The organism is Vibrio sp. YT-19(2023), from assembly GCF_033337395.1.
Genome location: NZ_JAWOQN010000008.1, coordinates 115,343 through 171,851 on the forward strand (window position 1 = coordinate 115,343; position 56,509 = coordinate 171,851).

General features: G+C 45.7%; 59 protein-coding genes (2 of these 59 cut by a window edge). 21 read left to right on the forward strand and 38 right to left on the reverse strand.

Translation table 11 applies throughout. From position 1 onward, the window contains the following. Window positions 1-114 carry the 5' end (the start) of a TetR/AcrR family transcriptional regulator gene (locus R7E78_RS08105; RefSeq protein ID WP_130546449.1) on the reverse strand. Its footprint begins 411 nt before the window's first position, so only the first 114 of its 525 coding nucleotides appear in the window; the start codon lies at window positions 112-114; its stop codon lies beyond the left edge, outside the window. A gap of 122 nt (window positions 115-236) precedes the next feature. Between R7E78_RS08105 and R7E78_RS08110 the strand changes: the two genes are divergently transcribed. Continuing rightward, entirely contained in the window at window positions 237-458 is a 222-nt protein-coding gene (locus R7E78_RS08110; protein WP_017635120.1) for a hypothetical protein, read from the forward strand. Window positions 459-556: 98 nt separating this feature from the next. Here R7E78_RS08110 and R7E78_RS08115 read toward each other — a convergent pair whose 3' ends face one another. Further along, complete coding sequence (locus R7E78_RS08115) at window positions 557-928, reverse strand: VOC family protein (RefSeq protein WP_005373979.1); 372 nt, start codon at window positions 926-928, stop codon at window positions 557-559. Window positions 929-987: 59 nt separating this feature from the next. Continuing rightward, on the reverse strand, window positions 988-1,878 hold the full coding sequence (locus R7E78_RS08120) for a LysR family transcriptional regulator (protein WP_005388706.1): 891 nt from the start codon (window positions 1,876-1,878) through the stop codon (window positions 988-990). A 109-nt stretch (window positions 1,879-1,987) separates the two neighbouring features. Here R7E78_RS08120 and R7E78_RS08125 point away from each other — a divergent pair, with 109 nt between their 5' ends. After that, complete coding sequence (locus tag R7E78_RS08125; protein WP_318057820.1) at window positions 1,988-2,599, forward strand: LysE family translocator; 612 nt, start codon at window positions 1,988-1,990, stop codon at window positions 2,597-2,599. 131 nt (window positions 2,600-2,730) lie between these two features. Here the strand turns inward: R7E78_RS08125 and R7E78_RS08130 are convergent, their stop codons facing one another. The 3 genes from R7E78_RS08130 to R7E78_RS08140 all read right to left on the reverse strand — a co-directional run bounded on the left by R7E78_RS08130 (window position 2,731) and on the right by R7E78_RS08140 (window position 4,968). After that, window positions 2,731-2,940, reverse strand: coding sequence for a hypothetical protein (locus R7E78_RS08130; protein ID WP_005373984.1), 210 nt, complete (start codon window positions 2,938-2,940; stop codon window positions 2,731-2,733). A 105-nt stretch (window positions 2,941-3,045) separates the two neighbouring features. After that, window positions 3,046-4,644: a chaperonin GroEL gene (gene groL, locus R7E78_RS08135; RefSeq protein WP_318057821.1), complete on the reverse strand. Its 1,599-nt coding sequence runs from the start codon at window positions 4,642-4,644 to the stop codon at window positions 3,046-3,048. Window positions 4,645-4,677: 33 nt separating this feature from the next. Further along, a complete protein-coding gene (locus tag R7E78_RS08140; RefSeq protein ID WP_005373989.1) occupies window positions 4,678-4,968 on the reverse strand; it encodes a co-chaperone GroES in 291 nt (96 codons plus the stop codon). Between the two features lie 267 nt (window positions 4,969-5,235). Here R7E78_RS08140 and R7E78_RS08145 point away from each other — a divergent pair, with 267 nt between their 5' ends. Further along, window positions 5,236-5,586 carry a rhodanese-like domain-containing protein gene (locus R7E78_RS08145; RefSeq protein WP_318057822.1) on the forward strand — a complete coding sequence of 117 codons (351 nt, stop codon included), beginning with the start codon at window positions 5,236-5,238 and terminating at the stop codon, window positions 5,584-5,586. Window positions 5,587-5,679: 93 nt separating this feature from the next. Here R7E78_RS08145 and R7E78_RS08150 read toward each other — a convergent pair whose 3' ends face one another. The 4 genes from R7E78_RS08150 to R7E78_RS08165 form a co-directional block, all read right to left on the reverse strand. Beyond that, window positions 5,680-6,078: a GFA family protein gene (locus R7E78_RS08150; protein ID WP_005388696.1), complete on the reverse strand. Its 399-nt coding sequence runs from the start codon at window positions 6,076-6,078 to the stop codon at window positions 5,680-5,682. A 252-nt stretch (window positions 6,079-6,330) separates the two neighbouring features. Next, the gene (locus R7E78_RS08155; protein ID WP_005373992.1) at window positions 6,331-6,594 is read right to left on the reverse strand and encodes a DUF3012 domain-containing protein; all 264 of its coding nucleotides are present in this window, start codon (window positions 6,592-6,594) and stop codon (window positions 6,331-6,333) included. Window positions 6,595-6,788: 194 nt separating this feature from the next. Then, entirely contained in the window at window positions 6,789-7,808 is a 1,020-nt protein-coding gene (gene fni / locus R7E78_RS08160; protein WP_005388695.1) for a type 2 isopentenyl-diphosphate Delta-isomerase, read from the reverse strand. A gap of 238 nt (window positions 7,809-8,046) precedes the next feature. After that, window positions 8,047-9,846, reverse strand: coding sequence for a cation:proton antiporter (locus R7E78_RS08165; RefSeq protein ID WP_005373994.1), 1,800 nt, complete (start codon window positions 9,844-9,846; stop codon window positions 8,047-8,049). Between the two features lie 440 nt (window positions 9,847-10,286). Here R7E78_RS08165 and R7E78_RS08170 point away from each other — a divergent pair, with 440 nt between their 5' ends. After that, window positions 10,287-12,950 carry a DUF2339 domain-containing protein gene (locus R7E78_RS08170; protein WP_411913754.1) on the forward strand — a complete coding sequence of 888 codons (2,664 nt, stop codon included), beginning with the start codon at window positions 10,287-10,289 and terminating at the stop codon, window positions 12,948-12,950. 88 nt (window positions 12,951-13,038) lie between these two features. Here the strand turns inward: R7E78_RS08170 and R7E78_RS08175 are convergent, their stop codons facing one another. From R7E78_RS08175 to flgB, 12 genes are read right to left on the reverse strand one after another with little or no spacing between them, the layout of a single operon-like run. Continuing rightward, window positions 13,039-14,079 (reverse strand): flagellin, encoded by a 1,041-nt coding sequence (locus R7E78_RS08175; protein ID WP_186585500.1) that lies wholly within the window; start codon window positions 14,077-14,079, stop codon window positions 13,039-13,041. An 18-nt stretch (window positions 14,080-14,097) separates the two neighbouring features. Further along, window positions 14,098-14,997: a flagellar hook-associated protein FlgL gene (gene flgL, locus R7E78_RS08180; protein ID WP_318057824.1), complete on the reverse strand. Its 900-nt coding sequence runs from the start codon at window positions 14,995-14,997 to the stop codon at window positions 14,098-14,100. Window positions 14,998-15,010: 13 nt separating this feature from the next. Next, window positions 15,011-16,384: a flagellar hook-associated protein FlgK gene (flgK, locus tag R7E78_RS08185; RefSeq protein WP_005374000.1), complete on the reverse strand. Its 1,374-nt coding sequence runs from the start codon at window positions 16,382-16,384 to the stop codon at window positions 15,011-15,013. Beyond that, complete coding sequence (locus R7E78_RS08190) at window positions 16,385-16,933, reverse strand: rod-binding protein (protein ID WP_005384422.1); 549 nt, start codon at window positions 16,931-16,933, stop codon at window positions 16,385-16,387. Between the two features lie 10 nt (window positions 16,934-16,943). Beyond that, the gene (locus R7E78_RS08195; protein WP_086026720.1) at window positions 16,944-18,080 is read right to left on the reverse strand and encodes a flagellar basal body P-ring protein FlgI; all 1,137 of its coding nucleotides are present in this window, start codon (window positions 18,078-18,080) and stop codon (window positions 16,944-16,946) included. Beyond that, window positions 18,065-18,736: a flagellar basal body L-ring protein FlgH gene (gene flgH, locus R7E78_RS08200; protein ID WP_017635111.1), complete on the reverse strand. Its 672-nt coding sequence runs from the start codon at window positions 18,734-18,736 to the stop codon at window positions 18,065-18,067. Before flgH ends, R7E78_RS08195 begins: the two co-directional genes overlap by 16 nt. 32 nt (window positions 18,737-18,768) lie before the next feature. Further along, a complete protein-coding gene (flgG, locus tag R7E78_RS08205; RefSeq protein WP_005374008.1) occupies window positions 18,769-19,554 on the reverse strand; it encodes a flagellar basal-body rod protein FlgG in 786 nt (261 codons plus the stop codon). A 24-nt stretch (window positions 19,555-19,578) separates the two neighbouring features. Beyond that, a complete protein-coding gene (flgF, locus tag R7E78_RS08210; RefSeq protein WP_005374009.1) occupies window positions 19,579-20,310 on the reverse strand; it encodes a flagellar basal-body rod protein FlgF in 732 nt (243 codons plus the stop codon). 12 nt (window positions 20,311-20,322) lie between these two features. After that, on the reverse strand, window positions 20,323-21,519 hold the full coding sequence (flgE, locus tag R7E78_RS08215) for a flagellar hook protein FlgE (RefSeq protein ID WP_017635110.1): 1,197 nt from the start codon (window positions 21,517-21,519) through the stop codon (window positions 20,323-20,325). Between the two features lie 27 nt (window positions 21,520-21,546). Next, window positions 21,547-22,230 (reverse strand): flagellar hook assembly protein FlgD, encoded by a 684-nt coding sequence (gene flgD, locus R7E78_RS08220; protein ID WP_005384410.1) that lies wholly within the window; start codon window positions 22,228-22,230, stop codon window positions 21,547-21,549. Continuing rightward, window positions 22,230-22,664, reverse strand: coding sequence for a flagellar basal body rod protein FlgC (flgC, locus tag R7E78_RS08225; RefSeq protein WP_005374012.1), 435 nt, complete (start codon window positions 22,662-22,664; stop codon window positions 22,230-22,232). The genes flgD and flgC overlap by 1 nt, the downstream gene beginning before the upstream one ends. 2 nt (window positions 22,665-22,666) lie before the next feature. Continuing rightward, window positions 22,667-23,029: a flagellar basal body rod protein FlgB gene (flgB, locus tag R7E78_RS08230; RefSeq protein ID WP_005374013.1), complete on the reverse strand. Its 363-nt coding sequence runs from the start codon at window positions 23,027-23,029 to the stop codon at window positions 22,667-22,669. Window positions 23,030-23,106: 77 nt separating this feature from the next. Between flgB and flgA the strand changes: the two genes are divergently transcribed. From flgA to R7E78_RS08250, 4 genes are all read left to right on the forward strand, one after another. Beyond that, window positions 23,107-23,904 carry a flagellar basal body P-ring formation chaperone FlgA gene (gene flgA, locus R7E78_RS08235; RefSeq protein WP_318057825.1) on the forward strand — a complete coding sequence of 266 codons (798 nt, stop codon included), beginning with the start codon at window positions 23,107-23,109 and terminating at the stop codon, window positions 23,902-23,904. Between the two features lie 136 nt (window positions 23,905-24,040). Continuing rightward, complete coding sequence (flgM, locus tag R7E78_RS08240; protein WP_005374016.1) at window positions 24,041-24,322, forward strand: flagellar biosynthesis anti-sigma factor FlgM; 282 nt, start codon at window positions 24,041-24,043, stop codon at window positions 24,320-24,322. A 20-nt stretch (window positions 24,323-24,342) separates the two neighbouring features. Continuing rightward, on the forward strand, window positions 24,343-24,780 hold the full coding sequence (gene flgN, locus R7E78_RS08245; RefSeq protein WP_005374018.1) for a flagellar export chaperone FlgN: 438 nt from the start codon (window positions 24,343-24,345) through the stop codon (window positions 24,778-24,780). Next, window positions 24,761-25,507, forward strand: a complete 747-nt coding sequence (locus R7E78_RS08250; RefSeq protein ID WP_054579235.1) for a lytic transglycosylase domain-containing protein — start codon at window positions 24,761-24,763, stop codon at window positions 25,505-25,507. The genes flgN and R7E78_RS08250 overlap by 20 nt, the downstream gene beginning before the upstream one ends. A gap of 435 nt (window positions 25,508-25,942) precedes the next feature. Here the strand turns inward: R7E78_RS08250 and R7E78_RS08255 are convergent, their stop codons facing one another. Beyond that, window positions 25,943-26,461: an NUDIX hydrolase gene (locus tag R7E78_RS08255; protein WP_005374021.1), complete on the reverse strand. Its 519-nt coding sequence runs from the start codon at window positions 26,459-26,461 to the stop codon at window positions 25,943-25,945. Window positions 26,462-26,738: 277 nt separating this feature from the next. Here R7E78_RS08255 and R7E78_RS08260 point away from each other — a divergent pair, with 277 nt between their 5' ends. Next, window positions 26,739-27,005, forward strand: a complete 267-nt coding sequence (locus R7E78_RS08260) for a DUF333 domain-containing protein (RefSeq protein WP_005374023.1) — start codon at window positions 26,739-26,741, stop codon at window positions 27,003-27,005. A 249-nt stretch (window positions 27,006-27,254) separates the two neighbouring features. Then, the gene (locus R7E78_RS08265; RefSeq protein ID WP_005374025.1) at window positions 27,255-27,911 is read left to right on the forward strand and encodes a hypothetical protein; all 657 of its coding nucleotides are present in this window, start codon (window positions 27,255-27,257) and stop codon (window positions 27,909-27,911) included. Here the strand turns inward: R7E78_RS08265 and R7E78_RS08270 are convergent. Further along, a complete protein-coding gene (locus R7E78_RS08270) occupies window positions 27,901-28,743 on the reverse strand; it encodes a YdcF family protein (protein ID WP_213986727.1) in 843 nt (280 codons plus the stop codon). The genes R7E78_RS08265 and R7E78_RS08270 overlap by 11 nt on opposite strands. 131 nt (window positions 28,744-28,874) lie before the next feature. Between R7E78_RS08270 and R7E78_RS08275 the strand changes: the two genes are divergently transcribed. Next, window positions 28,875-30,245 carry an L-serine ammonia-lyase gene (locus tag R7E78_RS08275; RefSeq protein WP_017819764.1) on the forward strand — a complete coding sequence of 457 codons (1,371 nt, stop codon included), beginning with the start codon at window positions 28,875-28,877 and terminating at the stop codon, window positions 30,243-30,245. A 121-nt stretch (window positions 30,246-30,366) separates the two neighbouring features. Here the strand turns inward: R7E78_RS08275 and R7E78_RS08280 are convergent, their stop codons facing one another. Further along, on the reverse strand, window positions 30,367-30,603 hold the full coding sequence (locus R7E78_RS08280) for a hypothetical protein (protein ID WP_005374030.1): 237 nt from the start codon (window positions 30,601-30,603) through the stop codon (window positions 30,367-30,369). Window positions 30,604-30,851: 248 nt separating this feature from the next. Between R7E78_RS08280 and R7E78_RS08285 the strand changes: the two genes are divergently transcribed. Further along, entirely contained in the window at window positions 30,852-31,727 is an 876-nt protein-coding gene (locus tag R7E78_RS08285) for a LysR family transcriptional regulator (protein WP_025768023.1), read from the forward strand. Between the two features lie 68 nt (window positions 31,728-31,795). Here R7E78_RS08285 and R7E78_RS08290 read toward each other — a convergent pair whose 3' ends face one another. From R7E78_RS08290 to R7E78_RS08310, 5 genes are all read right to left on the reverse strand, one after another. Further along, window positions 31,796-32,665, reverse strand: a complete 870-nt coding sequence (locus R7E78_RS08290) for a LysR substrate-binding domain-containing protein (RefSeq protein WP_318057826.1) — start codon at window positions 32,663-32,665, stop codon at window positions 31,796-31,798. 196 nt (window positions 32,666-32,861) lie between these two features. Further along, window positions 32,862-33,842 (reverse strand): OmpA family protein, encoded by a 981-nt coding sequence (locus R7E78_RS08295; protein WP_065275126.1) that lies wholly within the window; start codon window positions 33,840-33,842, stop codon window positions 32,862-32,864. A 454-nt stretch (window positions 33,843-34,296) separates the two neighbouring features. Continuing rightward, the gene (locus R7E78_RS08300; RefSeq protein ID WP_130546464.1) at window positions 34,297-35,421 is read right to left on the reverse strand and encodes a M14-type cytosolic carboxypeptidase; all 1,125 of its coding nucleotides are present in this window, start codon (window positions 35,419-35,421) and stop codon (window positions 34,297-34,299) included. Window positions 35,422-35,534: 113 nt separating this feature from the next. Beyond that, a complete protein-coding gene (locus R7E78_RS08305) occupies window positions 35,535-36,944 on the reverse strand; it encodes an FAD-dependent oxidoreductase (RefSeq protein ID WP_318057827.1) in 1,410 nt (469 codons plus the stop codon). A gap of 218 nt (window positions 36,945-37,162) precedes the next feature. Continuing rightward, entirely contained in the window at window positions 37,163-37,522 is a 360-nt protein-coding gene (locus R7E78_RS08310; RefSeq protein WP_017819758.1) for a DUF3316 domain-containing protein, read from the reverse strand. A 412-nt stretch (window positions 37,523-37,934) separates the two neighbouring features. On the opposite strand from R7E78_RS08310, the gene R7E78_RS08315 reads away from it, so the two are divergent. Beyond that, entirely contained in the window at window positions 37,935-38,861 is a 927-nt protein-coding gene (locus tag R7E78_RS08315; RefSeq protein ID WP_318057828.1) for a VirK/YbjX family protein, read from the forward strand. Between the two features lie 12 nt (window positions 38,862-38,873). Beyond that, a complete protein-coding gene (locus R7E78_RS08320) occupies window positions 38,874-39,425 on the forward strand; it encodes an outer membrane beta-barrel protein (protein WP_318057829.1) in 552 nt (183 codons plus the stop codon). A 68-nt stretch (window positions 39,426-39,493) separates the two neighbouring features. On the opposite strand, the gene R7E78_RS08325 is transcribed toward R7E78_RS08320, so the two are convergent. The 5 genes from R7E78_RS08325 to R7E78_RS08345 all read right to left on the reverse strand — a co-directional run bounded on the left by R7E78_RS08325 (window position 39,494) and on the right by R7E78_RS08345 (window position 45,354). Continuing rightward, window positions 39,494-40,399 carry an EamA family transporter gene (locus R7E78_RS08325; RefSeq protein ID WP_005384368.1) on the reverse strand — a complete coding sequence of 302 codons (906 nt, stop codon included), beginning with the start codon at window positions 40,397-40,399 and terminating at the stop codon, window positions 39,494-39,496. A 66-nt stretch (window positions 40,400-40,465) separates the two neighbouring features. Further along, on the reverse strand, window positions 40,466-41,170 hold the full coding sequence (phnR, locus tag R7E78_RS08330; protein ID WP_005374048.1) for a phosphonate utilization transcriptional regulator PhnR: 705 nt from the start codon (window positions 41,168-41,170) through the stop codon (window positions 40,466-40,468). A gap of 9 nt (window positions 41,171-41,179) precedes the next feature. Beyond that, window positions 41,180-42,904, reverse strand: a complete 1,725-nt coding sequence (locus R7E78_RS08335) for a putative 2-aminoethylphosphonate ABC transporter permease subunit (protein ID WP_005442364.1) — start codon at window positions 42,902-42,904, stop codon at window positions 41,180-41,182. A gap of 8 nt (window positions 42,905-42,912) precedes the next feature. After that, the gene (locus tag R7E78_RS08340; RefSeq protein ID WP_318057830.1) at window positions 42,913-44,019 is read right to left on the reverse strand and encodes a putative 2-aminoethylphosphonate ABC transporter ATP-binding protein; all 1,107 of its coding nucleotides are present in this window, start codon (window positions 44,017-44,019) and stop codon (window positions 42,913-42,915) included. Between the two features lie 324 nt (window positions 44,020-44,343). Next, the gene (locus tag R7E78_RS08345) at window positions 44,344-45,354 is read right to left on the reverse strand and encodes a putative 2-aminoethylphosphonate ABC transporter substrate-binding protein (protein ID WP_172560930.1); all 1,011 of its coding nucleotides are present in this window, start codon (window positions 45,352-45,354) and stop codon (window positions 44,344-44,346) included. Between the two features lie 266 nt (window positions 45,355-45,620). Between R7E78_RS08345 and phnW the strand changes: the two genes are divergently transcribed. The 3 genes from phnW (at window position 45,621) to phnX (ending at window position 49,022) form a co-directional block, all read left to right on the forward strand. Further along, window positions 45,621-46,724: a 2-aminoethylphosphonate--pyruvate transaminase gene (gene phnW, locus R7E78_RS08350; RefSeq protein ID WP_318057831.1), complete on the forward strand. Its 1,104-nt coding sequence runs from the start codon at window positions 45,621-45,623 to the stop codon at window positions 46,722-46,724. A 26-nt stretch (window positions 46,725-46,750) separates the two neighbouring features. After that, a complete protein-coding gene (locus tag R7E78_RS08355; protein ID WP_318057832.1) occupies window positions 46,751-48,130 on the forward strand; it encodes an aspartate aminotransferase family protein in 1,380 nt (459 codons plus the stop codon). 76 nt (window positions 48,131-48,206) lie between these two features. Continuing rightward, the gene (gene phnX / locus R7E78_RS08360; RefSeq protein WP_318057833.1) at window positions 48,207-49,022 is read left to right on the forward strand and encodes a phosphonoacetaldehyde hydrolase; all 816 of its coding nucleotides are present in this window, start codon (window positions 48,207-48,209) and stop codon (window positions 49,020-49,022) included. An 86-nt stretch (window positions 49,023-49,108) separates the two neighbouring features. On the opposite strand, the gene R7E78_RS08365 is transcribed toward phnX, so the two are convergent. Then, window positions 49,109-50,137, reverse strand: coding sequence for a LacI family DNA-binding transcriptional regulator (locus R7E78_RS08365; RefSeq protein ID WP_005442357.1), 1,029 nt, complete (start codon window positions 50,135-50,137; stop codon window positions 49,109-49,111). 248 nt (window positions 50,138-50,385) lie between these two features. Between R7E78_RS08365 and R7E78_RS08370 the strand changes: the two genes are divergently transcribed. The 3 genes from R7E78_RS08370 to R7E78_RS08380 are packed head-to-tail and all read left to right on the forward strand — an operon-like array spanning window position 50,386 to window position 52,441. Continuing rightward, window positions 50,386-50,829, forward strand: coding sequence for a PTS sugar transporter subunit IIA (locus R7E78_RS08370; protein ID WP_005384357.1), 444 nt, complete (start codon window positions 50,386-50,388; stop codon window positions 50,827-50,829). 58 nt (window positions 50,830-50,887) lie between these two features. Further along, on the forward strand, window positions 50,888-51,175 hold the full coding sequence (locus R7E78_RS08375) for a PTS sugar transporter subunit IIB (protein WP_239924513.1): 288 nt from the start codon (window positions 50,888-50,890) through the stop codon (window positions 51,173-51,175). Window positions 51,176-51,184: 9 nt separating this feature from the next. Then, window positions 51,185-52,441: a PTS ascorbate transporter subunit IIC gene (locus R7E78_RS08380; RefSeq protein WP_318057834.1), complete on the forward strand. Its 1,257-nt coding sequence runs from the start codon at window positions 51,185-51,187 to the stop codon at window positions 52,439-52,441. A 218-nt stretch (window positions 52,442-52,659) separates the two neighbouring features. On the opposite strand, the gene R7E78_RS08385 is transcribed toward R7E78_RS08380, so the two are convergent. Next, entirely contained in the window at window positions 52,660-53,022 is a 363-nt protein-coding gene (locus R7E78_RS08385; RefSeq protein WP_137282844.1) for an ATPase, read from the reverse strand. A 9-nt stretch (window positions 53,023-53,031) separates the two neighbouring features. Continuing rightward, window positions 53,032-55,062, reverse strand: a complete 2,031-nt coding sequence (locus tag R7E78_RS08390) for a S8 family serine peptidase (RefSeq protein WP_318057835.1) — start codon at window positions 55,060-55,062, stop codon at window positions 53,032-53,034. Window positions 55,063-55,527: 465 nt separating this feature from the next. On the opposite strand from R7E78_RS08390, the gene R7E78_RS08395 reads away from it, so the two are divergent. Further along, on the forward strand, window positions 55,528-56,509 hold the 5' portion of the coding sequence (locus R7E78_RS08395) for an SGNH/GDSL hydrolase family protein (protein ID WP_318057836.1). It continues 275 nt past the right edge of the window; the window shows 982 of its 1,257 coding nt (coding positions 1-982); it begins with the start codon at window positions 55,528-55,530; its stop codon lies off the right edge, out of view.

The following is a 56,509-nucleotide window of genomic DNA, read 5'->3' on the forward strand; positions in this document are numbered from 1 at the left end:
TACTCCTGCTTCTCTCGCTATCTGCCTTGTGGTCGTCATGTCATAGCCATTTTGAGCAAAAGATGCCCATGCGGCTTTTAGAATTTTATCTCTGGTTTGTTGTCGCTTCGTCATTGATGTTTCTGCTTAATGAGCCTGAAAGGATCATACCTTGCGTGGTTGAGATTGACAAATTGAGCGCGCTCATTTATAAAATTGAGCACGCTCATTTTATATAAAAACAAAAGGAATCGCTCATGTACGTATTAAACAAACTAGGCCAAGGATTGATTTTCTTCCCGACCATCTTCTGCTTTTCGTATATTTTAAGACCGATATTAATGGTCATCCTTATTCCAGGAGGACTCGCACTTTTGGCGTTAATCGGTGGCGCAGAAGTCAGAGCAGAACTCAAAGCCATGCTGCTTGAGGAGTTTTTTGGCGTTAGCCCATCGCACACCACCTCGAAAAAGGCGTGAGTGCGCTACAAACGTTGGCAAGGCTAAGTAAAAAAGAAAACGCGCAGATATCGAGATCTCAATACCTGCGCGTAGATGCGGTGAAAATAAGACTGGCTTTAGTCAGTATTCATGTTCTGGCCAATTCGCCATAAAACGCCACTAGGGTCAAACAAACAACATTCGCGCATGCCCCAAGGTTGCTCGACTAGCTCTGTCAAACGCGAACCAAATTCCTCATGACCCACTTTGGATAAGTGCTGATGCCAACTTTCTGCGTCTTCTACGAGCAAGTGCATCATGAAGTTATTGCCGTGTTCTGGCTCATAAAAATTCTGTAAAAGAAACGCGCAGCTACCTTGAGAGAAGTATGCTACATCACCGAAGTCCGACGCCATTTCAAAGCCAATCGCCTCATAAAAGCGTTTTGATAGCGCGTAATCTTTCGCCGGAACAAATGATTTGATTTCAACAATATTGAGGTTTTCCATTTCCAATTTCCTAAGCCTTTTTCCATAAAACTGACTGACGTAATCTCGCTCTATGCCTTCTATTCGCCTTGCGTAATCTGCTGTGATGACAGTGGCACACACTCTGCCATTTGCGTTTGTAACCACGTGATAAATTTATGTTCGAGTTCTGTACGCTTTTTATCTTGACTCAATAAAACGTAATTGCAACTTGATGGAGAAAACCCAAATGGTGCGACCAAATTACCACGCTTAATATCGTCCATGACAAAAGGATACGATCCCATTGCGACGCCTAAGCCATCCACTGCGGCTTGTATGCAAAAATAAAAATGCGCGAATGATTGCTGAGTGTTGCCGTTGAAAGTTTCACAACGTGTTGATTGCTGCCAATCCGCCCAAGCATTCGGTCTGGTTTGGCTATTCAACAATCGAGCTGCTTTCAAATTGTCTTTAATGGATTGCCAATACTCAGGAGAAAATACCGGCCCCACCCACTCTTCCACAAGAATGGTTTTGTCGTAATCGTGATGCTGCGCAAAATCGTCTCGACGAATCGCCATCGAAAGCCCAGTTGATCCTAATGTTACCGGGCCACCAGCCGTCGACAAACGAACATCAGCACGGTGTTCATCATTAAACGCGGCCAACCTTGGCATCAACCAGCGCATGGTTAATGTCGGTTCACAAGACACTTCAAGATGCTGATGCTTCTCTTGAATAAGCGTATTCACGCCTGTTTCTAGCGTTTGGAATGCCGTTTCTGTGTATGTCTTGAGTAATTCGCCTTCTGCCGTCAACACGACTTTCCTGCCCTCTTTGAAGAACAAAGGTTGAGACAGATATTGCTCAAGTTGCTTGATCTGCTTACTCACGGCTCCGTGGGTAATGTTCAGTTTGTCAGCCGCTTCAGTGTAGCTTGAAGAACTCGCCGCAACGTGGAAGACATAAAAAGATTTCAGGTGACGCATCTGTGAGTTTTTCTCACCAATATGGGAATGTTTTTCGATTATAGTCAGTAATAAAGACGCCTACAATTCCGCTACATCCCAGACTTCATCATTCAAACAGGAAATCGATATGGAATTTGTAACTCTTGCGTTATTAGGTGTGATTATTGTCATTAGCCCTGGCGCAGACTTTGTTTTGGTATTAAGAAATAGCTTAAATCAAGGACGAAAAGCAGGCGTATACAGTGCGATTGGTATCAGCATGGCGATCAGCATCCACATCGCTTACTCCATGCTAGGGATCAGTTACTTAATTTCACAAAACGAATGGTTGTTTAATCTCGTGCGCTATCTTGGGGCCGCTTATCTTGTCTACCTTGGGATTAAAGGAATATTCTCCTCGCAGCCTGCGTCAAACTCAGAAACCATTCAACAGAGCGAGTATTCAATGTGGCGATTTTTCATGCAGGGATTTCTGTGTAATTTACTCAATCCCAAGACGATGCTGTTTTTTCTGAGTATTTTTAGCCAAGTGATTTCTCCCGACTCTAGTCAGCAACACATCGCCTTGTTTTACGGGATTTATATGATTGCGCTGCATGGTATTTGGTTTTCTATCGTTGCTGTTTTATTCACGTCATCCCGGCTACAAGCTTTCTTGTTGAAGATTAAGCATCGACTCAATCAAGCATGTGGGGCGGGATTAATCATTTTCGGCGCAATGCTGGGCTTAAAGGTGTAGTGCGCTTGCGGTCCGATTACCCCAGTTCAAATTGATCATTGAACAAGTGGCAGTAATCAAATAAAAATCTACATTATCAATACTTTAAATTAGAAAAAAACAGCCAACGTGCGCTGGCTGTTTCGATACAGTTAATGGATGACCCGAGCGTCCCCTTTAAATAACTGAGACAGATCGATAGTGAATATCGTCACTGTCGGACGTTTAGGCAGAGCATTTTCGATCGAAAACTCTGGCCCAGCTGGAACGAGGGGGAAGTGAATAGCAGTCGGCCACGTTGACGAAGCTTCATTACCGCCCGGCTCAGATATTGAGAAAGAAAACGCAGGTAAACGGGTCATAACACTTACCTCAAATGACTGATTAGCGGGCTCAAGCGAGCCCGCTTAGGCTTTGCGATGTTATTGTTATTTTAACGCTTACTTAATCACTAACGGTTGATGACGTTAGATATCAAGTTCTTTGTCTTCAACGTGGTTGGTGATCATCGCTTCAGTGGTGATCATCAAGCCAGCAACAGACGCAGCGAATTGAAGCGCTGAGCGTGTTACTTTCGCAGGGTCCAAGATGCCCATTTCGATCATGTTGCCGTATTCACCTGTTGCAGCGTTGTAACCGTAATCGGAATCACCAGCTTTGACAGCGTTCGCCACAACAGAAGCTTCGTCACCTGCGTTAGTTGCGATTTGACGAAGAGGCTCTTCCATTGCACGTAGCGCAACTCGGATACCCACGTTTTGGTCATCATTGTCGCCTTTTAGATCCGCCAATTCTTTCGCGATCTTAGTTAGGGCAACACCACCACCAGCAACAATACCTTCTTCAACCGCTGCGCGAGTAGCGTGTAGTGCATCGTCCACGCGATCTTTCTTCTCTTTCATCTCAACTTCGGTTGCAGCGCCGATCTTGATCACCGCTACGCCGCCAGAAAGCTTCGCAACACGTTGTTGAAGCTTGTCTTTATCGTATTGAGAGGTGGTTGTTTCGATTTGTTTTTCAATCGAAGCCACACGATCAGCAATCGCGCTTGCTTCTGCTGCGCCACCCACAATGGTTGTTGTGTCTTTGGTGATGGTCACTTTCTTCGCACTACCTAGTTGCTCTAACGTTGCTTTTTCGAGCTCTAGGCCGATTTCTTCAGAGATGACCGTACCAGCAGTTAGTACCGCAATGTCTTCCATCATCGCTTTACGGTTGTCACCAAAGCCAGGCGCTTTCACCGCGGTCGCACGCACGATGCCGCGCATGTTGTTCACAACCAATGTCGCTAGCGCTTCACCTTCGATTTCTTCAGCAATGATCAATAGCGAACGAGAAGATTTCGCCACTTCTTCTAGTACAGGCAATAGCTCGCGGATGCTGCTGACTTTTTTGTCCACCAATAGGATGTAAGGGTTGTCTAGCTCGACGCTGCCATTTTCTTGGTTAGTGATGAAGTATGGCGACAAGTAACCGCGGTCAAATTGCATACCTTCAACCACAGACAATTCGTTGTTTAGACCTTGGCCTTCTTCAACCGTAATCACGCCATTGCGACCCACTTTCTCCATCGCTTCTGCAATGATTTCACCGATCGCGCGATCGCTGTTTGCAGAAATGCTACCCACTTGGGTGATAGATTCTTTGTCGCTGCATGGCTTAGACATTTCACGTAGTTTCTCAACCGCCGCTTCAGTGGCTTTGTCGATACCACGTTTTAGGTCCATTGGGTTCATGCCAGAGGCTACCGCTTTAAGACCTTCATTGATGAAAGATTGCGCCAGTACGGTAGCGGTCGTTGTACCGTCCCCCGCTTCATCATTCGCTTTGGACGCCACTTGTTTCACCATTTGTGCGCCCATGTTTTCGAACTTATCTTTCAGTTCGATTTCTTTCGCTACAGACACGCCATCTTTGGTGATGGTTGGCGCGCCGTAAGATTTATCAAGCACAACGTTGCGGCCTTTCGGGCCTAGTGTCACTTTTACTGCGTCCGCCAGTAAGTTCACACCTTTCAGCATTTTTTGACGTGCGTCATTAGCAAATAATACGTCTTTTGCAGCCATGGTTATCTCCTCAAAAAACTACTACAAAAATAATTACTCAACGATTGCTAACACATCAGATTCGGACAGAATTAAGTATTCTGCGCCGTCAATTTTCTCGGTTTTCACGCCGTAACCGTCATTGAAAATGATTTGGTCGCCCACTTTGACTTCCATCGCAGCGCGTTCGCCATTTTCAAGACGTTTACCTAAACCAACAGCAATGACTTTCCCGCGGTTTGATTTTTTCACCGACTGAGAAGTTAAAACGATTCCCCCTTCAGATTTATTTTCCACCTCTTGTCTTTCAACAATTAGCTTGTCATTTAAAGGACGAATTTTCATTTTTAAGTGCCTCCTACTTGGAACCAAAAATAAAAGACAAAATAAACATCAAGATGGATTTGCGAGTCGACAGCTCGCTTTCGATGAAAATAATAAGGTCGAAAAATTAGAGTTCAAGAGGTGAATTTGATAAAAATTTTTTATTAAATTAAATAAAAATTTCTATCGAATTATCGCATTCACAACTACTTAGCATCTCTTTATGATGGAAAATATGCTCAATCAAATCTAGAGTGGTTACGTACTCTTAAAAAGGATAATCAAACAATGAAAAAGGCCGTATCTCTATTTCTTGCAACGTTGTGCGTGAGCTTCCTCTCCCCCAACGTGTCGGCTTCTGAACGCGCTGAACAAGGGTGGCAATTGATTGACAAGGGCGCGATTATTGTCGATGTGCGCACGCCGCAAGAGTTTTCTGAAGGGCATTTGGATAATGCCGTCAACTTCCCTTTATCTGAACTTGATAAACATTTTCAAGACGTCGATAAAGATCAAGCTATCGTGTTGTACTGTCGCAGTGGTAACCGCTCTGGCAAAGCGTATCAATACTTACAAACGCAAGGCTTTACGAATCTGCACAATGCAGGTGGCTTAGAAGAACTACAAGACGCCAAATAGTCGTCTCCGTTCTAATATACAAAGTAAAAGCACAGAGCGTGTCGCAAGCGTATTGTAACGCGCTCTGTTTCTAAATACTTATCTACAACAACTCTATTTTGGCCCTGCATCAAATTGAGTCAGGTTATCCGATATCTCGAGCCACGGCGCTTTCGACGCGACAAAAATATGGAAATCAGGCTTGTGAGAAGGTGTGTCATCCAAGATACCAAGGCGAATATTGACGATCCCATTGTTCTTTTTCGAATACAGACTTGATCCGCAGTGGCGACAAAAGCATAGCATGGTATTTTCGCTTTTCTGATAAGTTTGAATATCTTCTTTCCCTTGGATAATAAGCAGTTTATCCAACGCAATACCACCGGCAGATGAATAGTCAGAACCTGTGAACTTGCGGCATTCAGAGCAATGGCAATTTCCCATGTACTTGAATTCATCAGCCACTTCCAACTTTACCTTGCCGCACAGACATGAGCCTTTTAGTACTTCCATTTGAATTCCTTTTTGTTATGAATCTAATTGAATTAGATGGCTATCTCGACACCATGCCACTGCAATACGAAAAATTAAAGACAGGCAATACAGGTTTTCAAAAATGAAACGAAAATGTAAAACATTCCATTCAGAGGGAAGTGCGCTCGACACGTGAAAAATCGAGCTATTTTAGATACAAAAACACCAAGCAATAACGCTTGGTGTTTACCTCACAGAATGTCGCCTCAGAAAAGGCGCTTTCCGCTGTGCTTAAAAAATGCAGTGTTTAGTAAAGCTGGTCGCTTCGTTTGCAGTCCAGTCACCTTTCGGCTTATCTTTCAGGTTTTCACACCATTGCTCGCTGCCGACACCATCTTGCAGAACACAATGCTTTGCAAAGTCTACCGCGTTGTCTGCTGTCCATTCTGTTTTTGGCTTATCGCGCATGTCGTTACACCAGCCTTCAGTGCCCACTTCATCACTACAAGCGGTCAAAGCAGAAGCCGCCAACATCAGCATGACTAGTTTTTTCATAAATTTAAGGTTCCAGTTGCAAACAATAGTAAAATTAAACTCAATCTCTTCAACACATGCCCATTCAAGTGTCTGAATAAAGGCGTCACTAGCTGAAGTGACTTTTGTATCAACTATAACGAAATTATCAGTCTACGTGTTAAGACACCGAAAAATTATTGAGCGACTCTGTGTAAAGCGCGCCATTCTAAAAGCTATAGGCAGCGCGCTTTTGTTAGCTCACCAACCTTAAAAGAGCCAGTACCAAAGCACGCTAAACGCAGCTCTAATGCCATTTGTTCAAAGTGATCGACGACAGACTGCGTGCTGATCGTCGCAGCTTTTAATACCGCACCAGCTTGCCCAATGAGATTAGCACCCAAATGAATGGCTTTCGCCGCTTCAAGTCCGTTATGAACACCTCCCGAGGCGATCAAGGGTAATGTAGGATGCAGTGCGCGGATTTGAGCCAAACATGTTGCTGTAGGGACACCCCAATCGCGGAAAAGCTCGGCTGCACGCTGCATTTTCGGATTATCTTGGCAATACCCTTCAACCGCACTCCAGCTTGTGCCACCCGCGCCCGCAACGTCAATTGCATCCACACCAGCATCAATTAATCGCTGCGCAACGTGTCCGCTAATACCAAAACCGACTTCTTTGATAATGATAGGAACCTTCACGCGAGATTTAAGCATCTCAATTGCCTGGAAAACACCAACCCAATTGTGGTCGCCATTTTTCTGAAACGCTTCCTGCATTGGATTAACGTGCACAAACAAGGCATCGGCTTGAATCGCCTCAACCGCACGTTGCGCATTATCGAGTTTACCTTTATCGAGCAATTGAGCGGCTCCAAGATTGGAATACAACGGTACTTCTTTCGCCAACTCACGAATGGTTTTACCCAAGCCCGAATGCTGACTTTCTTCTAAGCTAATCCGTTGCGAGCCCACACCCATGGCAATACCTAATTCACTTGCTGCTTCAGCTAGACGACAATTGATCGTTTCTGCGTCTTTTGCTCCGCCAGTCATCGAGCTAATCAAAAACGGTAGCGCTAATTGATGACCAAGAAACTCTGTCGATAAATCGATCGCGTGAAAGTCACATTCTGGCAGCGCACAGTGTTCAAACTCGACAGACTCAAAACCCGCCGTTTTATGCTTCATGCTCATATCATGATGTAAAACAGCATCTAGGTGTAAATCTTTTCGGTTAGTTTGCGGAGCCATAATGTCACCCTAAAGTAAAACAGTCGCGCAGTATTGCGATCCTTATCAGTAACGTCAATGCGAATTTTGTGAATTTGCCGGATTACTTTTCCGAAACGAGTAATGAATCTCGACTGCCCCTGACATTATAAGAAAAGAAACTCGCTTTCCGTTTTAAACAAGCCGGCAAGTTTCTCTTCAAATTGAGATAATCAGCGTACGATACCCATGATGAAAATGGATCACATTGCTCTGTAGTTTACTTTACGCTGTCCGACAGAATTAGCGACACAACAGTGCTTGTCGTCGTTGGTTCAAACTGTTCGGGATCATCACAGAATTGAATTTTTCCTTTTTCTTCTACATGGAACAGCGGTACAACTGAACTACCTTTGTGATGCGCTAAATAATCTTGATACGTGAAGTTATCGCTCAATTTCGTGTGTTTAACCTCTGCACCACGACTTAACATACTGGCTAGCTGGGTATAGCTTACATTGCCGCCCATCAGCAATTTACCATGGTACTCCTGAGCCACGGAGTGCTTCTCGCTGCCATTGCCGTTGGTTTTCACTTTTTGTAAGCAGTGAACTTTATCTTCCCCAAACTCGTCGACGAATTGCATGCAAGCCATAATGTTGAAATGCTGATCGGGCGTTAATGCAACCACTTGTCCAACTCCTATCAAGTTCAAGTTGTCGTCCGCGTGACTAGAAATAGGGTTGCCGTAATAGTAATCCAATCCCAACATACGAACCTGACTGATGTACTCCCAGTTTGAGTCAGTCATTAATACGCGGCGGTCATAACGCGCCAGCGCCTGCCCTATTTCTCTTGCTACTCGGTTAGCACCAATCAACAAGAAGCCGCGTGGTGCTGGCTCTGCAACGCCCAACGTCAGCGCTACAGGACGTGCCGTCGCACTTTGTAACACGACCGTTCCTATAATCACCATGAAGGTCATAGGGACCAGTAAAATCGCTTCATCAATGCCGTATTCGGTCAATTTGATCGCGAAAAGAGACGAAATCGAAGCAGCAACAATACCGCGCGGTGCAACCCAAGACAAAAACAGCTTATCTTTAAGACGCAAGTTGCTGCGGAAGGTTGAAAGAAAAATCGATAACGGACGCGACACTAACTGCATAAATACAAACAACAATAACGCACCGCTACCTAGCGCAGCAAAATCATCCAGACTGATTCGAGCCGCAAGGAAGATGAACAATCCGGTGATCAGTAAAATGGTTAAATGCTCTTTAAAGTGCAGAATTTGCTGAATATTGATGTCTTTAGCGTTTGCGAGCCACATACCCATTACGGTGACGGTTAGTAACCCAGCTTCAGACTCAATGTGGTTAGAGACCGAAAATACACCTAGAACCACCATCAAAACCGCAAATGGCTGCAAATATTCCGGTAGCCAAGAGCGACGCATGATCGTCGCAACTGCATAGCCTGAGGCCGCACCTAGCATGACGCCGACAGCAATGATCGTCCCAAACACTTCGACGCTATTTATCGCGCTGTGAGATACGATAAACTCGTAAACCATCACAACAAAAAGCGCACCGAGCGGGTCAATCAAAATCCCTTCCCATCGCAAAATGTTAGCAAGCGTACTGTTAGGTCTTACGGTTCGTAGAAGTGGCACGATGACCGTCGGCCCTGTTACTACGGTTAAGCTGCCGAACAACATGGCAAGCTCCCAAGTAAAGCCGAGGAAATAGTGTGTTGCGATACTGGTCGCCGCCCACGAAATGATCGCCCCGATGGAAACAATGCTCCATACCGAACCACTCACGCCACGAATTTCTTTAAAATTTAAGGTCAAACTGCCTTCAAATAAAATCACTGCCACCGCCAAAGAGACCAACGGAAAGAGCAAATTACCTAATATCTCATCAGGATTTAACCACTGCATAAATGGCCCGACGATCAGCCCTGCCAACAACAAAAATAAAATCGCTGGCAAACGCAATCGCCAAGCTAACCATTGGCAACCTAAACCAATAACCCCAACCGCTGACAGCACCAGCGCTTCATTACCCACTTGCATCAATAATTACCTGTTTTTGTCTTTTTTCGCGTGAATGCGCTATACCCGAATACATTCAGCCTTACGGTCAGATAGAAACTACCGAACGTGCAAATCAAACGACTGACCTTCGATGACATCGCTACGAAACGCACATGTTTGAAGTCATTTGGCGATCGCATCAGAACTATGAATATAGTTGACCCCCAATGACTTAACGACTCATTTTTGTTCATCAGGTCTTAAAGTGGCACACAAGTGTGCGACTTTGTCGAATTCATCATTACGCATTGAGTTTCATTATGTAGAATGATTTCTAAAGAAAGCGCGGAACCTAGCACTATATGAGGCTAAGGCATAGAGCATGAACTAAGCTTTAGCGTAAGTGCTCAAAGTTAAGAATCGTGGGTCACGCGACGTACGCAAGGAGAAATGGATTGTACGTAATACTAGCACTGTTCATGGCGTGTCTCGCCATCCTCATCGGAGTGAAAGCCGCCAACCGAGCTGCACTTTTAGAAAAAGAACTAACCAAACTTCGTGAGGAAGTCACATCACTACGAGCCAGTGTCCATGGGGGCTCAAGCCCACAAGTGCACCAACAATCCAGCATCGAAAAAGACACACCATCTGTAGCGACGTCACCTCACATAGAATCACAACAGAAAGATGTCTCATCCTCTGGGGAACATGATCCAGCTGCCAACCTAGACTTGGACCAGAGCGCTGCGAATCAAGGGTACGCCCAGATAAGAGAAGTGCAACTGGATGTTTTTAGTCAAGAAAATGAGTCATTCCTTCAGAGTAAAGTTCAGAGCCTGCTTAGCAACATCCAAGAAAATTGGTTGGTTTGGGTAGGCGCATTGGCCATGCTGATCGGTGGAGGTTATCTCGTACAGGTGATTGGTAGTCACATCCAGTTTTCGCCATTTATGCGAGTGTCCTTTGCCTTTGTGATCTCATTACTTATGGTGCTTGTTGGCGAGTGGTTTCACCGTAAAGAACAACAGAATCCGCAGCGGGCAGCACGAGCCCAAGGCTTTACGTATGTTCCTGCTGCCGTTACCGGTACGGGATTAACGGGCATTTACTGCACCGTCATTTTTGCCTTTGTGGTTTATCAAATGCTAACGCCAAGTATCTCGTTGATCATTTTGGCTTCAGCGGCATTTTTCAGTTTAGCATTATCATTGCGACAAGGGCCGTTAATGGCCGTGCTTGGCTTAATTGGTGGCTACACAGCACCACTGTGGATTGGAGGTAGTGAACCCAACTACTTTTTGTTAGCCGGATACATCTGCGCGATTTCGTTCGCGGCGACCTTATTGATGCAAAAAGTGCGTAGGGCATGGATTACGCCAAGTATCGCGATTCCACATGTCATTTGGATGTTGCTGTTGATTGAGAGTGTACCAACAGAACGGTTGTTCTCGTGGCTCGCGATTTATCTCTCCATCACTTTGTATCTCATTTTCGCGGTTCCGAGAATGGGTTGGATGCTCAATCCTCGCTTTCGTCACTATCAAAGCAAGTGGACAAACTCGCCGACCGCTACCGCTCTCGCAACTGCTTTATTGACCTTTTCTGCCGTCACCAGAATGCCGGATCTGAACACTCTACAAATGGCGTACTGTTATGCGCTGCTTGTTGCGATCATCTGGCTACCAGCACTTCGTACAGGCTGGTCATTACGTGTATTTTTGCCATCTATTCTCGTCTCAGCAACCGCGCTGATTGTTCTTACCATCGCTTTTGATGCGCTGTATATGTTAGAGCGAGAAGCTAGCATTCTATTCGCATTGGCGGTGAGTATTGCACTGATCGGCTATCGAACATATTGCCAATCACTTAGTGACCGTTCGCAACTCAGTGGGCTGCTTCTGCTGGTACTGGCTCCCGCGATGAGCTTAATTACGTTGCTTTATGTTGACGAATTTATGCAAGGCTACCTGTGGTATTGGACTACCTTCTGCGCATTGATGGCCACTTACTATGTTGTGCTTGGTCAGCGTGCACGTTCGTTGGCATTAGAATGCTCTGCCGTTATGCATGCTTTAATCGTAGGTATCGCTTTTGTTTGGTTGAGCGATACTTGGTTAACAACAGCAATCTCAATACAAGTTGCGATAATGGCCTTACAGGCTCAAGTCGGGTTATTTCGACCTGCGAGTTGGGCGATTAAAGTGGCAATGGGAATACTGGTTATCCGACTCACGCTGCTACCTTTCATACCCGAATGGCAACCGGTAGAAGCTGGGCATTGGGCTTGGGTTCTTGTGAGTTATATGCCTTCTCTCTTCATCTTGTCTTATGCTCGTTCAACACTAAAACAAGTGGACCGAGAACTGACCAACTGGTTTGAAGGGGCGTTTTTACATGTATTCTTAATGGCATTGTTCACCCAAACTAACTACTGGTTAACGGGGCAATATGGTTACTTGGGGCACATCGACTTCACAAGTGCGGCAGTCTTTGCCAATCAAGCATTAGTTATGGGTTTGGTATACAGCTACCGCAGCCAATTTGCGCAACGCTTAAGCCGTATCTACGAAATCTATAGTTACTTGCTTTGGTGCGCGTTCGCTATATTGATTATTTTGCTTAATACGGCAGAATCGCCGTTGGTGGCTGATAACGTCTCGGCACAAGCACTTCCCATCTTTAACATGCTGAGTATCGGCTGGCTGTTACCAGCTTGCATCCTGCTTATCGCAACGTTTAAGCGCTGGAATACGTTGCAAGTTCATCGATTTGCGATTGCTAGTCTAGGCTTTTTACTTGCAGCCATTTGGTTGGGGATGTCTATCCGTCAATTCTGGCAAACCACATCGATGATGCTGTATCAGCCAACCAGCATGGCAGAGTTGTTCAGTTATTCAGTGGCTGGCTTGCTCGTAGGTGGATTGCTGACTTGGCGCGGCGTGACCCAACAGGGGCTGATGATGCAGCGTGTCGGTCTAGTGGTCCTTGCCTGTGTCGCACTGAAAGTATTCTTATGGGATGTGAGCTCTCTGGATGGGTTCTGGCGAGCGATAAGCTTCTTAGGCTTAGGTGCGTCTTTGATAGCACTTGGATGGCTATTCCAGAAATTGAATCGTTCGGTGGCAAAAGCTCTCGAGCCCTAGACGAGTCGAAGAGAGATTCCCGACAGTGCGCTGTTTTCGTTATTGGGGGACGATAACAGTGTAAAGCCGGGAATCATTGGAGTGTTCGTTACTTCAGTAAAGCGACCACAGTATGACGACGCACGTTTGCTTGCGCATTCAATGCCTGAAAAGTCGAAGTAAACTCGCCAGACTTTTGCATGAATCCATCCAGTTTTGCATTCACCTCATTGACTGAAAGCTGTGCGGTTTTGGTTTGGATAGAACGCATTTGAGTATTCAGTTCACCATGAAAAGCTTTCGCTTCCTGCAAGCTCGTTTGAACTTGTTTCAGATGCTGATTTACTTTGGCAATCGTCTGCTTGATGCCGTCGCGTGAGCCTAGATCAAACCCGAGCTCCGCAATACCATCTGGCTCAGACTTTAAGTTCAAAACGTTAGGCTGTCCCGCAGGGAATCGGTGCCCTTCCCCCGTTACCATCACCTTTTGCTGCATTTGTTGATAAGCGTTGTCTCTGGCTTCAAATAAAATGCTGCCATCATCGGCTAATGAGGCTCGCATTCCTAACGCAATCAAGCTGCGATCCAGCATTTTGACCGTTCGCTCACCGTCTGATTGTCCATCAAACTGAATCATCACCGCTTGACCTTGAGGAAAATCCAAACGGATTTGCTCGGCCTTGTCGCTTAAGCGATGAACATTCAAACCTGGAATAGAAAAGCGACGAATATCCGCTTTATCCAGTTTTAAATGCAGTTCGTTATTTAGGACTTTCTGGCCATCGAAACGTGCTTGCTCAACGACTTTTTGGATGGTGGCTTTAGAGCGAACCAATGTATCCTGCAAACCAGGAACATTTTGTACGCCTTGATTAATAGCTTGCGTCAAACCACGTTTAATTTGCGTGAGCTCTTTGCCAATCACCTGCAGCGATTTGGACGCGATCTGAACCGCCGTGGCTTGCTGCTGACCCTGTGTAAGCTGAATACCAGATACAGAGTAGGCTGACGCAGTGTCAGCCTGAATTCGCCCCGGGCGCGGTTTAATTGCCGTACTTGAGTCTGCAGAACGGGTCGGCATGATAGAGGCTTGTTCTTGTCCACCTAAGCGTATGCTATGGGGTCTAACCTCTACTGTACTCATTACCATAAAAAGAACTTCCTAACCTTATAAACGGTCAAACAGCGACAAACCATCGATCTTCACATAGCTTGCTTGCGTTGCTTGCAAAGCGGCCATGTAATTACTCAATCGTACCGACGCTTCACCATAGTCCAGAGCAGAGAGGTCTCCAGATACTTTGTCAACGAACAGCTTGTTTTCACTGTGCGCGCCACCAACAAGATCTAAGTTGTTGTGTCGACCACCAATCTCAGTCATGGTCCCTAGTACGTTTGAAAAAGTATCGTCGATAGCGCTGATACTCGCCTCAACTTCAGCTCTGAAGTTGGCGGTAGGGCTCTCAAACTCTTTGATCAGCGCATCAATTTGGTTAAGCACGTTATGGCCTCCCCCAAGGTCCAATATTTCTTTTGCAGTCATATTGGAATCCATCGTGACACCTTTAGCAATTGTTACTACGCGCTTGTCACTATTACCTTCAATTACGTAGCTGCCGCTCGCTTTACTTACAGCCGCAGTATCCGTTTTAGTACCAGAGAAAAGGTAGTGCCCTTCTTCATCCTGCGCGTTAAAAGACGACTCAATAGAGTCACGGTAACTCTTAAGCTCTGTAATCATACCGCCACGACTTTCGTCAGTAAGAGAGCCGTTCACACCCCAAAGCGCGATGTCTCGCATGCTTTTTAAGCTTTCTTTGATCGAATCTAAATGGGTTTCTTGACTCGATAGCGTCGTTTTTACGTTTTCAATATTGTTTTTGTACTGAGCAATCGCACTGGTTTCTCGGTCTAAGTTAAGCAACTTGATCGAAGCCATTGGATCATCAGACAGCTTGGTTAAGCGCTTGCCAGTAGACATCTGTTGCAGAGCTTCGCCTAATCCCGCGCTATTGCTCTGCAAGCTGTGCAACATCATTTGACTAAATTGATTGTCACTAATTCGCATCTAAACTTTCCTCTTAGAATAACTGCAGAATAGAATCGAGCAGTTGATTTGCTGTGCTGATCACTTTCATGTTGGCATTGTGCGCATTAGCAAACATCATTAGGTTAGCCGCTTCTTCATCGCTGTTTACGGAACTAACATTATCGCGAGCTGCGTGCGCTTGCTTGTTCATGGCTAACTTCGCTTGATAATCAGCATTAGCTTGGCGTGCTTTAATTGCGGTTTGACCCACCATTGAACTAAAGGCATCGTTCAAGCTTACTGAGCCGTAACCTGATACCGCCACTGGCTTGTTGCTTAACTCGATCAATGATTGCAACGCATCTGCGTTACCAGGTGTTCCATCACTTGAGAACGCAAGCTCATCTGGAGTTAGCTTGGTAATATCCAAACTGGCTGCAGGGTTTGCTGGGTCATAGCTGAACAAAGGTTTACCTGGGTTGCCATTTAAGTCTTTGCCAGTCGCAAGCACGGCGTTGTATTCATCCGCGAGAGCTTTCGCCATGTCATTCAGAGCCAATTGGTTTGGTTTCAACACTTCGGTTTGATAGTCATTAATCGCACCTAATTTGCCACCAAGCGAGTCACCAATCGCAAAGCTTTGATTCGAGAACGTGACGTGTAAGTCCGCTAAGTAAGGATCACTCGGGTCAGGAATGGCTTCCAGTTTGCCATGGTCCGTACCCATCACAAGCGGTTGACCAGAGGTTAGTGTGACCTGAACACTGCCGTCATGCTGCTGTGTTGTTTTGATTTCAATGGTTTGAGATAACTCACCGATTAACCTATCTCGTTCATCCATTAACTGTGATGGGTTACCACCTGTACCTTGCATCTCTACCAGTTGCTTGTTCACCTTCGCGATATTTTCCATAAGGCTATTCGCGTGGTTAAGCGCTGCATTACGTTGGTCGCTCATGTCTTTATGTTGATTGTATAAAGACTCGGTAAGCGTATTAAAACGGCGGGCCAAAGCTTCAGATTCGTTAATGATCTGCTGGCGGTAGGGTATGGATTCTGGCTTAACGGTCGCATCGTTAAGCGCGGCGTTTAGTGAGTCCAAGCCAGCCGATATACTGAAACCATCGGCACCAAGCGTATTCTCCAGCTGACTCATGTTACTGGTGTATCCAGATGCGTATGCCGCCATACTGTTAGTCGACCACGTTTGCTTAATCAGAAATTGATCAGTAACGCGGCGAATGCTAGTGACTTCTACCCCTAAACCTGGACTTAAGCGATTGGCTTTACCATCATCGACAGACGCCATCAACGCTTGTTGACGACTGTAACCCACGGTATTCACGTTTGCCACGTTTTGCGCGGTTACGTCTAGGGCCACACGGTTCGCGCCTAAACCTGAAAGGGCAATATTAACTAGGTTCATTTACAGCTCCATTTTTCTGATCAACGGCTGAGAAAACGCGGTAGTCATACCGGCCTCACCGAATACCTGTTTAACAGAGGCGACAGCTTGAGAAGCGGTATTAAATAGGCTTGAATTCTTCTCCACCTCTTTAGAATCTACTTGTGAGATAGATTCAGAATTCGAACCTTTACCATCGTTAGCGGATGAGATGTTGCGCGCAGCATCGAAAGCAACCTCACGCATAGACGGGCTCAGCTGCTGGATGAGCATATTGGCAATGCCTGAGCTCTGTTTCTTTGCTAGTTCCATCGCCAGCTGACCGTCATACATATCACGGAACACCCCTTGTTGCTGACTGGCAAACGGGCTGTCTTTATCAGCAAGAGCGTCACTACTGCTGCGCATTTGGCGTAACACCATTTGTAGGAACATTGCCTCAAATTGACCTGCGACGACTTCAAGTGCGCCTTCTTGATCACGACTATGCTTGATGTTAGCCAATGCACTATTGTCGTGATAAAGCATCGAATTTAACTGAGTTTGTTCATTGGTACTGTCTAGCTTCATCCTTAACTCCTTATATCACGACCAATTCAGCGTTCAATGCACCCGCTTCACTCAAAGCTTGCAGGATAGACATCAAGTCTGTAGGCGTGGCACCTAAACTATTTACCGCATTAACTATGGTGTTAAGTTCCGTGCCTGGAGGCCAAATCACCATCTGAGCAAGATCTTCATTCACATCAAGGTCCGTTTGGTTAACGACTTTCGTATCGCCATTTGCAAACGCATTAGGCTGACTAACTTGTTGTGATTCAGAAATTCGCACGGTCAAGTTACCGTGACTTACTGCTGCTTCACTCACTTTGACACTCTTACCGATCACTACGGTGCCAGTGCGAGAGTTAAAGACAATACGAGCAGGTTTACGGCCTTCAACGACGCTCATTTCTTCAAGCATCGACATCATGACGACACGCTGCTGTGTATCTTTTGGTGCACGCATATCAATGCGCGCTTTATTGATCGCAACTGCAACGTTAGGCCCAAAAGTGTTGTTAATTTCACGCGCAATATTTTTTGCTGTAGTGAAGCTAGGCTTGCGCAGGTTTAGGGTGATTTCATCACGTTGGTTGAAATCGGTTTTGATTTCTCTCTCTAAAGTCGCACCATTCGGAACGCGACCCGCCGTTGGTGTGTTTACTTCTACTTTGGAGCCACTTCGCCCCTCTGCAGATAAGCCGCCCACAACCACGTTACCTTGCGCAATCGCGTACACTTCGCCATCAATACCACGTAAAGGCGTTAGCAATAACGTACCACCGCGAAGGCTCTTTGCATCACCGATTGAAGACACAACCACATCCAACGTTTGTCCTGGGCCTGCCATTGGGTCAACGGACGCTGTCACACTCACAGAAGCCACATTTCGTAGCTTAGGGTTCATACTGTCATCAATTTGAACCCCAAACTGACGTAGCATGTTGGTAATAGATTGAGAGGTAAATTTCACTTGGTTTCGGTCACCTTGGCCGGCTAAGCCAACTACCAAACCATAACCAACCAGTTGGTTTTCTCGAATGCCGCGAACATCGACCAAGTCCATGATCGGAATTTCCGCTTCAGCACGTGAAGTGCCTGGTAGTCCCAAGGTCAACACCAATAGGAGAGACATAAAGAAAGATTGCATTGTCTTCATTAGAAAGGTACCCATGGGCTGTTGAAGAACTGAGTTAGCCACCCGGCTGCGTTGCTGTCAGCTAGCGCTCCGCGACCTGCGTAGGTAATTCTTGCATCAGCAATTCGTTGAGAAGAAACTTGGTTACTGCGGTTAATATCATCCACACGGACGATACCGGTTAGACGAATAAACTCGTCGCCTTGATTCAGACGAAGCCATTTTTCACCGCTGATACGCAATACGCCATTAGGTAATACTTCGTGTACCGTTACCGTAATGGCACCTTGAAGCTTGTTGCCTTGTGAACTTGATGCACTGCCATCGAAGTTACGTTTGCCATCCACGCTAACCCCTAACTCATCGATAGTTTTCGTGCCTATGGTCGGCGCCACAAAGTTAATTGCTGAACTTTTACCGAACTTAGTACCCGCATTTTTACTCGATGAGGTTTCTTCTGATAATTGAACCGTTAATACATCGCCAACTCGGTAAGCACGACGATCCTGGAACAGAGTCATCGTGTATTGGTGACGATAAAGGCTACCAGATTGGGTTTCCGGCAGCGTGTAATCGAGCGTTGGTGGTGCATATTCCTCAGCATTCGGCTCAGGCGGAATAAATTCCTGACGGCCAGCACATCCCACCAGCAACACGGCGGCTACTGCCCAACTCTTAGAAAGCCATTTCATTGCTTTTTCCTTCATCATCACCAATTTCATACTTACATTGATTGCGAAACAAACTTCAGCATGTCATCTGCAGCAGAGACCACTTTCGCATTCATCTCATACGCACGTTGAGTGGTGATCATGTCGACCATCTCTTCTACTACTTGTACGTTTGACCCTTCCAGTGCACCTTGCTTGATAATGCCGGCACCATCAGCTCCTGCAATCAGCTCATCAGCTGGACCGCTGGCTTCCGTTTCACGGAATAAGTTGCCACCCATGGCCTCTAAGCCTGCTGGATTGATGAATTTTGCAAGTGTAATTTGACCAAGCTGCTGAGGTGTTGGATCGTCTGCTGTTGTTGTTGTCACGGTGCCATCAACACCCACAGAGAAAGAGACCGCATTGTCAGGGATCTGGATTTGAGGCTCTAAAGGCAGGCCCTGACTGTTCACCATTAAGCCTTCTGAGTTTCGATGGAACTGACCATTACGTGTATACATGATCTGTCCATCCGAGTTTTCTATTTGGAAGAAACCCTGACCCATTACAGCAAGATCCAACTCTTGCGTTGTGTTTTGGGTATTACCTTGCGTGAACACTTTTTGTGTGCCAACAACGCGAACACCGCTACCTAGCTGAATACCACTTGGTAGTTCGTTAACTTGGTCTACTTGGGCGCCTGGTTGACGCTGAATGCTGTAGAAAAGGTCTTCAAATACGACTCGGTCACGCTTAAAGCCAACCGTGTTTACGTTTGCTAGGTTGTTAGAAATGGCAGTCATCTTCGTGTCTTGCGCTGCCATGCCTGTTTTACTTACCCATAATGCTGAATGCATTTTTTACTCCTTGCGGGGCGAGACTTAGCTCGCCGCCATTAATTTGTTACCAGCTTTTGCTAGAGTTTCCGCCGTTTTCATCATGCGAACTTGCATTTCAAAGTTGCGCGTCAGCGACATCACACTAACCAATTCATCAATAGCAGATACGTTACTGCCCTCAATGTGCTCAGGAGAGAGTTGCACGGTTTCATCTGCCGCGAATGGCACGCCATCTACGCTGTGCAGCAAGCTATCGCTCTCTTTTTGCAGTTGATTAATTTCCGGTTTAACCAACTTCAAAGTGCCTGCCACAATTTCTGCACCGCCACCTGGTGGGATCACTGAGACTTGACCACGCTCGCTGATTTCAATCTTTTGATAATCCGGCACAACCAAAGGACCATTGTCACCGAGGACAGGGAACCCATTGATTGTTAGAGCGCCAAAAGTATCGACCTGAATATTGCCTGCACGGGTGTAAGCTTCGTTACCCGCTGGGGTTTCTACAGAGAGATACCCCTCACCCATAACCGCAACGTCCAACGGACGTCCTGTTTTCACAATATCGCCAGCGTCGAAACGTGTTGAAGCAGAGTTGGTCACAACCATAGTGCGACCATCAAAACCTGGGCCTTGCATCTCTACACTACGCACACGCTCCATATCCGCTCGAAAACCCGCAGTATCAGCATTTGATAAGTTGTTTGAACGAACGTGCTGCGCTTTAAGAACTCGGCTGGCACCCGACGTTGCCGTGAATAACAAACTATCCATGCAAAACTCCCATTACACCGCGTTAAACAAAGCTTGAGTAAGCTTGTCGCTGGTAGAAATTGTCTTTGCGTTTGCTTGGTAGTTGCGTTGTGCAGTCATTAGAGCAACAAGCTCGCTGGTTAAGTCAACGTTAGAGCCTTCTAATGCGCCCGGAGTTAGGTCACCCATCGTACCTGACCCCGGAACACCCATAATTGGAGCACCTGAGCTAAAGCTTTGAGTCCATGATGTTCCACTCACTTTCGCTAAGCCTTGTGTGTTTGCAAAATCAGCAAGAACAACCTGACCTTGTAGCTGTGATTGGCCGTTAGTGTAAGTCGCGTAAACCATGCCGTTACCTTCAACGCGTACACCTGCAAGTTCACCTGATGTGTAACCGTTAGGACTATTAGTACTTACGCCAAAAGCTGCACCAAATTGCGTGCTGCCTTTCAGGTTAATGTCTACACTCATCGCGTTCGCGCCTGCTGCAGGGAATGAAACATTAAACGGCGCAGTTGGTGTTGAAAGCGAGCCATCTTTACCAAACGTTACAGGCACAGTTGCTACTGGCGTCGTACCGCCATCTACTTGAACGTTCACTTCCCACGAGTTAGAAGCAGTCTTAGTAAAGTACTGAGTTACCGTGTGCGAGTTACCCAATGAGTCGTAGACTTTTGTTGTGTAAGACGAGTTAAATGAGCTTGGATCTTTTGGATTGAATGGCGTTACGGCTTTATCAATAACAGACGCGCTTGCGTCGAAGTTCGCAACAAAATCTAAGCTGTCTGTTGCTTTAGCATTCAGTGAGGAAGTCGATACCTGAATATTACCCACAGAACCTGTCATTAGGTTGTTGTTGCTATCGACACTGTAACCTTGAAGCTTTGCACCGCTGTTAGCCGTAACAAAGTTGTTCTTATCCGTTGAGAACACACCTGAACGTGTGTACAACATTTGACCCATATTATCTTTAGTAACAAAAAAGCCACCGCCATTAATAGCTAGGTCCATCGCACGGCCAGTTCCTGTGATACTGCCGTCTTTGTCGAAGTTCTGTGAAATTGACGCGACTTCCACACCACCAGGTTGCATGCCGTTGTATACAGCGGAGAATTCTGTGCGCCCACCTTTAAAACCATACGTTGATGCGTTGGCAATGTTGTGGCTGATTGTGTTTAGCTCTGTGTTGGTCGCGTCCAGACCACTTAGTGCGATGTTAAAACTCATAAATAGACCTCTGATTTCCGTATTTGGTTAAGCACCAAACTGAGTGATTTGATAGAAAGGAACGTTGCCAACGCCATGGACATTGACTAATGCTGCGCCACCGGTATTTGGAATGCGCACTTGCTCAACAGTGCCTGCCATCAGCACATTTGGACTTGCTTGCCCTTCTTGCACTTCTACGGCCACTGAGTATTTGCCTGGTTTAAGACCAAGTTCTTCAGGATTAATTGAAAAGTCGACGTCACCTTTGCCGTGAGCACCTAGTGGCACTTTAGTTGATTGACCAAATTCATCTTTAACAACTAACGTGACTTGGTTTGAGCTATGAGCGAGTTCGATTTTTCCGTTTTGTACGTCTTCACCAAGCTGAAATTCATCCGCGTTGACGTAAACCGTTTGCCCAACAAGGCCCGCTGTTGATAGCACTTGCATGTTGTCCAGTAACACCATGCTCTGTTGCATTGTCTTAGACATATTCTCGGTACTTTGTACCTGCGAGAACTGAGCCAATTGACCAACGTACTCCGTACCATCAAGGGGATTAAGTGGGTCTTGGTTTTGAATTTGAGCCACCATCAAAGAAATAAACTCATTCTCCAATGAAGAAGCACTGTTCATGTCTTTAGGGTTTGGTGAGATACCGTTGCTGTCTTTTGCTTTTGTATTTACTGGAGCGTCAGACGATAAAGGGGTGTATTGTGCAATACTCATTAGCTACCCTGCCCTAATCTAAGCAGACCTTGCTGCATACTTTTTACATTGGCTAATACTTCAACATTCGTTTCGAAGCTGCGTGTTGCGGACATCATGTCTGCCATTTCAGCAACTACATCAATATCTGGGTAAAACACATAGCCTTCATCATTAGCCAGTGGGTTGTTCGGCTCAAAACGCTTCTCTGCATCTCCAGCATTTTTAACAACGTCAACAATGCGAACTTCTGCATTGGGATAAGCTCCATTTTCTGTTGTCATTTGCGTTTTTTGGTACACAGTCGCAAATACTGGCTTAAGCGCTTTATAAGCATCTTCTGGATTTGCAGATACCGCATCTGCGTTTGCTAGGTTACTGGCTACCGTATTAAGACGCACAGTTTGTGCTGTCATCGCGGAACCAGTGATCGAGTAAATATCAGTGAATGACATAATTAACGTCCCTCAATCGCTTTCGCTAAGCCATTAAATTTCATGTTGAGAAACGTCAGGCTAGTTTGAAAGTCCATGTTGTTTTGCGTGAATTTTGCTTGTTCAACACCAAGCTCTACGGTGTTGCCATTTTTGCTATTCTGGTAAGGCACCGAGTATTGGGCCTGAACCTGGAACTTTGGCACCGGTTTGTTCACACCACCTGCCGTTACTTGGTTCATTACGGTGGTGAAACTTAGGTCTTTCGCCAAATACCCAGGGGTGTCAACATTTGCTAGGTTACTGGCGAGGACTTTGGTACGCTGAACGCGAAAATTAAGTGCTTCTGGATGTACTCCTAAAGCATTTTCAAATGTGATCGCCATGCATCTTCCTTACAGTTGGCTCGAATACGCCAACATACAAACAAGATACGTGCCATAAAAAATAGCCATATATATCAATGATTTACAAACAAGGATGGAAGCCAAGCTTCCGGTTCTCGGAAAGCATTAAAAACAAGAGGAAAGTGTCCACTTCCTCAACAATAATGCTGACGTTACTCGCTTTGACATCAGAACAAGCATTCGCCAACACCAATGACAAAACCCTCAGCGTTGAAGAGATAAAGTCCGTTGTAGCAACGGATTTCGAACAAGAGGTGGATCGCGTAGCGCTCTCTAATCAGTGGGGGAAGTACAAACTGGACTTCGACATGTGGGTGCCCGGTTCAGCCAATCACTTGCCAGAATGTCAATCGCCTTTAGTTATCACAGGTCGTGACAACAACACGTTGCCAGTCGGTAACCTCAAGCGCTCAGTCAGCTGCGACAATATCGCATCACCATGGCGAATTAACGTTACGATAAAGTCTTCGCTGACTCTGCCTGTTTTGGTCGCGACAACCACGGTTGGCCGAAATGAAGTCGTAACGGCTAAACACATAAAGCTTGAAACCCGAACCATCTCTCGCCAAGACGATTTTTATACTCGCCCCGAGCAAGCAGTAGGCTTAGAAACCTCTCGTCGTTTGAGGGCTGGACAAGTGGTTAATCCATCCAATTTGTCGGCCCCACCTCTAATCGAGAAAGGCAATGAAGTCATAGTCATTGCGAGCAAAAATGGATTTAGTGCCAGCACAAAAGGAGTCGCCTTAGAAGATGGAGCGAAAGGGCAACAAATTGACGTGGAAAACCCAAGTTCGGGCAAGGTCATAAGAGCAGTCGTAACTGGATTAAACCAGGTTCATACTCAATTTTGATTTTTTGACTCGGGGTAACATTTTTTAATTTTGGCTCTCGTCAGTAACACTGAACTTCGAGTACAAAAAAAATATTTAATGTTTATCACATTCTAACCGCCTACTTAATTTAGAACATGATGATGAGGACCACAGCATGAAAATCGACAAAGTCGCGGGCGGTCATGTCCCACAAACAAAATTACAGCAAGCAAGCAAACAGCCTGTCGACGTCGTCGAACAGAGCAAAGTACACGAGCCTGCATTTCAAGCGAATACCGTAGCGATAGATCGCGCTCAAGCTGAAATGGCATCACTACCTGATGTTGATATGGAAAAAGTAGAACAAGTACGCAACGCATTAGCGCGTGGTGAACTTAGCCTAGATACAAAAGTGCTATCCAAGGCAATCATGCAGTTCCATACAGGTCACGAGTAATAAAACGCTAGGAAGACATCATGGCAAGCGCAGTATCGCAGCGAATTCAACAATTTGTTCGCTCTATATCTGAGGATATTAAGCTTTATCAACAACTGCTTCCTTTGCTTCAGCAGCAAAAGGTATTGTACTTAAAGTTTGATGGAGAGGCACTGAACGACAATGTTCAGAAACAAATGCCGATACTCAATAAACTCAGCCGCTCCGCCAATGACAGAAGCCAGTGTATGCGAGCGCTGGGGTTAGCGTGTAATGACGCCAGCGTAAAACGAATTTTCAATGCTTTGCCTGCCCAAATAGGTATGCAAGCTAGAAAACAATGGGCGCTATTGGAAACGTTGGTAAGTCAGTGCCAACAATACAATCAGAGCAATGGCCACAGCTCTGCGGCGTTCCATGAGTTGGTCAGTCAACTCAAACAACCTGTGCAACACACTTATGAAGATAAATCGTTCTAAACGATGTTCGTCTTGCCTACAGATTCAGTCGCCATCTCGGCTGAGTACTGTAGGCCTTTTTATTTTTATTGCCTTTCTGTCCTACCTTCCATTCACATGCCAGGCAAAACCAAATGCTGTCGATATTCAAACGCAGTATCAAGTATTAGCCCCATACAAGCCACAAATTGCCAAGCGTCTCGATTCATCCAAACCGGTAATTAACCACATTTTCAAACAGCTTCAAAACCACTCATTACCAAATAGCCTAGCCTTAGTGCCAATGTTAGAGTCTTCTTACAATCCCAAAGCCGTTTCTCATGCTAACGCCGCCGGACTTTGGCAATTGATACCAACCACAGCGAAACGATTCGGATTAACGATAAATACAAAACAAGACGATCGCTTTGACACAGAAGCTAGCACAACGGCCGCGCTCAAGTACCTGGCGTTTTTATACAACAAATTCGATCAAAATATGGCTCTCACTTTAGCTGCATACAATGCCGGAGAAGGACGCGTTGCACGTGCTATTCAGCGAGCAGGAAGTCGAGATTTCCAACAACTCACGCTGCCTAACGAGACTCGCCAATACGTCAGCCGCTTCTATGCATTGGAAAAGTTGATAGATATTGGTCAGTTACAATCCTCATCATTTCAACCTTTACTCTTGTTTGCTCCAGACGCTCCTATGATTTCACAACCGCTGGTCGACTTTAGCCGACTGCCTCCGCTAGTTAATTTGTGATAAAAGCTACGACAGAGCTCAATGTCAGAGAAACGTAAAATTACAAGATCCTGTTCGGCGAATTTGAAAACTCGTGATCTCTATGCAAACGTGTGCAAAAAAGTTGAGGTAAGGTATCTCAAAGATAAGAAAGAGTAGTGGTTTACTAAAAAGCGCCCCAATTACGCTTGGCAATTGGGTAGATATGCGTCACATTGTGTTTGCAAAAAAACATGAAAACCAATGGTCAGACCTAATAATTATTTACACACTAAATGTAAAACAGCTATTGTTTTCATAGTTCGAAACAAATCTAACATATCAAGATGACGCTTCGCTTGCGCGTCTGGAATAAGTCCGGGTTCCGGGGGGGAGTCCGGACTTTTTTATTGCTCTAAAATCTTTGCCCACAATAGAGCCAACAGAAGCTAAGTCGTAATGATGCAAACTAGCTGTTTATAGTAATTCTTTAGAAATCAACTGAAGTAAAAACGTTTCGCGCTCAATGCTCATGCCTTTTTTCGGGCTTTCTGCCATCGTTTTTTCATTGTGTGCAATTGCTTCGTGTATGTTCATCCATACCGGGCGCATTCCATTTTTAACTTCGTAATCTTCATACGCCGTTTCGCCTAGCTCACGTTCGATTTTACATGTATAACAATACGACACCATGTGCATCACGTCAGCGTCATCCTTGTACCACGGACGAAACTCCTCAAAGATTCCGAAAGGCTTAATACCATGTATATTTTGGGCGCCCGTTTCTTCCTCTAATTCACGGACTAATCCAGCAATGACATCTTCACCATCATCAATACCACCGCCTGGTAGCGTGTAGTCATGGTAACGTTCTGTATAGAGCAACAGCACATCTTCACCATCAAGTACAATGGCTCGCGCTGCATTGCGCTGAAAAACAATTTTGTCATCCAAATGCTCTATGTCTGGATGAACGGTCGATTTTAAATGTCTCATCGAAAATACCACGGTCAATGTTTTGTGCGCATATTACCGAATTTCACACTTTAAATCATTGTTGTAGGCCAGGTACGTTCGAGCGCTTGTCAGGAAGTGATTGATATGACCTTCACAACAATACGCCTAGAACAGAAGTGTGACGTGCTAATCAGCAATAAATGAGAATATCTAAATTCTTATACGTCCCTCTTACTTTTAACATCGATAAGACAATAATCTCTTAAAGTTGCCTATAATCAATACAATACTCGCCCACCCCATGCGGAGATAAAGAATGAAAAAGACAAATTTAATGATGGCTATGGCTGCAACATTGGTACTGGCTGGTTGTTCAACTTACGAGGGAGCGACCCGATCAACTGAGTATACCTCCGTTGCAAATCCCGCAGCCGTATACTGTGTTCAGCAAGGTGGTGAGCTGGATACCGTGTCGGAAAACGGCGAACGTGTCACTTACTGTGTGCTGTCGGACAATGAACGCGTCGAGCAATGGGAATACTATCGCGAGAATCACAAAGAAAATGAGGGTGACAACTACTAATTATTTTTGTCGATACGTCACCTTCCCTCTATCACTTAGGAGCCTTTGGGCTCCTTTTTTATTTGATTTATCAAAGTGTTCTTACGTTGTTTTTACATATCTCTGACTTTACCGCACATCGACCCTATATCGAACAGTGTTCTATTCTTGACATTCCCCTGACATAACTTTCCACTTGGACAATAAAATTCCAAACACAGATCACACTAATTCACATTTCTTCCACATTTTCTGGGACAGGTGAGCAAGATGAAAACACAAATAGTAAAAGAAGCCGAGTCAGCCCCAAGCAACGTTGTTACTGAAAAATCAAAGCGCATTATTTATAAATCGAGTTTAAACGCCTTGATGATTGTCGCTATAAGTATTCTCGTTAACCTTAGTCTTCGTCTTGATTATGTCGTGTTGGGATCAAGCCTTGGCGAGCTTTCCGTTACAGAAACGCTCCAGCTTGTGATGCTTGCTATTGCATCATGGTCGTTTTTCAGCTTATCGAAACAACAGCCTCAGCTAAAGCATGCGGCTATTTTGATTGCAGGATTTTTTGCAGTACTGATTATTCGCGAAACGGACTATTGGACAGACATGATTCATCATGGCTCTTGGGTTTTCCCAGCACTTGCTGTCACCGCACTGGCTTGCGCCAAAGCTTACCAAGGTGGTAAAGGTACCATGAACGAAATGGCGACCATTTTAACGGTGCCACATATGAAGCTATTAGTTGGTGCTGTAATGCTATTATTAGTCTTCTCTCGTTTGTATGGTATGGGTAGTTTTTGGCAACAAGTGATGGACGAAAATTACATCCGTGATGTTAAAAATATCTCAGAAGAAGGTATAGAACTGCTTTGCTACTGTTTGATCGCATTAAGCGCCGTCCGCACAAAACGCGAGCTTAATGAATAGACTCTGGGTCAAAGCGACGGTTCAATGCCGTCAGTATCGGATGGAAGATACTTAATGCCTTTTCCGCAGCACCTACAGATTCATCCAAGGCCGTCATTTCGACGGCCTTTTTCATTTCTTCAATATGTTGCAAAGCCTCTTTATCAAGCGGGAAAGAGAGCAATTTGTGAATAGCATCTCTTGCGATCATAAGTGGCTTTTTTCGGACAATTGATAAATCTCGGAAAAATGCGCCATGCTTGATCCCTTCTAAATAAACTCGGTAGGTTGTGAGTTCATCGAGTAGCAAGAATGTCTCCGCCATAAGCCCTTTATGTGGGTATGGCACGCTAATATGTTTGCTGATATCCAGTGGAATATTGAGGGTCACCCCCATGGATTCGCAATCGGATTTAAGTACTCGTAATAAGCCTTGCTCATCCATCAAATTCTGGATATCAATGATTCGTTCGAGGTGGTAGTCATTAGACAGCAAGATAACCTCAACCGGATGCCCCGACCATAACTCGAACAACCCACTTTTGCACAAAACTTGGGAAACATAACGCATGTTTTGAAACGTGTTCAACGACTCCGTTTCTAAGAGTATATGACGTTCAGGGAACGGATTCACAGAGTCTGCGTTTAGGGTTCTAAAATACGCGTACATCGCCTCTGCTTCAGAAACACTTTGTCCTTGCGTTACTCCGCCACAAAAAATAATCGCCGTTCGCTCTGTCAGTAGTGATGCAGTCCTACAAGACAAAGCTTCGACTCTTGTTATGCCCTCAGAGGTCAACCTGTTATTGACGAGACGTTTACCTAAAACGATGGCGATGTTGTCTAACTTCATTTTAAAATCTCGCGCTTAGTTGGCAGTGTTACAAAAATCTTCTTTCACTCCCGACCCACAAGCTTTAACATCTAGTTAACAACACTGTTCTAGAGACCTTTATAAAGGTTCACTGCTAAAGGAAGTCAATTATGCTGTCGATTTTCGATATATTTAAAATTGGTGTCGGGCCATCCAGCTCCCATACTAATGGTCCTATGCTTGCCGGATTCCATTTCACTCAGCTAGTTAGCGACTCTATGGCGAAAGTGCATCGGGTGCAAGTGGACCTTTATGGCTCATTGTCACTGACAGGTCGAGGGCACCATACAGACCGAGCCACGGTCCTTGGTTTGATGGGAAATAAACCTGATACCATCAAAATGAGCAGTGCCAAAAGTGCGCTACAAAATACCATAGACAATAATACGCTCATGCTCGCCGGTACACACCAAATTGAGTTTAGCTACGACCATGACATCGTCTTTCATAGCGACAACCTTCCCTTGCATGAAAATGGCATGACGATTACGGCATTAGACGCTGCTGGAGATCAAGTAGCGTTTGAAATTTATTACTCCATTGGGGGCGGATTCATCGCCACCGCCGACGAACTAGAGAACGGCACGCAACAAGATGAGGTCGCAGTACCATTTCCGTTTACATCCGCAGATGAGATGCTGGAAAAAGCCGAGACGAACGGTTTCAGCTTGGGAGGCATGATCCTCCAAAACGAACTCGCATTTCGCTCAGACGAAGAAATCAACCAAAGAGCAGAGCAAATTTGGAAAGTGATGTCGCTCTGCATGCAACGTGGCTTCGACACGGAAGGGATTTTGGAAGGTGGTCTAAATGTCACTCGTCGAGCACCAAACCTTTTGAAAAAGCTCGAAGCCAACGCTGCAGTTGAAAACGATCCGATGGAGATCATGGATTGGATCAATCTCTTCGCCTTTGCGGTTAGTGAAGAAAATGCAGCAGGAGGGCAAGTCGTCACTTCTCCAACGAATGGTGCAGCAGGGGTGATTCCGGCGGTATTGATGTACTACCATCGCTTCATCAAAGAGCTCGATGTTAAACAGCTAAAAGACTTTCTCGCAGTCGCCGGCGCTATCGGCATCTTATATAAAACTAACGCGTCAATTTCTGGCGCAGAAGTGGGGTGTCAGGGAGAAGTTGGGGTTTCTTCATCCATGGCTGCCGCTGGCTTAACAGCGCTAAGAGGGGGCAGTAACGAGCAGATTTGTATTGCTGCGGAAATTGCGATGGAGCATTCATTGGGTATGACTTGTGACCCGATTGGCGGCTTGGTTCAAGTGCCTTGTATTGAAAGAAATGCCATGGGAGCAATGAAAGCGATTAATGCATCGCGTATGGCATTAAAGCGCACAAGTAAATGCTTAATTTCGTTAGATAAAGTTATCGAAACCATGTATCAGACTGGTAAAGATATGAATAAAAAATACCGTGAAACCTCTTTGGGGGGCTTAGCTGTCATTCATATGGCACCGCCATGCGAATAATGGCAAGTGGTCATTGCGCTTAGCTTCTCACCATACGCTTATCTGGTAATTATGATCTGATGATATTACATATAGAAATGCCGCGTTCTTCGCGGCATTTTCTTAACAAGAAACTATTCGATTAATCACGTCGACCACGAAGTTCAATTTTTTGAGTTGCAGCATCCGAATGGATTGTTACACCGCCATAGGCCATTTCATTGCGACCCTTCAGCGTCAATTGAGAATCTGCACGCTCTACGTCAACCTGATTTTTCGTTGCCATCGTCATATCAATCGTGCCCGTGTATGACCCATCGCCAGCAAATGCTACGTTTGTTGAGCAAACCATCAAAACAAGTGCGATTAGTTTTTTCATACATCACCTCTATTATCGTTCTTACTTTCTTTCGGTGGAAAAACTGTAACAACAGAAACGCGCTCATACGAGGAAAGCCATTATTTACCAAATGGAAATCCATGCTAATAAACTGATGTAACCAAGAATAACTTATCGTTACCTTCAATAAATCAGGGATAAGGCAGCAACTTAAATTGACCGAGCGTTGTCTTTTCTTAAGAAATTCAGCGATATGATTTGTCGACAAAAGCCAAGCGAGACAATGTATGAGCGTTAATCTGGATATTCAAAATATTTTGGTATTAAAACGGATGTATGAGTTACGTAACGTCCGGTTAGTCGCAGAATCACTCGGTAAAACGTCAGGAGCAATCAGCAAAAATCTGACAAAGATGAAAACTCAGCTCAATGATCCGCTATTCGTTCAGACCAAAAATGGCTTTGAACCAACAGCTTTTGTGGAAGCGAACATTGCGCATTTTGAGCAAATAATCAACAGTATTGATTCCATCAAACCACAGCATTTTTCACCAGCTCATTTTGACGGCTCAATCACTATTTATGCCAACACATTGTTTTGGGAGTACTTCGGTGACAAGTGTTACTTGGAGTTACTAAAGCACGCTCCAGAAGCAAAATTCTCATGTTTGCGCTGGGGTAGCGAAGCAAAAAAACGATTAATTGACGGTGAAAACGCCATTGCGATTCATTACTTTGATGAAGATCTGCCACAGTCAATTGTTCAGACCGAACTGGGGCGAGGAAAAGCGGTATTTTTTGTTCGACAAGATCATCCCGCTCAAAACTCCCAAGAGCTAGAAGAATACCCTTTTATACTTTTTAAAACGCCGGGATGGAACGACTACCGATACCCTGTGTTGGAAAGGCTCAAACATATGGGTTTTAGAACCACACCTAAAGTGGAAATTGAGCACCCAGCGATGATTCAAAAAGTGCTTCTGCAAACGAATCATTTTGGCATAACGATGAGTGGACATGTTCCTAAGGGTTGCCGAAGTATCGCGCTTCCTGCTGGGCTAGAGCTTGATGTTCGCTACGTGATGAGCTGTCGTCGCTCTCAACAGCAAGCTCCGGTAAATCAGTGGTTATTAGATGTCATTAAGCATGTCGCTCAGTCCTAGACTGATGACTTGCTACTGCTAATAATAGCCAAACCACACATGCGCTCTACTCACTCGCTGAACGAACATTAAAGACTCTGTATTAACCATTGAGCAAAGGTGTTTACGTGTGATTTTTCGAATGCTCGAACCATCATATAATGTGCACCAGAACTTGGCATATTCCAATTTCCAGCCTGGACTAATACGCCCTGTTGCAGCTCATCCTCAACAAGAAAGTCTCTTACCAGCAACACGCCAAGTTGATTCATCGCAGCATGAATAGCAAGCAATGAGTGTTCAAACTCGGCGACGACTTTGCTCACCTTCCCTTGATAACCTTGGTGCGTAAGCCACTCTTGCCAAGATTCATGATAACCGCCAGTACAAATTTTAGGCGCTTTAGCTAACTGCAAGAGGTCATTTATCGGGTTTAAATGCATAAAGCCGGGGCTTGCGACAACGATCCAGTTTTCTTGGGTTAATCGTATGGCTTCTTGCTCTTGCCAATCTCCATCTCCGTTAATAATTTCGATATCCGCAATCGCACTGGCGCTTGGAACTGTATTAGCAGTAGTCGAGATTTTAAAGGAGATGTCTGGGAATTGTCGCTGAAAATCAGCCAATCTTGGCATTAACCACTGAGAGCAAAAGCTGTGAGCGACATGTAAGTTAACTTGCGTATTCTTGGGACGAGTAAATAAATGCTGCGTCGTGGTCGATAATGTTTGAAGCACATGATTAACCACAGGCCAGTATTCTTGTGCGGAGCAGGTCAGCGTAAGGTGAGTGCCCTTACGCTCGAATAACGTCGCATTGAGCTGTGACTCTAGCGATTTCACCTGTTGGCTGACGGCCGCACGAGTCACATTTAGCTCCTCTGCGGCTTTTGTAAAACTCTGTAGTCGCGCCGTGGCTTCAAAAGCTCGGAGCAAATTGAGCGGCGGTAAACTTTGCATATCATTCTCCCAAACACTTGGCTGTCATGCTATGAACTGGTGATGACAAATTGATGAAGGTGCTGAGTTTACGTATGTTGAGCACATGTCAAAGCGTCCCGATATAACTATGTTTCTACACAACTACTTAGTTAAGCGGGATCAAAAAAGCCAGCGTGATACACGCTGGCTTTTGGAACTTTATCTTAAGCAGGAATTATTCTGCTTTTTCAGTTGTTTGGTATTCAAACGCAGGAACAACCACTTCAACACGACGGTTCATTTGACGACCTTGACGTGTTTCGTTGCTTGCCACTGGGTTAGCTTCACCCATGCCTTTCACTGTCATACGCTCAGCCGCAATACCTTTTGCTTGGAACTCGTCAGCAACGGCTTTCGCACGTTTTTCTGTGAGTTGCTTGTTGTAAGCAGCAGAACCTGTCGTATCGCTGTAACCCGTGATCTCAACTTGAGCTTGTGGGTAAGTATTCATCAAATCAACGGTACCAGAAAGGTTCGACGCGTCTTTCACTTCTGCACTTTCTAAGTCGAATTGTACTGTCGCTGTTGTTTGAGCAGGGTAAACATGATCTACAATGCGTGTTGCAGGACGTGCTTCTACTACCTCTTCAACGGCTTTTTCTTGAACGACAGGCTCAGAACCAAACTTGTAGTTGAAACCAATACCGAAGAAATCTGAATCCATGTCTTCAATTACATCATCAGACATATCTTGGTAGCGTTGGTATTCAGCACGTAGGCTCCAGTTGTAGTTGATTTGGTATTCAGCACCCAGAGAGCCAGTTGGTACGAAATCTTTCTCGTCACCAGCCATCATGTATGCAGCACCAACTTTCGCGAATAGATTCCAAGAATCCGTTAGCGGTAGGTTAAATTTAGGAGCAAGCGTCAACGCCCAAAGATCACCATCAACGGTGTTTAGGCCAGGCTTTTTGAAGTTTGCAGTGAAGTCACCAAGGTAATCAACACCATACTCTGCTGCAACGTACTTGTTGAAGCTGTAGCCTAAGTGCATAGATGCTGCAAAACTGTCGTCGTCACAAGGTTCGTTTAGGTAACACGCATCGTTTAGAGAGTTGTAACCTATTTTACCGCCCATGTAAGTGTCAGCAAGTGCAACGTTTGAGATCACACCACCAGCAAGTACAGTAGCCACTGCTATAGCGATTTTTTTCATTATTCTTTTCCTTTTTCTTGTACACAAAGCAACACATCGCGGCAGCATACTGCCGTAAAATATGAAGCCGTAACTTTCTCTTTTCTTCGAATAGAAATAGCTAAATAGCGTAGGAAAGAATCAAAAATGATATTCAAACGCCAATGACGTAAAACGGAAAAAGGTAACCTCAAGACCATCTATTCATGAGCTTCATCCGCATACCCAACCGAAAAACAAAGTTCGTTGCGTTGGTTTAGCCATAGTCAATTCGTTGCGGAGAATATCACAAAGAAGCCAACTTTCTGTGACGCAAATCACCATAAAAAGCCACTTTCTCAAATTTAAGAATCATCATTTAAGCTTGTGAATGGCAACAAATTTTTACAGGGGAGCGTGGATCTGGAGAGCACAAAAAAACAGCTCATTTAAATGAGCTGTTTTCGAAATAATGAAAAAGCGTTAACTCGTCGCGCTAAATTTTATCCGCTACGGTTAACGTTGCAGCTAATACATCTTGCCCAAACAAGACACTACGCTCAGGAGACCAACCGTAAAGTGGATCTGGGTGATTGTTGTTATCTTTAAATGGCATTTCGATTGTGTAAGACAAGCATTTGAACTGCTCTGCAACCCAATTTGAACCCACCGTCAAATTCGCTTTACCAGGCTCATCTTTATCGTAACCAATCTCATCTTGGAACTCTGGCGTAATAGTCAGTAACGCTTGCTTAAATGATGTCTCTAAAGCGGCAAGATTTTCATCGTAAGAAGGAATACCTTCTGAGCCAGCGACGAAGTTATACGGAATCGCTTCATCGCCATGAATATCTAAAAACATGTCAACACCCGTTTCCAGCATGCGCTGACGCACAAGGTAGACTTCTGGGCTCTTTTCCATTGATGGCGTTTGCCATTCACGATTTAGGTTTACACCTACTGCGTTGGTACGCAAGTGACCGCGAATACCACCGTCTGGGTTCATATTTGGTACGACGTAAAGCACCGCTTTTTCAAGCAATGCACGCGCAACCGTGTCGTTTTCATCTAACAGACGTTGGATCATACCTTCCATGAACCATTCCGCCATGGTCTCACCTGGGTGCTGACGTGCAATCATCCAGATTTTCTTTTTGCCTTCTTCTGGCTCACCGAAAGTAAGCAAGCTCATGTCATTGCCATCTAGCGTATGACCAAGCGTCTCTAGTTGGCAGTGGTGCGCGCTTTGTGCCATGTGTAACAAGTCTAAATGACGATCGTACGTGTATGGCGCAAAGTACGCGAAGTAAATTGAGCTGCGCTCAGGGATTACAGTGAAAGTCAGCGTGTCGCCATCGAACTCTGCCGGTAGTCGGAACCATTCTTCACGATCGTAAGACGCAACCACATCGTAACCTTGCCATCCTTCTGGATAAGCCGATTTAGCCAAATCAAGCAATTTGATGGTGTGTGATTGCTCAGCTTCTGTCTCAAGACGGAAGTGGAACCACTGGTAGAATTCCGACATATTGTCGTTAGGAATTTTGAGTTGGATGTCGTTTTTGTCGTCCGCTTTCACTACGTGAATGCTGCCGCTATCGAAGTTGCTGAATACTTTCATTTTATGACTCACCTTTTAAATCTGAGCTTGAAAGACAGAGGCTAACACAAGGCTTCATCGCACCCCAATGACTTTCACTGCAAACTGTCTCGTTTGTGGCTAAAGTCTTCAGTTTAGTCAAGCTTATCCGCTTTGCCTGCTGGTCCCGCGAGTTTTGCTAGCCACTTATCCCAGATAAACGGCGTTTTCTCGTTATCTTCTGCTTCCTCTTTTCGACGTACCGCGTTGCGCACTATCATAGCCCCGGTCCAGCGAAGCGGTTCTGGTGGGAAATACCCCAACGGTCCTTTGGCTAAACCACTGTTCGTCCACTCGTTATCGATTCCCAATATCAATGAAGATAAGATCTTTCCGCCCATTCGAGTCTGCGCTACACCATTGCCTGAATAACCAAATCCGTAAAAGATATTGCTCTGTTTATCTAGCTCGCCGAAAAAAGGGAAACCAGTAGCAGAACGATCAGAGCCCCCCGTCCATGAATAAGCAAACTCCTCGCCTCTCAAACGAGGAAACAACTTATCGAACGACTTACGCAGTAGACCTTGGTAGCGCGTTGGCTTGTTGAACATTGCGTTGACTTGGTTGTTGAAAGAGAACTGATTGCCGCCTTTCCCCAACATCAAACGGCCATCTGGCGTATCTCGGTAATAGTGGACGAAGATACGTGAATCCAACACGCTAGAACCTGCCTGCCAACCAGATTGAGGTAGTGCGTCACCAAGCGGCTTGGTGATCACCATGTCGGAAGATACCACCACGATACTGTTTTTAAACTGTTTAAACTGTTTAAACTGCTCCACCATCCATGCATTTAATGCCAATACCACCTGCTGCGCTTGAATGTTTCCTTTGGGTGTACAGACAATGGCAGGTTTTCCATAATCTAGACGCGTCATCGGCGTGTTCTCATAAACTTCTACACCCAGATCAATAGCAACACGGCGTAACCCCCTCGCTAATAATGCAGGTTGAACGCTGGCTGCAACTGGAGAGTGATAGCCTTCAATATGTCGAGGTGAACCCGCATTGGCACGCAGCTCCTCCACCGAGCAACGACGCCAACTGTTCACTTCTAATAGCTTTAACTCGTCCACAACTGGCTGCATTCCCCCAGTTTGAGCCTGATTGGTTGCAGTGTAATAAACCCCTTTTAACGATAATTGCGCATCGATGTTGTGCTGCTGACAAAAGTCGTCAATCTCTAGCACTGCTTGTTCCGACTCTTTTACTAACCAAGCAGCATGTTCTTCACCGAATAACCGTTTCAATGTCGGGAACTTGGTAGACCAAGTCAACATACAACCGCCATTTGCGCCCGATGCACCACTACCACATAAGCCCTTTTCGATAACAACCACCTGTTTTTCCGGAGATTGCTGCTTAATCATAATCGCGGTCCAAAGTCCGGTGTATCCGCCACCAACAATCGCAACGTCAGTATTAATGTTCTGCTGTAACGGTTGTGGCGTTTCTGGTTGCTCAGCTTCAATTGCCTGCTTGAACCAATATGAATGATGTGTCATCGGGTATCCTCGTTAGTGCGTTACATCCATTTCCGCAAACACTTTACAAACGATGATGACAATCAACGAGCAAGAAAATCTAACCCTGAGCGATAGAAAATGTTGCACTGAGAGTGTGAAAATTTTCGCTTTCGACAAAAACAAAATGGGGAGCTCGTGGCTCCCCAAAACAAACAGCAAAAATATTAGTGGTAAACAATTCGAGTCCGTCTTACTGGTTAGTATTTACCGGTATCACGCATGCGGTACTCGTATTGAACATTGAGAATAGGCTGGTAAACAACTTGCCCGTCACTTTGCAAGAACTCATTTACCATGACTTTTGAGTCAGTGATAGAAAACGATTGGCGATCAACATACGTTGTAAGGCTCGTAAACTCATCACGGAGTTGTCCAGATGATTTATTTTGGTAGCTTTGGATCATGTCTCGGCCCATTTCATAAGCCGCTTGTTTGCTATCCATTACGTCGCCATGGATAGTTTCGGTATCGTTTGTCCACTGATAACCACCAGCAAGAGCCATAGAAGGTGCAGCAATCAGAGCAATCGTACTTGCTAAAGTTGTTAAGCGTTTCATAAACCTCTCCTTACTTACCTTTACATCGGGCCAAAATTGGCTCGATACTTATAAGGTACGTATAAAGACCTAAAACACGTCAAAACAATTTCAAATAATGTTCAATTTTCGTTCAACTTATTTCACATTAACTTAGCAACTCAACGTCATATTCAGCCGACATTCGCATTTTCTTCATTTTGAACAATGGGTTTCAACCTGACACTTCCTTACCAAACCATACAATACCTAAGGTCAATTTTCTCTTAGAATTCCAGCAAAAGAACAGTGTTCAAAACCTTACAAAAACGTCGGACACAGCAAAAACCACCTCTTTTCAGTCGTGCTTTGCATTCCTCCTTTTCGGGTTCTTCGCTGCTCGTCCGTCGGTTCTTAATTGTCGCTATTGAGCACAAGTTAATCTGGAGTGAAAATGACCGCGAACAAATCCATTTTTTACCATAGCAAATCGATTTACTCAGATGATTATGCTGATGTCTACAAGCCAATTTGGACCTACAGAGCTAAGTTCATCTTACGTGCGCTTTATTACAAACGTGCGTTTAAGCACCTTTCAGACAATATTGAATCGTCATTGTTAGAGTTGCTTTGTACACGTACGCATCGATTTTTAGAGAAGCCGTTTCGTCCGTATATCATCAAAAACAACTCAGCGTTCGATCGTTCTAACTTGGTGGTTGATCACTATAAAACGATTTCAGAACTGTTTTCTAAACAAACAATCGAAGAAATCTACACAGACTCGAAAGGCCTAACATTAGCCTCTTTTGAAATTGACGAAACCCTGTACTCGGTGAGATTAGTATACGAAGCACGTTATCAAAAAGAAGGCGATATGAGCCTAGTGCTGCACAGCGCTGAAGATGGCAACTTCTACACGCTCTCTTTTACGCTCGGTCACATCGAATCTGGACGCAGCATTATGATTGGCGGCTTACAAGGACCGCGAAGCAGTGAAGAAAACAACGCGAAAATTAAAAAGCTAACTCGTAAGCTTTACGGACAGAGACCAAAAAGCTTGATGGTGAGCTTGCTCACTTTGCTCGCACAAATTTGGGAAGTGAACACGATTCTAGCAGTGAAAACGCAGTCCCATACTTACGCAGCTAAGCGCTACAGCAAAGGGCGAATCAAAACAGATTACGATGCACTCTGGCAAGAATTAGGCGGCACCGAATACAATCGTCATTTTTACTCAATTGATGTAAATGCACCCCGTCGAGATATCGAAGGCATGTCGCGCTCTAAGCGTTCGATGTATCGTCGCCGTTATGAATGGCTAGACAACACCAAGATCACTTTCGAACAAATATTAAAAGGCGATCAAGCTAAAAGCTAAGGAGAAGCGTTCATGCGTTATTCATTCATTACTGCTTTAGTGTTGTCGGCTTTTTCTTTGTCAGCCAATGCAGAAACCAGTGAGCACATCATAGGTACAAACATTGGCTATGGCGATGTGAACTACGATGCTCCGACAAGCAAAGAATCAGGCGACATGTTCTTAGGTGAAATATATTACCGCTACATGCCAACACATAACTTTGGTATCGAAGCAGGTTATAAAGGCGCGTTTGACGGTATCGGCTCGATACTCGTGAGTCCGATTTCAGAAGTCACCGATACGAGCTTCTCCGGACCTCGCTTGAGTGGCTATGCTAGCTATCCTCTGGGTTCAGGTTTCGAACTGTACGGCAAGGCAGGTGTCACTATCTACACTCTCGAGTACACTTATAAAGTGAACGGTCAGAGCAAGAACATCGAACACTCAAGTGTCGGAGGTGAAGCGGCTGGCGGTATCGGCTGGAGCTATAAACACTTTGGTTTGAATGCAGAATATGTGTACTCAAAAAACAGCGATTTTGACTCTAGCGGCGTGATGTTTGGTGCGCAACTGCGTTTTTAAACAAGGCTTACAAGTTAATACAAAAGGCAGCGAGAAGCTCATTCGCTGCCTTTTTTCGTGAATATAGGTCAATACGTAAGCGCGAGAATGATCCCCGCCACGATAGAAGTAACGCCAAGCCCTCGGGTGAGATACCATTTCTCAGACAGAAACCAAATCCCCATAAACAATCCAAACACGATGCTGATTTGCCTTAGTGCCACCACCAAACTTACGTTGTCGGTCATGGTCATCGCAAACAACACCAAGCCGTAGGTGGATGCCATCATTACCCCTGCCATGCTGGCTGTTTTGCGGATCTGCCACGCTGTCTTAATCTCATCTGGCTTGTCCGTAACTAAGCACCACACAAGGGCAGGAATACCAATTGCCCAAAACTGCACGCCCAAGTAGAAGATTGCACTGTACTGATCATTCAAGATCTCTGATGCTTGTCCTGTGAGTAAACTCAGCGCTTCTTTATCGACTACCGAGTAACCCGTTGTGCCTATTGCGGCAATCAATGCCCAGAACACACCAACGTTCAAATAAGAGCCCAATGTCATCTGACGAAAATTCGTCAGTGGTACAAGCATACAACCAAGAGTAATTAGTAAGAATCCAAGCCACTGCTGACTAGATAATTCATGTCCCAATGCAACACTGATTGCGCCGACCATCATCACAGGCAGTGCCCGAGCAATCGGATAAACCACCCCCACATCAGCGTGCTTATAAGCGACAATCAAACCAACCAGATAAACCATTTGTGAAATGCCGCTAATGAACAGCAATCCCCAAAACTCACTCGGTAATGATGTCCAGCCAATGGTTGCCAAATACCAAATCAAATAAGGGGTAAGAATGAAACATGCAGAAAAGCTGGCGGCCATGGTAAACGCGAGCCCTGACCCAGAGTTGCTTTTGCCAAGGATATTCCACCCCGCATGGAGAACAGCAGAGAAAACGACGAGACCAATCGCCAACAAATCCATTTCAATGTTCCTGTCTGAATAAAAGAAAGGCCCCGAGATGGAGCCTTAGATAATGAGAAAATCCACTTAACGATTGAGTTCCGCCAGAGATTCAATGCTAATGGCATCGTGTCGCCAATATTCGATATCGCAATCAATCAACTCACCGTGCTGGTTGTAGTTGATGCGCTCCACTACCATCGCTGGCGTACCGGCTGTCGCGCGCAGTGCCTGAGCCATTTCACCCAACAAAGTGCTGGTTGAAATGCGGTAGCGAATCTTTTGATACGTCACGCCATAATGCTCGCGGTAAATGTCCGTCAGTGAGTTTGACAAATCATAGTCCAGCAGATTCGGAAACAGCTCTGGGCGAATATAGTTTGTTACGAATACTACAGGTCTATCTTCAAGGTATCGCACACGGTCGACTCGATACACGTCCGAGAAAGGCTGCAAGTCCAGCAAGCGCGCAGCTTGTTTGTTTGCCAACGTTCCTTTTGCTGCGACCAACTCCGTTTTTGGCACGCGATTTTGCGCTTTCGCCATGTTCGGGAAGTTCAGAGTTTGGGTTGGGTCGTAACGCAATGGCTCGGGTGAGATAAACCAACCTCGGCGATCTTCGCGATAGATTCGACCTTCCGCTTCTAGCAGTGATAAAGCTTCACGCAGAGTGACGCGTGTAGTATCGAACGACTCCGCCAACTTACGCTCTGCTGGCAGTTTTTGACGCGGCGATAGCATGCCCGCTTCAATCTGTTCAACAATCGAATCTTTAATTTTTACGTATTGCACGAAGTGTCCTTATCTTTTGCGCCAAGCTTGTGTGCGATTCTCTAACAATTTACCCAAAGTCATCTGAACAATCTTCGCAATTGCGGCAGCCATCATGATCATCACAGCCATTGCCGCTGCAGCGCCAGTTTGACCGGCATCATCCATATTCAGAATCGAGACCGAAGCCGGAATCGTATCGGTTGAGTAAAGGAATACTACCGCAGAAGTGGTGGTCAATGCATTAACAAACAAGTAAGTCGCAATGTCCAAAATCGCAGGTAAGCACACAGGTAATGTCACTTTAAAGAACAACTTGTATTGAGGAAGCTTCACCGATGCCGCCGTGGCTTCAATCTCCGATGGCAACTGCTTTAGCGCTGTCAGGGCGGTCATGTGACCCACCGTGTAATAATGCACTACCGTGTTAATCACCAAGAATGCCATGGTGCCATAAAGTACGTTCAGAGGATTGTTCGCATCGTTGAAGTAAAAGATGTAACCCAAGCCAAGCACCATACCCGGAACTGCCATTGGCACCACGCTAAGCATTTGCATCACCTGACGAATTGGACCAAACGCACGCCCTTTCTCAATGCAGTAAGCACCGACAAAGATAATGGCTGTACCGATCACTGCCGTCCAGCCTGCCAGCGTTAGCGAGTTGAAGAATGGGCTCCAACCGTAAGTGCTCATTTCAGCAAAGTTGTAGTTGTTTAGCGTCAGCGCTTTGTTCCAAGGCCAGAACGTAACTAACGAGCCATACACCGCCATACCAAGTACTGCCAGCACTGCGATAGAAATGATGCTGCAGTAAACCAAACAAATGCTGTCGCGCGCTTTGTTAGGCTCTGGCTGATAAGGCACCGAGCGAGTGTCGAACAAGCTCTTTTGTTTTTTCTGTACCCAACGGTCTGCGCCGAACGCCATTACCGCAGGGAATAACAACATAATGCTGGTCACCGCCCCCATGGCAAAGTTTTGTTGCCCCACGACTTGCTTGAAGATGTCAGTCGCCAGAACGTTGTAGCTGCCCCCAATCACTTTCGGCACACCAAAGTCAGTGATAACCAGCGTAAAGACAACGATAAGCGTACTGATCAAACCGTATTTCGCCGCAGGTAGCGTCACCATAAAGAAGGTTTTGATGGGTGAGGTTTTAAGTGCGCGGGCTGCTTCATACAAGCGGGCATCTGAAGTACGCAGCGAAGTGGTTAAGATCATCAATGCATGAGGGAAGGTCCAGAAAATCAAACCCATCGAGATACCAATCACGCCGTAAATCGAGTTTCCTAACAACATCTCTTTGGCAATGCCTTGATTACCGAAAAGGAAGATCAAACTAATCGCTGGTAACAGCGAAGGCGCAAGAATTGGCGCAGTACCTAGGATTTGGAACAAACCTTTAAACGGCATGCATGAACGAGTCAGCGCGTAGGCATAACCGAACGCAAGCACACCCACTACCGAGGTCACAATCACGCCCAAAGTGAAGGTGTTTCCCACCGACACCCACAAGCTTGAAGAAGAAAAGTACGTCGCAAAGTTTGCCAGACCGACAAATTCGCCATTGGCATTTTGCACACTCTTGGTCAACATTGCCCAAAGCGGCATTAAGATGAACAGCACCATCATGGTCGACAAACCAGCGAGCAAACCGAACAACACAAGGTTGTCGCGGCTAACACGTCCGAGCAAGGATTTTGCTTTGTCTTGTGTGGTCAGGCTATTCATCGTCATTGTCTTCGCATCCATGTTTACACCTACGCCGCTAGCGCTTTATCAACCGAGGGCACGGCGTAACCATGCAGCCCTTCTTCAGCAAACTGGATGTAACGTACATCGCCCGCCTTGATGTTGAGTTTTTGAACCGTTTCCACGGGCACATCCACGACGATGGTTTTCGTTGAGCTGTCGTTTTGCAATACGCAATCAATACGGAAAAACGCCCCCAAAAACTCGGTAGCCGTAACTCGTACTGGTAAAGAGTTGGTGTAGTTTTCAACGAACTTGATGCTTTCAGGGCGCACCGCAAGGTCGAAGCGGTCACCACGTTGGATCTTACGATTGGTCAAGCTTGGCGCTGGCATCAGGGTTTCTGCAATGCGTACTTGGGAGTCCGTTGCGACGGAGGTTTCAATAAAGTTCATGCTGCCGACAAACTCAGCGACAAAGCGCGTTGCTGGTTGTTGGTAGATTTCTTGAGGTGTGCCGACTTGCTCAATCACGCCATGGTTCATTACCACGATACGATCCGCCATTGACAGCGCCTCGTCCTGATCGTGCGTAACCATGATGGTGGTAATGCCAAGCTTGCGTTGCAGCTTACAAATCTCGTCACGTAAGTGAACACGTACTTTTGCATCTAGCGCTGACAGCGGCTCATCAAGTAACAGTAGACCCGGTGACAACGCCAATGCACGAGCCAAAGCAACACGCTGCTGCTGACCACCAGAAAGTTGGTTAGGGAATTTCTCGCCAGAGGTTGAAAGACCAATGGTTTCTAACCAGTAATCCACTTTCTCTAGCGCTTCTGTGGTCGACATACCTTGGTTCTTCAAACCCACCGCAATGTTCTCTTGCACAGTTAGGTTCGGAAACAAAGCGTAAGATTGGAAGACGATGCCGAAATCGCGCTTCTCTGGTGGTAGGAATGTGGTCTCTTGACCGTTTTGAAAAATCGCACCAGACGTTGGCAAGTCTAAACCTGCAATGGCACGTAGCAGAGTGGTTTTACCGCAGCCAGAAGGACCAAGAAAACAAACAAACTCGCCCTTTTCAATCGCTAACGAGATTTTCTTTAACGCAGTGAACTGTCCGAATTGCTTCACTACATTTTCGATATTTAGGTAATGTTGGTTAGTAGACATAACACACGCTCCAAATGGTATATACCAACTTTAGTTTTGGAGTGTTACGTTCCAATGACAAATTTATAGCCAGAAGATGACAAATAGATGAAGGGAAGCGAAGTTTGTTTACGTGACAATTAGAGATTCCCGACTCGCTCCTTCGTCACTCTCGAGAATGACGTTGTGAGTGTAGATAGAAGCTCCTACTTTCTTAAGTCCGTCATTCCAGCGAACCTAGGTGAGACTAGGAATCTACTTTCAGCAAACTCTGAAATAACAGAGAAAACAAAAAACCCACCTCAACCGAGGTGGATTTCAGTATTCAACTCAAAGCAAATTCAATTAAGACTTTGGCTCTGATTTCGCGTCAAACTTCTCAGACCAAGCCGCTAAGATCTCTGCACGCTTGCTGCCCATTTGCGCGAAGTCCATCTTCGCCATGTTCTCTTGAACGTTAGGGAAGTTAGAAACGGTCGCTTTCACGTCTTTATGTGCAACCACTGGATACATTTCTACGTAAAGCTCGTTTGCTGCTTTAGAGATTGACCAGTCGACAACACGTTTCGCTGCATCAGACTCTTTTACTAGACCAACGGCTTCTGATTCCCAGCCGATGCCTTTTGGTGTGATAACCGCTAGTGGTGCGCCTTGTGTTTTCAGCTTCGCGCCGCGGCTTGCCATCGAAATACCGATAGCCACTTCACCCATACCCGCTTGAACACATGGTTTAGAGCCAGAGTGCGTGTAGTGTGCAATGTTCTTATCTAGGTCACGCATGTAGTTCCATGCCTGATCTTCACCCATGTTTTGTAGCCAAGCAGAAACCTGCATGTAGCCAGTGCCTGAAGACGCTGGGTTCGGCATTGCAATGTGACCTTTGTAAACCGGCTTCGTTAGGTCTTCCCATGACGTTGGTTTCGGTAGGTTAAGTTGTTTCGCTACCGCTTCGTTGAAACAAACTGCGTTAAAGAACGCATCGTTACCAAACCAAGCTTGGTTTGATTGAGGGTCGTTTAGGTTCGCGTGCAGCTCTTCCAAACCTTTTGGTGTGTAAGGCTTAAGAAGACCTTCACCTTTAAGCAATGCCATTGACGAGCCAGCAAGACCCCAAACCACTTCCGCTTGAGGGTTGTTCTTTTCTGCCAGCAATTTCGCCGTCATGATACCGGTTGAATCGCGAACCCACTTAATCTTGATATCTGGGTTATCTTTCTCAAACGCAGACTTGTATTTCGCAAGAATGTCAGTTTCGAAAGCGGTGTAAACCGTGACTTCCTGTGCTGCCATTGCATTCGTAGCTAGCAGAGAGACAAGTGCAGCCAGCGATCCTTTCATCAAACGGTTTTTCATCATTTTCTCCAGTTAATTTGGCTAAGTTTTAATTTGGTATGTACCAGTTGACGATATACACCCTACTGAGCCTTTGTGACGAAATCATGACCATTAAATGGCAGTTTTACGAAAATTTGCGCTGAATAATTGTTCAATTGATCCGCCATTTTCTGGATATTAAAGTTTTATGAAATTGGATATTCGCCTATTTACTGCCCTTTTCTTCCTCGCTAGAGTGAGTTTGAAATTTGGTGTAGACCAATTAGACTATTCTGATGGAAATCGAGATGAAAAACGAATACCTACTACTGACTCCAGGTCCTCTATCTACTTCTGAAACAGTACGTGAAGCCATGCTAAAAGACTGGTGTACTTGGGATGATGAATACAACAAAGACATTGTAGAAGTGATCCGCACTAAGCTTGTAAAACTAGCGACGGAGCAAGACGGCTACACCAGCGTACTAATGCAAGGTAGCGGCACCGCATCAGTAGAAGCAACGATTGGCAGCGCCATTGGCAAAGATGGGAAGTTGTTGGTTGTCGACAACGGCGCTTACGGTGCGCGTATCGCTCAGATCGCTGATTACCTAAATATTCCATGCCATGTAGTTTCCCCAGGCGAAACATCACAGCCACACTTGAACGAGGTGGAAACTGCATTGGCATCGGATTCTACAATCACACACGTGGCAATTGTTCATTGCGAGACAACCACTGGCATGCTGAACCCAATTGAGGCATTTGCTTCTGCGGCAAAAGCACACGGTAAAGTGGTGATTCTCGATGCCATGTCGAGCTTTGGTGGTATTCCTATCGATATAGCTGAGCTAGGCATCGATTTTATGATCAGCTCAGCGAACAAATGTATCCAAGGCGTACCGGGTTTTGGCTTTGTGATTGCGAAACAAGCTGAGCTCGAAAAGTGCCAAGGTCAGGCTCGCTCTTTGAGCCTTGATCTTTACGACCAGTGGCACTGCATGGAAGTGAACCACGGCAAATGGCGTTTCACGTCTCCAACGCACACGGTTCGCGCTTTCTACCAAGCATTGTTAGAACTGGAACAAGAAGGCGGCATTGAGGCTCGTCATAACCGTTACCAAACTAACCAGAAAACACTGGTTGCAGGTATGCGCTCTCTGGGTTTTGAGCCACTACTGAGTGATGACCTTCACTCGCCAATCATCACTTCTTTCTACTCTCCGACGCACAGTGATTACCAGTTCAAAGCGTTCTACACGCGTTTGAAAGAGCAAGGTTTTGTGATTTATCCGGGTAAGGTATCGAACGCAGATTGCTTCCGCATCGGCAACATTGGCGAAGTTTACCCAGCAGATATCGAGCGCTTAATCGGTGCAATTGAAAAAGCAATGTACTGGCAAGTTGCGTAAAGCAGCCTTCTGATTGAGAGAGCGTTATGACTCAGAATATCAAACCGACCCATTTCCGCAGCGAAGGCGATGTCAACACAACACCAGCGCGCCAAGCTTGGAATGCATCGATGGATGACGAACGCACGCAAACATTATTGAAGCGTGATTCGGAGGTCTTTCTTCATCAAGCTATGTCGACGCCTTGCTTAGATACCTTGGAAGCAGCAGAAGGCATCTACATCCAAGATGCCACGGGCAAAAAGTACATGGATTTCCATGGCAATAACGTCCACCAGTTGGGCTACGGTCACCCGCATGTGATGAAACGCGTACAAGAGCAAATTGCCAAACTGCCGTTTTCACCACGTCGTTTTACCAACGAGACCGCGATTGAATGTGCCGAAAAGCTCACCCAAATCTGTGGCGGTGAATTGAACCGTGTGCTGTTTGCTCCGGGTGGCACATCTGCGGTTGGTATGGCTCTTAAATTAGCACGCCACATCACGGGCAACTACAAGGTGGTGTCTCTGTGGGATTCCTTCCACGGCGCATCATTGGATGCCATCTCAGTAGGTGGCGAAGCGTGTTTCCGACAAGGCATGGGGCCATTAATGGCAGGTGTTGAGCGCATTCCACCAGCCGTATCTTACCGTGGTGCTTTCCCAGTCGCGGACGGCAGCGACGTGCATTACGCCGACTACCTTGAATACGTGATTGAGAAAGAAGGTGGCGTGGGCGCGTTTATCGCAGAAGCGGTTCGTAATACCGACGTACAAGTGCCGAGTAAAGCCTATTGGAAACGCATCCGCGAAATCTGTGACAAACACAATGTCATGCTGATCATCGACGACATCCCTAACGGCATGGGTCGCAGCGGTGAATGGTTTACCTACCAAGCCTATGACATCGAGCCAGATATGCTCTGCATCGGTAAAGGTTTGGGCGGAGGGTTAGTGCCTATCGCTGCCATGGTAACCAAAGACAAATACAACACTGCTGAGCAAATCTCAATGGGTCATTACACTCATGAGAAAAGCCCTATCGGTTGTGCTGCAGCACTGGCAACTATGGAAGCCATTGAACAAGACGGCTTGCTAGATAAAGTCAAAGCCGACAGCCAGTTCATGCGTGAAAAGCTGCTAGAGATGAAAGCCAAATACCCAGTGATTGGTGATGTGCGTGGCATTGGCATGTTGTGGGGTATTGAGTTGGTCACTGACCACGAAAGCAAATCGCGCGCGTATGACGAAGCGGAAGCTGTGCTGTACCAATGCCTCAACAACGGCGTGAGCTTCAAGGTATCGCAAGGCAATGTGATTCAACTCAGCCCACCGCTGATCATCACTCGCGAACAACTGACAGAAGCGTTGGCGATCTTTGAAGAAGCCATCGCCAAAGTGTGCAAAGACTTTAACTACTTCTAACCTCAAAACCAATTTATCCAGAGCGCGGTTCCAACGTATAGGCAAGCGCTCTAGCAAGCAAGAAAAAGGATTGAACATGAGCAACTCACCAATTCAAGCAGTGATCTTTGACTGGGCTGGCACTATCGTCGATTTCGGCTCTTTTGCGCCAACCAGCATCTTTGTGGAAGCATTCAAACAAGGCTTTGATTTTGAAATCGACCTTGAAGAAGCGCGCGAACCAATGGGACTTGGTAAGTGGGATCACATCCAAGCTGTGGGTCGCATCCCTGCGGTTGATAAGCGTTGGAATGAGAAGTTTGGTCGCTCAATGACCAGCGAAGACATCGACGCTATCTACGCAGCATTCATGCCTCTGCAAAAAGCAAAAGTGGCAGACCATGCAGACCCAATCCTTAATGCGATTGAAGTTGTGAACGGTCTGAAAGACAAAGACATCAAGATCGGTTCTTGTTCTGGTTACCCTCGCGAAGTGATGGATGTGCTGATTCCTGTTGCAGCGGATTACGGCTACAAACCGGATTACGTGGTAGCAACGGATGACCTGCCTCAAGGTGGTCGCCCGGCACCATTTATGGCACTGAAGAATGTGATTGAGCTGAATGTAACTGACGTTAATGCGTGCATCAAAGTGGATGACGCAGCACCGGGCATCGATGAAGGTCACAACGCCGGTATGTGGACCGTTGGTTTGCTGCTTTCTGGTAACGAAGCGGGTCTAACGTTTGAAGAATACCAAGCCGCGGACGAAGCAACGCTTGATGCCGCTCGTGAAAAAGCGCGTGCAAAATTGATCAAGAGCTCGCCGCACTACCTTATCGACACCATTGCTGACTTCCCAGAAGTGGTTGCAGATATCGAACGTCGCCTAGCAGCAGGTGAGCGTCCTTAGTCGACAGTCACTATTCTCACGCATAAAAAAACCTCTCAGCATCGAGAGGTTTTTTGTATCACGTATTAGTTTCTAACCAAATGAGGTTAGTTGATCGCAGTACTAGCTCGGCGTTTTAGCTTAAAGCCCATGTCCGTTGCATGCTCTACAGGCTCACCTTTAATGGCTTGCAGTAACTTGTCTGCGGCTTTCGTCCCCATACGTTCGTAATCGAATTCCGCACAGGTCAAACTTGGGTAGGCGTGCTCACCCATGGAAGAGCCTTCCAAACAGATAATCGCAATGTCGGTCGGGACTTTCAGCACTCGGCGGTGACACTCAAACAACGCGCCAATCGCAATCTCTTCATGGCTACATACCAGAGCATTCAAACTTGAATCGCGCAGCAATAACTTTGCCAACCCTTCCGCACCTAATTGTGAAGATGGCGCTTCGTGGGTGGTTAAGAAATGGTCCGGTGCAAGGTAGTTCTCAATCATCGCGCTTTGCCAGCCGTGTAGCTTACGTTGCAAAGTGGAGTGATCCCCACGTGCCCCAATGAAGCCCACGTTCTTGAAGCCTTGCTCAATCACATGCTTGGTACAGGCTTTACCCACCTCAAAATGGTCAACACCGATATTGAGATAACTGGCTTTCGAACTTAACTCAGCAATTTCCAATACTGGTGTGTTCGAGGCTTCCAAAAGCTGATTGGTTCGTTGGCTGTGTTCATTACCAAACAGCACCACTCCCGCTGGGCGGCTCTCAAGAAATGTCGAAAGCAGTTTCTCTTCTTGTTCTACCGAGTAGTCGCTGTAGCCAAGCAGCAACTGATAACCCGCCTTGTTCAACGCTTGTTGAAAGCTCGGTAAGAAAAGCGCGCACGCTTTTTCAAACAGGGAAGGAATGATAAGAGCGATGGAGTAACTTTCAGCAGACGCCAAAGCCCCTGCCGCTTTATTCGGGATATAGCCGAGCTCATCAACCACTTGTTGAATCTTTTCTCTCAGCTTGTCAGATACTAGCTCGGGCGTTCGTAATGCTCGCGACACCGTCATGGTGCCTACGCCGGCTTTTTTAGCGACGTCCGCCAAGGTGACATTGCCAGTACTTCTTCGTTTGCGAGGTTCGCTCATTGTTCTTATTTAGTGTTCTCTATTTTCTGCCGCGACATCTTACCACAGCGTTTTAGTGGTTTTGATATTAGCGCATTAGAAGTCGATCACAAGCATATGAAACTCGGATGGCTGATAAAAATGATAGCGCTATCACAATTGATGATAGCGCTATCAGATAGCGCTACCATTTGTGATCATTCTCAGGTTTTTCTGACAAATTGATCGATAAAGTACCCATCAACAAAACAACAAACCGGAAAGATCCAATGCTACGTGAACTGATTACCTCTGATGTGATTCGCATCCATTCTGATGCTACTGACTGGAAAGATGCGGTGAGCAAATCCTGTGAAGCACTGATTGAAAATGGCGCGATTGAGCCAAGCTACGTGGACGCTATTTACCGCTCACACGAAGAGCTCGGTCCTTACTACGTGGTAGGTCCTGGTATGGCAATGCCACACGCTCGCCCTGAAGATGGCGTTAACCGTTTGTCTCTTGCAATCACGGTGATTCAAAACGGCGTGAACTTCGATTCTGAAGGTAACGACCCAGTGAAAATGCTGGTTACGCTAGCCGCGACAGACAGTAACTCGCACGTGGATGCGATTTCTAAACTGGCTGAGTTGTTTATGAATGAAGAACATGTAGAAGCCATCTGCACCGCTCAAAACACACAAGATGTTCTCGCGATCATCGAAAAATACTAACTCCTGATGTGCCCTTAAAAATGGGCATACACCCCTATAAAAAGAAAAGGTCTGAATTATGAAAATTATGGTTGTTTGCGGTCACGGTCTTGGTACTAGCCTAATGATGGAAATGAGCATCAAAGGCATCGTGAAAGAATTGAATGTAAACGCAGATGTGGATCATATCGATCTAGGTTCTGCAAAAGGTACGGATTGTGACATCTTCATCGGTACTAACGACATCGTTGAACAGTTGAACGCACTTGGCGTTGAACCACGCATCGTTGCGCTTGATAACATGGTCGACAAAGTGGCAATGAAAGAGCGTCTATCTGTGGCACTTCAAGAGCTTGGCGCTCTATAAGGTGGCGTTATGGAATTTTTCAGTTTCTTAATGAACGATGTCCTATCAGAGCCGGCGGTTTTGGTAGGTCTTATCGCCCTAATCGGCTTAATTGCCCAGAAAAAACCGGTCACCGAGTGTATTAAAGGCACGGTAAAAACCATTCTTGGTTTCATCGTGCTTGGCGCGGGTGCAGGTCTGGTTGTGACTTCACTGGGTGACTTTGCGACAATTTTCCAACACGCGTTCGGCATCACTGGCGTGGTTCCAAACAACGAAGCTATCGTCTCTATCGCGCAAGAAGCGTTTGGTAAAGAGATGGCGATGATCATGTTCTTCGGTATGTTAGTGAACATCTTGATCGCTCGCTTCACGCCATGGAAATTCATCTTCCTAACAGGTCACCACACGCTATTTATGTCGATGATGGTAGCGGCGATCCTTGCTTCTAGCGGCATGAAAGGTGTTCCACTGATCGCACTTGGCTCTCTGGTTGTGGGCTCTATGATGGTGTTCTTCCCTGCGATTGCTCACAAGTACATGAAGCAAGTAACAGGTTCTGATGACGTTGCGATTGGTCACTTCTCTACCCTTTCTTACGTGCTAGCGGGCTTTATTGGCAGCAAGTTCGGTAACAAAGAACACTCTACTGAAGAGATGAACGTACCTAAGAGCTTGTTGTTCCTACGTGATACGCCAGTAGCAATCTCGTTCACCATGGGCATCATCTTTATGGTGACGTGTATCTTCGCTGGCGGTGACTTTGTACGCGAAGTTAGCGGTGGTAAGCACTGGTTCATGTTCGCGCTGATGCAATCCATCACATTCGCCGGTGGTGTGTACGTTATCCTTCAAGGTGTACGTATGGTTATCGCAGAAATCGTTCCGGCGTTTAAAGGCATCTCAGACAAACTAGTACCAAACGCGAAACCTGCGCTTGATTGTCCGGTTGTATTCCCATACGCACCAAACGCAGTATTGGTTGGCTTCCTATCGAGCTTTGCGGCGGGTCTTTTGGGTATGTTCCTACTTTACGTGATGGGGCTTACTGTGATTATCCCTGGTGTCGTTCCACACTTCTTTGTAGGTGCAGCGGCAGGTGTATTTGGTAACGCTACAGGTGGTCGTCGCGGTGCAATCTTGGGTGCTTTTGCACAAGGTCTACTGATTACCTTCCTACCAGTATTCCTAATGCCAGTACTGGGTGACCTAGGCTTTGCTAACACGACCTTTAGTGACGCAGACTTCGGCGCTGTTGGTATCCTACTGGGTCTGATTGTTCGCTAAGTAGTTAGTCTGAATATAACTAGCTGATAACTGACTTGATTGATGCGCGAATAGGCTCATCGGCATCAATCTTCAAGAATATCTCGTCATAGCAAACGACTGGCTTTAGAAGAAACCAGTCATAAAAAATAATCATAGAAAACAATCGTAGAAAGAAAACAAACGCCCCTCACATGAGGGGCGTTTTTCTTTTTGGCACTATCTTAAGGAGGTTTGGCTTATTGAAGCGTATTTCCGTTAGATAGCAGCTTTCTTGTCGGCTCTTGCTCAGTGTATTCGACCGCATCGTGATCCGCGAGCTTATCGACTTCCGCCTGTTCACCCACCACAACCAACACGTGTTGTTTCACCAGAGCGTCGACCACTTCAATGTTGTGCTGACGAAGAAGCGCTCTCACTTCGCTCTCTTTTCCTTCATGATACTTAACAAAGTAACGCGCAGGTTGCTGCTCGGCTTGATCTTGGCGTTCATCCACGAGAGGAAATCCTTGATTGTTTGCCAAGCTGCTTGAGCTCAGTCCGATTGCCAATAGTGCGGTAGCGCCTACCACAGACAAAGAAAGTAAGGTCAACTTCTTCATAGTCACTCCTTATTGAAAGGTCAGAGTCCAACTGTTGATGGTGCCTGTGTCTCTTCTGGCACTGTCCACCGCTTTTAGTTCCCACGTACCTTGCGATTCAAAACCAGAAAAATCCGCTTGGAACGTATTTTTTATATCGTTAGCGCTGCCGCCAGTATTATTGTGAAGTACAACTTCTCCACCAGTCGGTGACGTTAAAGTCACTCGTAAATCACCGATGTAAGTGTGGCTAATATCAAGATCAATACTTACTGTGCCTGAATCACCAGAGCGATCGACTTCTACTGCACTGATTGCGCCAGAAGATTTATTATCTGGAATCGCAACAGGGCTGGTATTTGAGAAGCTAGAGTCCGAAGAGCTACCACCATCAGGTCCATTACAGCCGGCGTCCAAGAACAGCTTCGCCGCTTCAGCATTAACTAGGCCGTGGCCAGTACGGTTGTCTCGACCAGCAACATCAATATCTGTTGCAGTTTTCACTAGGGCATTACGCACTTGCGCTGCTGTACAGGTTGGGTGGTAACTCCACACCAAGCCAGCTACGCCCGTTACGTGCGGTGTCGCCATTGATGTACCATTGTAGTATTCGTAATCTTCACCAGAGGTTGTTGCAACAGTAATTTCCTGACCAACATACCCCAACAGCTCTTGACCAAATGCACGATCAACCGTTACCGAAACCATACGATAAGCGTTGTTTGTGTCTACCAAGAATGGGTTTTGTAAACCAGGTAGTTCAGAGTTGCTGTATACGATTGCAGCTCGCGCACCCGCATTGTAACAAGCCTGAACCGCATCCACTTCAGGGTAGTTTCCTGAAGACTGGTTGCCGATACGCTCAGTCAAACAAATTTTGCCCGACATATCACCACAGTTAAAGTTACCGCCAGATACATCACAGCTATCTAGCGTTGCCGTTACTGAACCAGCGATTGGATCCGGAACATACGAAGAACCGTTATTGATCAAACGATTGTGAGGAACAATCCCACGATCAAACTGGCTTACACCATTCAAGGTAATATCAGAAAGTTTACCTTCACCTACCGTAACCGTTGATAAGATCGCCACACCAGGGCCTGAGATCTCAACTTGATTAGTAGATTGTGAGAACGCTGCATGATCATTTTGATTATCAACAGCCGCAACAGACATCACTGAGTCATAAGAAGCTGGATAGCTGTGCGCTGTATTGCCATCATTGCCCGCAGCGGCGATCAATAGAACGCCTTGATCGTAAATATTTTGCAGTGCATTTTGCTCAGTTCGGCTTGATTGACTACCACCAAGGCTCATGTTCACAACGTTAGCACCATTATCGGCACAGGTCTGGATTGCTTTAACAAGCCCAGATGAGTAACCCCAACCCGATTCGTTAAATACTTTCACGATGTGCAAATTCACATTCTGGTTTGGCATCACACCCTTTACACCTTCGGTGTTGGCAATCGCAGCAATCGTACCCGCGACGTGAGTACCGTGGGCATTGTTGTTACCCGGATCACTCCATGATCCCGTACCACTATCGTTAGTACCAGCAACGCGGTTACCGCTTAGGTCGTTGTGCGAAATGTCGTACCCTGAATCGATAATACATACAGTGCGATTACCCGCATTGAAGTCAGCTAGCAGTTGAGCATTAACCGCTTCATATCCCCATGGGGTCGTTTCGCTGAGCAAATAGCGAGGTGGATCGACTTCCACGTATTCCACATCACTACGGTTGCGAAGCGGCTCTAAGTCATCGCCATCCAATTCAACGCTGTAAATGGCGCGATTGCCCAGTTTTTCCACCTTACGTGCCTTCACCTGTTCTAGAACAGACTCCTGCGCGATTCGTGGCCCCCAGAATGAGTTACTCCCCATTGAAGAACGGCTGACTGCATCTTCTTTGAATTTGACGATGTACTTCGTCGGTAACTTAGATTCATCAAATCCCATTGGTGGAGCCGCAAACGCTGACATCGAAGTGGTCAGTGCTATTGCTACGGTAGACAACGAAAATAAGCCTTGTTTTTTACTTGTTGTGTAGTGCATTTGCCCTATTCCTTATTTGAGCTAATTTTTATTCACTATATTCTCATGAAAAGTCATCATCATGATGTTTACATGAGAGCTTCAGCTATAGTTTACAGAGCAAAAATGCCAAACAATTTGTTTCATGAATATACAAATTTGTACAAAAGATCATTCAATAAACACTTTAAGTTAACATTAAAAATCATCGAAAAACCTTATAAAGCAATTACTTAATTAACAAAAAGTGAATGTTAAATTAATGTTAGTGGGTAATTATTCTAAATATCACCCATTTAATCGATTGCTATGCTGAATGGATTTTTTGACCGTGGTGCCAAAACTGAAATATTGAATATTTAGTTGTTGACTGTCTTGAGCATTTACTCAGAATTAGAAGGTTTAGTGAGAAAAATTCTCATCTAAATACTGTTATAGCCGAGCGTATTCACGCATTCGGAACAATAACCATTACAAGAAGAGTGAATGATGAAAAAAACAATCACACTATTAACTGCATTACTTCCGCTTTCCTCCGCCATTGCAGAGGAGCCAACTTTATCACCAGCAATGGTTTCTGCGGCTGAAGTGGTTAGCGCGCAAGAAAATCAAACTTATACGTACGTTCGATGCTGGTATCGTACGAGCCACTCTAAGGACGATGCGGCTACCGATTGGAAATGGGCAAAAAACAAAGATGGTAGTGACTTCACTATCGATGGTTATTGGTGGAGCTCTGTTTCATTTAAAAACATGTTCTACACCAATACCTCACAAAACGTAATTCGCCAGCGTTGTGAAGAAACACTAGATCTAGCGAACGAGAACGCAGACATTACATTTTTTGCTGCCGACAATCGTTATTCTTATAACCACACGATCTGGAGCAATGATGCTGCAATGCAACCAGATCAGATAAACAAAGTAGTGGCTTTAGGCGATAGCTTGTCTGATACAGGCAACATCTTTAACGCGTCCCAATGGCGCTTTCCTAACCCGAATAGCTGGTTCTTGGGTCACTTCTCAAACGGTTTTGTTTGGACGGAATACGTTGCTAAAGCCAAAAACTTACCGCTATACAACTGGGCAGTTGGTGGCGCAGCAGGTGAAAACCAATATATCGCGCTAACTGGTGTCGGCGAACAAGTTTCTTCTTACTTAACCTACACAAAGCTGGCGAAGAACTACAACCCTGCTAACACATTGTTTACGTTAGAGTTTGGTTTAAATGATTTCATGAACTACAACCGTAGCGTGCCGGAAGTAAAAGCGGATTACGCTGAAGCTCTGATTCGTTTAACAGACGCTGGCGCGAAGAACTTCATGTTGATGACACTGCCCGATGCAACCAAAGCACCACAGTTCAAATACTCAACACAGGAAGAAATTGAAACGATTCGTGCGAAAGTATTGAAGATGAACGAGTTCATCAAAGCACAAGCGATGTACTACAAAGCCCAAGGCTACA

Bases quoted from the DNA above. Each gene is read 5' to 3' on its own strand.
- R7E78_RS08110 (WP_017635120.1), top strand. From the start codon at position 237: ATGTACGTATTAAACAAACTAGGCCAAGGATTGATTTTCTTCCCGACC.
- R7E78_RS08115 (WP_005373979.1), bottom strand. From the start codon at position 928: ATGGAAAACCTCAATATTGTTGAAATCAAATCATTTGTTCCGGCGAAA.
- R7E78_RS08120 (WP_005388706.1), bottom strand. From the start codon at position 1,878: ATGCGTCACCTGAAATCTTTTTATGTCTTCCACGTTGCGGCGAGTTCT.
- R7E78_RS08125 (WP_318057820.1), top strand. From the start codon at position 1,988: ATGGAATTTGTAACTCTTGCGTTATTAGGTGTGATTATTGTCATTAGC.
- R7E78_RS08130 (WP_005373984.1), bottom strand. From the start codon at position 2,940: ATGACCCGTTTACCTGCGTTTTCTTTCTCAATATCTGAGCCGGGCGGT.
- groL (WP_318057821.1), bottom strand. From the start codon at position 4,644: ATGGCTGCAAAAGACGTATTATTTGCTAATGACGCACGTCAAAAAATG.
- R7E78_RS08140 (WP_005373989.1), bottom strand. From the start codon at position 4,968: ATGAAAATTCGTCCTTTAAATGACAAGCTAATTGTTGAAAGACAAGAG.
- R7E78_RS08145 (WP_318057822.1), top strand. From the start codon at position 5,236: ATGAAAAAGGCCGTATCTCTATTTCTTGCAACGTTGTGCGTGAGCTTC.
- R7E78_RS08150 (WP_005388696.1), bottom strand. From the start codon at position 6,078: ATGGAAGTACTAAAAGGCTCATGTCTGTGCGGCAAGGTAAAGTTGGAA.
- R7E78_RS08155 (WP_005373992.1), bottom strand. From the start codon at position 6,594: ATGAAAAAACTAGTCATGCTGATGTTGGCGGCTTCTGCTTTGACCGCT.
- fni (WP_005388695.1), bottom strand. From the start codon at position 7,808: ATGGCTCCGCAAACTAACCGAAAAGATTTACACCTAGATGCTGTTTTA.
- R7E78_RS08165 (WP_005373994.1), bottom strand. From the start codon at position 9,846: ATGCAAGTGGGTAATGAAGCGCTGGTGCTGTCAGCGGTTGGGGTTATT.
- R7E78_RS08170 (WP_411913754.1), top strand. From the start codon at position 10,287: ATGGCGTGTCTCGCCATCCTCATCGGAGTGAAAGCCGCCAACCGAGCT.
- R7E78_RS08175 (WP_186585500.1), bottom strand. From the start codon at position 14,079: ATGGTAATGAGTACAGTAGAGGTTAGACCCCATAGCATACGCTTAGGT.
- flgL (WP_318057824.1), bottom strand. From the start codon at position 14,997: ATGCGAATTAGTGACAATCAATTTAGTCAAATGATGTTGCACAGCTTG.
- flgK (WP_005374000.1), bottom strand. From the start codon at position 16,384: ATGAACCTAGTTAATATTGCCCTTTCAGGTTTAGGCGCGAACCGTGTG.
- R7E78_RS08190 (WP_005384422.1), bottom strand. From the start codon at position 16,933: ATGAAGCTAGACAGTACCAATGAACAAACTCAGTTAAATTCGATGCTT.
- R7E78_RS08195 (WP_086026720.1), bottom strand. From the start codon at position 18,080: ATGGGTACCTTTCTAATGAAGACAATGCAATCTTTCTTTATGTCTCTC.
- flgH (WP_017635111.1), bottom strand. From the start codon at position 18,736: ATGAAATGGCTTTCTAAGAGTTGGGCAGTAGCCGCCGTGTTGCTGGTG.
- flgG (WP_005374008.1), bottom strand. From the start codon at position 19,554: ATGCATTCAGCATTATGGGTAAGTAAAACAGGCATGGCAGCGCAAGAC.
- flgF (WP_005374009.1), bottom strand. From the start codon at position 20,310: ATGGATAGTTTGTTATTCACGGCAACGTCGGGTGCCAGCCGAGTTCTT.
- flgE (WP_017635110.1), bottom strand. From the start codon at position 21,519: ATGAGTTTTAACATCGCACTAAGTGGTCTGGACGCGACCAACACAGAG.
- flgD (WP_005384410.1), bottom strand. From the start codon at position 22,230: ATGAGTATTGCACAATACACCCCTTTATCGTCTGACGCTCCAGTAAAT.
- flgC (WP_005374012.1), bottom strand. From the start codon at position 22,664: ATGTCATTCACTGATATTTACTCGATCACTGGTTCCGCGATGACAGCA.
- flgB (WP_005374013.1), bottom strand. From the start codon at position 23,029: ATGGCGATCACATTTGAAAATGCTTTAGGAGTACATCCAGAAGCACTT.
- flgA (WP_318057825.1), top strand. From the start codon at position 23,107: ATGATTTACAAACAAGGATGGAAGCCAAGCTTCCGGTTCTCGGAAAGC.
- flgM (WP_005374016.1), top strand. From the start codon at position 24,041: ATGAAAATCGACAAAGTCGCGGGCGGTCATGTCCCACAAACAAAATTA.
- flgN (WP_005374018.1), top strand. From the start codon at position 24,343: ATGGCAAGCGCAGTATCGCAGCGAATTCAACAATTTGTTCGCTCTATA.
- R7E78_RS08250 (WP_054579235.1), top strand. From the start codon at position 24,761: ATGAAGATAAATCGTTCTAAACGATGTTCGTCTTGCCTACAGATTCAG.
- R7E78_RS08255 (WP_005374021.1), bottom strand. From the start codon at position 26,461: ATGAGACATTTAAAATCGACCGTTCATCCAGACATAGAGCATTTGGAT.
- R7E78_RS08260 (WP_005374023.1), top strand. From the start codon at position 26,739: ATGAAAAAGACAAATTTAATGATGGCTATGGCTGCAACATTGGTACTG.
- R7E78_RS08265 (WP_005374025.1), top strand. From the start codon at position 27,255: ATGAAAACACAAATAGTAAAAGAAGCCGAGTCAGCCCCAAGCAACGTT.
- R7E78_RS08270 (WP_213986727.1), bottom strand. From the start codon at position 28,743: ATGAAGTTAGACAACATCGCCATCGTTTTAGGTAAACGTCTCGTCAAT.
- R7E78_RS08275 (WP_017819764.1), top strand. From the start codon at position 28,875: ATGCTGTCGATTTTCGATATATTTAAAATTGGTGTCGGGCCATCCAGC.
- R7E78_RS08280 (WP_005374030.1), bottom strand. From the start codon at position 30,603: ATGAAAAAACTAATCGCACTTGTTTTGATGGTTTGCTCAACAAACGTA.
- R7E78_RS08285 (WP_025768023.1), top strand. From the start codon at position 30,852: ATGAGCGTTAATCTGGATATTCAAAATATTTTGGTATTAAAACGGATG.
- R7E78_RS08290 (WP_318057826.1), bottom strand. From the start codon at position 32,665: ATGCAAAGTTTACCGCCGCTCAATTTGCTCCGAGCTTTTGAAGCCACG.
- R7E78_RS08295 (WP_065275126.1), bottom strand. From the start codon at position 33,842: ATGAAAAAAATCGCTATAGCAGTGGCTACTGTACTTGCTGGTGGTGTG.
- R7E78_RS08300 (WP_130546464.1), bottom strand. From the start codon at position 35,421: ATGAAAGTATTCAGCAACTTCGATAGCGGCAGCATTCACGTAGTGAAA.
- R7E78_RS08305 (WP_318057827.1), bottom strand. From the start codon at position 36,944: ATGACACATCATTCATATTGGTTCAAGCAGGCAATTGAAGCTGAGCAA.
- R7E78_RS08310 (WP_017819758.1), bottom strand. From the start codon at position 37,522: ATGAAACGCTTAACAACTTTAGCAAGTACGATTGCTCTGATTGCTGCA.
- R7E78_RS08315 (WP_318057828.1), top strand. From the start codon at position 37,935: ATGACCGCGAACAAATCCATTTTTTACCATAGCAAATCGATTTACTCA.
- R7E78_RS08320 (WP_318057829.1), top strand. From the start codon at position 38,874: ATGCGTTATTCATTCATTACTGCTTTAGTGTTGTCGGCTTTTTCTTTG.
- R7E78_RS08325 (WP_005384368.1), bottom strand. From the start codon at position 40,399: ATGGATTTGTTGGCGATTGGTCTCGTCGTTTTCTCTGCTGTTCTCCAT.
- R7E78_RS08335 (WP_005442364.1), bottom strand. From the start codon at position 42,904: ATGGATGCGAAGACAATGACGATGAATAGCCTGACCACACAAGACAAA.
- R7E78_RS08340 (WP_318057830.1), bottom strand. From the start codon at position 44,019: ATGTCTACTAACCAACATTACCTAAATATCGAAAATGTAGTGAAGCAA.
- R7E78_RS08345 (WP_172560930.1), bottom strand. From the start codon at position 45,354: ATGATGAAAAACCGTTTGATGAAAGGATCGCTGGCTGCACTTGTCTCT.
- phnW (WP_318057831.1), top strand. From the start codon at position 45,621: ATGAAAAACGAATACCTACTACTGACTCCAGGTCCTCTATCTACTTCT.
- R7E78_RS08355 (WP_318057832.1), top strand. From the start codon at position 46,751: ATGACTCAGAATATCAAACCGACCCATTTCCGCAGCGAAGGCGATGTC.
- phnX (WP_318057833.1), top strand. From the start codon at position 48,207: ATGAGCAACTCACCAATTCAAGCAGTGATCTTTGACTGGGCTGGCACT.
- R7E78_RS08365 (WP_005442357.1), bottom strand. From the start codon at position 50,137: ATGAGCGAACCTCGCAAACGAAGAAGTACTGGCAATGTCACCTTGGCG.
- R7E78_RS08370 (WP_005384357.1), top strand. From the start codon at position 50,386: ATGCTACGTGAACTGATTACCTCTGATGTGATTCGCATCCATTCTGAT.
- R7E78_RS08375 (WP_239924513.1), top strand. From the start codon at position 50,888: ATGAAAATTATGGTTGTTTGCGGTCACGGTCTTGGTACTAGCCTAATG.
- R7E78_RS08380 (WP_318057834.1), top strand. From the start codon at position 51,185: ATGGAATTTTTCAGTTTCTTAATGAACGATGTCCTATCAGAGCCGGCG.
- R7E78_RS08385 (WP_137282844.1), bottom strand. From the start codon at position 53,022: ATGAAGAAGTTGACCTTACTTTCTTTGTCTGTGGTAGGCGCTACCGCA.
- R7E78_RS08390 (WP_318057835.1), bottom strand. From the start codon at position 55,062: ATGCACTACACAACAAGTAAAAAACAAGGCTTATTTTCGTTGTCTACC.